Annotated in this window: 51 protein-coding genes and 6 pseudogenes (1 of these 57 running past the window's edge); 4 read left to right on the top strand and 53 right to left on the bottom strand. The window is 35.8% G+C overall.

All coding sequences use genetic code 11. From position 1 onward, the window contains the following. Positions 1–491 (top strand): annotated as a pseudogene (locus tag HSISS3_RS11535) (transposase); the annotation flags it as partial. A 200-nt stretch (positions 492–691) separates the two neighbouring features. On the opposite strand, the gene HSISS3_RS02980 reads toward HSISS3_RS11535, so the two are convergent. The 7 genes from HSISS3_RS02980 to HSISS3_RS02950 all read right to left on the bottom strand — a co-directional run bounded on the left by HSISS3_RS02980 (position 692) and on the right by HSISS3_RS02950 (position 6684). After that, on the bottom strand, positions 692–2011 hold the full coding sequence (locus tag HSISS3_RS02980; protein ID WP_021151569.1) for an FtsX-like permease family protein: 1320 nt from the start codon (positions 2009–2011) through the stop codon (positions 692–694). Positions 2012–2025: 14 nt separating this feature from the next. Continuing rightward, positions 2026–2757 carry an ABC transporter ATP-binding protein gene (locus HSISS3_RS02975; RefSeq protein WP_021151568.1) on the bottom strand — a complete coding sequence of 244 codons (732 nt, stop codon included), beginning with the start codon at positions 2755–2757 and terminating at the stop codon, positions 2026–2028. A gap of 36 nt (positions 2758–2793) precedes the next feature. Continuing rightward, the gene (locus HSISS3_RS11530) at positions 2794–3168 is read right to left on the bottom strand and encodes a prolyl oligopeptidase family serine peptidase (RefSeq protein WP_134954247.1); all 375 of its coding nucleotides are present in this window, start codon (positions 3166–3168) and stop codon (positions 2794–2796) included. A gap of 421 nt (positions 3169–3589) precedes the next feature. Beyond that, positions 3590–3775 (bottom strand): hypothetical protein, encoded by a 186-nt coding sequence (locus HSISS3_RS02965; RefSeq protein ID WP_021151567.1) that lies wholly within the window; start codon positions 3773–3775, stop codon positions 3590–3592. Between the two features lie 244 nt (positions 3776–4019). Beyond that, positions 4020–4802: a type II toxin-antitoxin system toxin PezT gene (pezT, locus tag HSISS3_RS02960; RefSeq protein WP_021151566.1), complete on the bottom strand. Its 783-nt coding sequence runs from the start codon at positions 4800–4802 to the stop codon at positions 4020–4022. After that, entirely contained in the window at positions 4802–5278 is a 477-nt protein-coding gene (gene pezA, locus HSISS3_RS02955; protein WP_021151565.1) for a type II toxin-antitoxin system antitoxin PezA, read from the bottom strand. Before pezA ends, pezT begins: the two co-directional genes overlap by 1 nt. 572 nt (positions 5279–5850) lie before the next feature. Further along, positions 5851–6684, bottom strand: coding sequence for a metallophosphoesterase family protein (locus tag HSISS3_RS02950; RefSeq protein WP_021151564.1), 834 nt, complete (start codon positions 6682–6684; stop codon positions 5851–5853). 202 nt (positions 6685–6886) lie between these two features. On the opposite strand from HSISS3_RS02950, the gene HSISS3_RS02945 reads away from it, so the two are divergent. After that, entirely contained in the window at positions 6887–7081 is a 195-nt protein-coding gene (locus HSISS3_RS02945; protein ID WP_006152985.1) for a helix-turn-helix transcriptional regulator, read from the top strand. 19 nt (positions 7082–7100) lie between these two features. Beyond that, positions 7101–7639: pseudogene (locus HSISS3_RS02940) on the top strand (DUF3278 domain-containing protein). 50 nt (positions 7640–7689) lie between these two features. On the opposite strand, the pseudogene HSISS3_RS02935 reads toward HSISS3_RS02940, so the two are convergent. From HSISS3_RS02935 to HSISS3_RS02910, 5 genes and pseudogenes are all read right to left on the bottom strand, one after another. Then, positions 7690–8366 (bottom strand): annotated as a pseudogene (locus HSISS3_RS02935) (Fic family protein); the annotation flags it as partial. 215 nt (positions 8367–8581) lie between these two features. Continuing rightward, positions 8582–8818, bottom strand: a complete 237-nt coding sequence (locus HSISS3_RS02930) for a hypothetical protein (protein ID WP_042771748.1) — start codon at positions 8816–8818, stop codon at positions 8582–8584. 156 nt (positions 8819–8974) lie between these two features. Further along, the gene (locus HSISS3_RS02925; protein ID WP_021151560.1) at positions 8975–9592 is read right to left on the bottom strand and encodes a LysE family translocator; all 618 of its coding nucleotides are present in this window, start codon (positions 9590–9592) and stop codon (positions 8975–8977) included. 311 nt (positions 9593–9903) lie between these two features. Then, positions 9904–10095, bottom strand: a pseudogene (locus HSISS3_RS12565) (helix-turn-helix domain-containing protein); the annotation flags it as partial. Between the two features lie 62 nt (positions 10096–10157). Further along, a complete protein-coding gene (locus HSISS3_RS02910; RefSeq protein WP_134954246.1) occupies positions 10158–10472 on the bottom strand; it encodes a winged helix-turn-helix transcriptional regulator in 315 nt (104 codons plus the stop codon). A gap of 87 nt (positions 10473–10559) precedes the next feature. On the opposite strand from HSISS3_RS02910, the gene HSISS3_RS02905 reads away from it, so the two are divergent. Next, positions 10560–10865: a YciI family protein gene (locus HSISS3_RS02905; protein ID WP_021151558.1), complete on the top strand. Its 306-nt coding sequence runs from the start codon at positions 10560–10562 to the stop codon at positions 10863–10865. Between the two features lie 457 nt (positions 10866–11322). On the opposite strand, the pseudogene HSISS3_RS12265 reads toward HSISS3_RS02905, so the two are convergent. From HSISS3_RS12265 to HSISS3_RS02725, 41 genes and pseudogenes are all read right to left on the bottom strand, one after another. Next, positions 11323–11786: pseudogene (locus tag HSISS3_RS12265) on the bottom strand (hypothetical protein); the annotation flags it as partial. After that, the gene (locus HSISS3_RS02890) at positions 11776–12789 is read right to left on the bottom strand and encodes a hypothetical protein (RefSeq protein WP_021151555.1); all 1014 of its coding nucleotides are present in this window, start codon (positions 12787–12789) and stop codon (positions 11776–11778) included. The pseudogene HSISS3_RS12265 and the gene HSISS3_RS02890, both read right to left, overlap by 11 nt. Before the next feature lie 40 nt (positions 12790–12829). Further along, the gene (locus HSISS3_RS11935) at positions 12830–12988 is read right to left on the bottom strand and encodes a hypothetical protein (RefSeq protein WP_021151554.1); all 159 of its coding nucleotides are present in this window, start codon (positions 12986–12988) and stop codon (positions 12830–12832) included. 140 nt (positions 12989–13128) lie between these two features. After that, the gene (locus tag HSISS3_RS12260) at positions 13129–15393 is read right to left on the bottom strand and encodes a hypothetical protein (protein WP_021151553.1); all 2265 of its coding nucleotides are present in this window, start codon (positions 15391–15393) and stop codon (positions 13129–13131) included. Between the two features lie 3 nt (positions 15394–15396). After that, on the bottom strand, positions 15397–16602 hold the full coding sequence (locus HSISS3_RS02880) for a hypothetical protein (protein ID WP_021151552.1): 1206 nt from the start codon (positions 16600–16602) through the stop codon (positions 15397–15399). A 20-nt stretch (positions 16603–16622) separates the two neighbouring features. Beyond that, the gene (locus tag HSISS3_RS02875; protein WP_021151551.1) at positions 16623–16976 is read right to left on the bottom strand and encodes a TrbC/VirB2 family protein; all 354 of its coding nucleotides are present in this window, start codon (positions 16974–16976) and stop codon (positions 16623–16625) included. A gap of 73 nt (positions 16977–17049) precedes the next feature. Continuing rightward, positions 17050–18993 carry an AAA family ATPase gene (locus HSISS3_RS02870; RefSeq protein ID WP_021151550.1) on the bottom strand — a complete coding sequence of 648 codons (1944 nt, stop codon included), beginning with the start codon at positions 18991–18993 and terminating at the stop codon, positions 17050–17052. After that, positions 18994–19395 (bottom strand): hypothetical protein, encoded by a 402-nt coding sequence (locus tag HSISS3_RS02865; protein WP_002887310.1) that lies wholly within the window; start codon positions 19393–19395, stop codon positions 18994–18996. A 10-nt stretch (positions 19396–19405) separates the two neighbouring features. Then, positions 19406–19804 carry a hypothetical protein gene (locus HSISS3_RS02860; RefSeq protein WP_002892434.1) on the bottom strand — a complete coding sequence of 133 codons (399 nt, stop codon included), beginning with the start codon at positions 19802–19804 and terminating at the stop codon, positions 19406–19408. A 35-nt stretch (positions 19805–19839) separates the two neighbouring features. Next, a complete protein-coding gene (locus HSISS3_RS02855) occupies positions 19840–20937 on the bottom strand; it encodes a hypothetical protein (RefSeq protein WP_240472095.1) in 1098 nt (365 codons plus the stop codon). A 1037-nt stretch (positions 20938–21974) separates the two neighbouring features. Further along, positions 21975–22553 carry a hypothetical protein gene (locus tag HSISS3_RS02850; protein WP_021151546.1) on the bottom strand — a complete coding sequence of 193 codons (579 nt, stop codon included), beginning with the start codon at positions 22551–22553 and terminating at the stop codon, positions 21975–21977. Then, positions 22546–23286 (bottom strand): hypothetical protein, encoded by a 741-nt coding sequence (locus HSISS3_RS02845; RefSeq protein WP_021151545.1) that lies wholly within the window; start codon positions 23284–23286, stop codon positions 22546–22548. The genes HSISS3_RS02850 and HSISS3_RS02845 overlap by 8 nt, the downstream gene beginning before the upstream one ends. After that, positions 23283–23660: a hypothetical protein gene (locus HSISS3_RS12255; protein WP_021151544.1), complete on the bottom strand. Its 378-nt coding sequence runs from the start codon at positions 23658–23660 to the stop codon at positions 23283–23285. The genes HSISS3_RS02845 and HSISS3_RS12255 overlap by 4 nt, the downstream gene beginning before the upstream one ends. Continuing rightward, on the bottom strand, positions 23660–24175 hold the full coding sequence (locus tag HSISS3_RS12250; protein WP_021151543.1) for an ATP-binding cassette domain-containing protein: 516 nt from the start codon (positions 24173–24175) through the stop codon (positions 23660–23662). Before HSISS3_RS12250 ends, HSISS3_RS12255 begins: the two co-directional genes overlap by 1 nt. A gap of 308 nt (positions 24176–24483) precedes the next feature. Next, positions 24484–26256, bottom strand: a complete 1773-nt coding sequence (locus HSISS3_RS02835; protein ID WP_021151542.1) for a DUF262 domain-containing protein — start codon at positions 26254–26256, stop codon at positions 24484–24486. 300 nt (positions 26257–26556) lie between these two features. Then, on the bottom strand, positions 26557–26739 hold the full coding sequence (locus HSISS3_RS02830) for a competence regulator inhibitor paratox (RefSeq protein WP_021151541.1): 183 nt from the start codon (positions 26737–26739) through the stop codon (positions 26557–26559). A 168-nt stretch (positions 26740–26907) separates the two neighbouring features. Next, positions 26908–27873: an IS3 family transposase gene (locus HSISS3_RS12245; RefSeq protein WP_042771740.1), complete on the bottom strand. Its 966-nt coding sequence runs from the start codon at positions 27871–27873 to the stop codon at positions 26908–26910. Next, positions 27870–28547 (bottom strand): helix-turn-helix domain-containing protein, encoded by a 678-nt coding sequence (locus HSISS3_RS02820; protein WP_021151539.1) that lies wholly within the window; start codon positions 28545–28547, stop codon positions 27870–27872. The genes HSISS3_RS12245 and HSISS3_RS02820 overlap by 4 nt, the downstream gene beginning before the upstream one ends. A gap of 602 nt (positions 28548–29149) precedes the next feature. Continuing rightward, positions 29150–29806 (bottom strand): ATP-binding cassette domain-containing protein, encoded by a 657-nt coding sequence (locus HSISS3_RS12240; RefSeq protein ID WP_240472102.1) that lies wholly within the window; start codon positions 29804–29806, stop codon positions 29150–29152. A gap of 183 nt (positions 29807–29989) precedes the next feature. Further along, positions 29990–30678: pseudogene (locus HSISS3_RS12235) on the bottom strand (ABC transporter transmembrane domain-containing protein); the annotation flags it as partial. Positions 30679–30828: 150 nt separating this feature from the next. Beyond that, positions 30829–31851, bottom strand: coding sequence for a radical SAM protein (locus HSISS3_RS02810; RefSeq protein ID WP_021151537.1), 1023 nt, complete (start codon positions 31849–31851; stop codon positions 30829–30831). Beyond that, the gene (locus HSISS3_RS02805; RefSeq protein ID WP_021151536.1) at positions 31844–32362 is read right to left on the bottom strand and encodes a hypothetical protein; all 519 of its coding nucleotides are present in this window, start codon (positions 32360–32362) and stop codon (positions 31844–31846) included. Before HSISS3_RS02805 ends, HSISS3_RS02810 begins: the two co-directional genes overlap by 8 nt. Positions 32363–32388: 26 nt before the next feature. Further along, positions 32389–32886, bottom strand: coding sequence for a hypothetical protein (locus tag HSISS3_RS02800; RefSeq protein ID WP_240472101.1), 498 nt, complete (start codon positions 32884–32886; stop codon positions 32389–32391). A gap of 918 nt (positions 32887–33804) precedes the next feature. After that, positions 33805–34245: an ASCH domain-containing protein gene (locus tag HSISS3_RS02795; protein WP_021151534.1), complete on the bottom strand. Its 441-nt coding sequence runs from the start codon at positions 34243–34245 to the stop codon at positions 33805–33807. Beyond that, complete coding sequence (locus HSISS3_RS02790) at positions 34242–34739, bottom strand: NUDIX hydrolase (RefSeq protein ID WP_021151533.1); 498 nt, start codon at positions 34737–34739, stop codon at positions 34242–34244. Before HSISS3_RS02790 ends, HSISS3_RS02795 begins: the two co-directional genes overlap by 4 nt. Positions 34740–35231: 492 nt before the next feature. Then, positions 35232–36068 (bottom strand): nucleotidyl transferase AbiEii/AbiGii toxin family protein, encoded by an 837-nt coding sequence (locus HSISS3_RS02785; protein ID WP_021151532.1) that lies wholly within the window; start codon positions 36066–36068, stop codon positions 35232–35234. After that, entirely contained in the window at positions 36068–36658 is a 591-nt protein-coding gene (locus tag HSISS3_RS02780; protein WP_021151531.1) for a type IV toxin-antitoxin system AbiEi family antitoxin domain-containing protein, read from the bottom strand. The genes HSISS3_RS02785 and HSISS3_RS02780 overlap by 1 nt, the downstream gene beginning before the upstream one ends. 201 nt (positions 36659–36859) lie before the next feature. After that, on the bottom strand, positions 36860–37021 hold the full coding sequence (locus HSISS3_RS11930; RefSeq protein ID WP_021151530.1) for a hypothetical protein: 162 nt from the start codon (positions 37019–37021) through the stop codon (positions 36860–36862). A 12-nt stretch (positions 37022–37033) separates the two neighbouring features. Continuing rightward, the gene (locus tag HSISS3_RS02775) at positions 37034–37657 is read right to left on the bottom strand and encodes a hypothetical protein (RefSeq protein WP_021151529.1); all 624 of its coding nucleotides are present in this window, start codon (positions 37655–37657) and stop codon (positions 37034–37036) included. A 23-nt stretch (positions 37658–37680) separates the two neighbouring features. After that, complete coding sequence (locus tag HSISS3_RS02770; protein ID WP_021151528.1) at positions 37681–38037, bottom strand: hypothetical protein; 357 nt, start codon at positions 38035–38037, stop codon at positions 37681–37683. A gap of 45 nt (positions 38038–38082) precedes the next feature. Further along, complete coding sequence (locus HSISS3_RS02765; RefSeq protein WP_021151527.1) at positions 38083–38649, bottom strand: hypothetical protein; 567 nt, start codon at positions 38647–38649, stop codon at positions 38083–38085. 118 nt (positions 38650–38767) lie between these two features. Next, a complete protein-coding gene (locus HSISS3_RS02760; RefSeq protein WP_021151526.1) occupies positions 38768–38947 on the bottom strand; it encodes a hypothetical protein in 180 nt (59 codons plus the stop codon). Positions 38948–38949: 2 nt separating this feature from the next. Further along, a complete protein-coding gene (locus HSISS3_RS02755; RefSeq protein WP_021151525.1) occupies positions 38950–39393 on the bottom strand; it encodes a GNAT family N-acetyltransferase in 444 nt (147 codons plus the stop codon). A 51-nt stretch (positions 39394–39444) separates the two neighbouring features. Then, entirely contained in the window at positions 39445–39933 is a 489-nt protein-coding gene (locus tag HSISS3_RS02750) for a hypothetical protein (protein WP_021151524.1), read from the bottom strand. A gap of 15 nt (positions 39934–39948) precedes the next feature. Further along, the gene (locus HSISS3_RS02745; RefSeq protein WP_021151523.1) at positions 39949–40605 is read right to left on the bottom strand and encodes a JAB domain-containing protein; all 657 of its coding nucleotides are present in this window, start codon (positions 40603–40605) and stop codon (positions 39949–39951) included. 19 nt (positions 40606–40624) lie between these two features. Further along, positions 40625–40801, bottom strand: coding sequence for a hypothetical protein (locus HSISS3_RS11925; protein ID WP_021151522.1), 177 nt, complete (start codon positions 40799–40801; stop codon positions 40625–40627). A 12-nt stretch (positions 40802–40813) separates the two neighbouring features. Then, a complete protein-coding gene (locus HSISS3_RS02740; RefSeq protein ID WP_042771735.1) occupies positions 40814–41122 on the bottom strand; it encodes a hypothetical protein in 309 nt (102 codons plus the stop codon). 34 nt (positions 41123–41156) lie between these two features. Beyond that, positions 41157–41465 carry a hypothetical protein gene (locus HSISS3_RS02735; RefSeq protein WP_083320431.1) on the bottom strand — a complete coding sequence of 103 codons (309 nt, stop codon included), beginning with the start codon at positions 41463–41465 and terminating at the stop codon, positions 41157–41159. Between the two features lie 322 nt (positions 41466–41787). Then, entirely contained in the window at positions 41788–41928 is a 141-nt protein-coding gene (locus tag HSISS3_RS11920; RefSeq protein WP_021151519.1) for a hypothetical protein, read from the bottom strand. A 191-nt stretch (positions 41929–42119) separates the two neighbouring features. Further along, the gene (locus tag HSISS3_RS02730) at positions 42120–43136 is read right to left on the bottom strand and encodes an ERF family protein (RefSeq protein WP_021151518.1); all 1017 of its coding nucleotides are present in this window, start codon (positions 43134–43136) and stop codon (positions 42120–42122) included. Positions 43137–43186: 50 nt separating this feature from the next. After that, on the bottom strand, positions 43187–43484 hold the 3' portion of the coding sequence (locus tag HSISS3_RS02725) for a PD-(D/E)XK nuclease-like domain-containing protein (protein ID WP_021151517.1). Its footprint extends 551 nt past the window's final position; the window shows 298 of its 849 coding nt (coding positions 552–849); its start codon lies beyond the right edge, outside the window; the stop codon is at positions 43187–43189.

Genomic DNA, 43484 nt, shown 5'->3' with positions numbered 1-43484 from the left:
CAGATAAAATTGACGCTGAAAAGTTAGCTAAATCTCAGCTTGTGCACAATCGTAAACCAACTTACGTGCAGGAAGAAATTTAGCAACACCTGCGTGATTTAAGCCGTTTCTATCAAAATATGGCAGAAGATCTTGTTCGAACTAAAAACCGTCTGCACAAGGTCTTACAAGTCACCTTTCCTGAATTGGAAAATCTATTATCCACACCTACTGGAGAGCAATATTGGAACTTAGTGATGGCTTTTCCATGCAAAGAGTTTGTATTAAGCCTATCTCAAAGTAACTTGTGTGAGATTATCCGTCAATCTACCTCCTAACGCATCTCTGAAAAGCGTATTGCTTACCTGACTGATAAACTTATAAAACTCGCTAAACAATCTTTTTGTGCGGTCAATAAAACCTCTCCAATGCTTGAAGAGGTTCGTTACTATGCTCAAGAATTGCTTCGTCTTTCTGAACGCAGACAAGTTGTCTTAAACGACATGGTAGAAAAGAGCCGAAATTGTAAGTAACGAAAACTTCCAAAGTCACTTTGACTTCGGAAGTTTTTGATATACCTTGTTCTTGGACACTTACCATCTACCCGCAACAATTGGTAAACAAGTAATAGCTACAATAAAACAATATTTAAACAAAATAATCCATAGATAGAATCCCGAGTTTAATTTAAGCAAATCACCCTTCTGCTTAACTAATACCAAGATTGACTTTCATATGAGCCAATGCTTAGTAATTTTGTTCCTAAATAGAATAAGCAAACGATTCCTGATAAAACTAGATCTGGTAGCCAAACGTTATTTATGCTTGTCATGTGATTACCTAATAAATTTGCACTATAATTAACTGCGAACAATATGATTAAATTAAATAAGAAAGAGATAACAAATATTATCAAGGAGTGTAAAAATGCTTCAGCAAATTTAATCATGATTAAATTTTTATTCGATGCTCCCAATACCTTTAGTTGAGATAATTCTTTCTTATCCTGATTTGAAGATAGTATTGTAATAGAAATTGTATTTGCCAAAATAATCAAGATTGGAGCAGACAAATAAGTAACAAAAGAAAAAACAGCTTCTTTAGCACCATCCGAATAATTTCCAATATAAATATTCTGTACATATAGTAAAAATCCTGAAACTAAAGTAATTCCCATTGTTACCGAAACCTGTAAATTTTTTAAATATGTTGGATTAAATAGAATATTCCATTTACCAACAACTAAAGCATAATTATTCGATGGAATAACCTTTGATATCCAGTTTAACAGAACCATCTGTGCCTTAGGAGACATCAGTTGAATCAAGAATAGATGAATCAAAAGTAAGAATAACACCGTACCTGTTTGTTGGATAATATCACTCATGCTCTTTCCAGCAGTGTCCGAAATAAGAATTTTAAAACAAAGAAGCCATAAACCAATAGAAACTCCCCAAAAAAGCAACTTTACTACTGTAGTTGAAAATTTCTTTTGTTTAACTGTATCATTTTTTTTCAATTCTTTTCGAGAATGATAATAAGCACTTGTTCCAACTATAACAGGTACAATAGAAACACTTAAAAGAAAAGTTTTTATATCAAATATTACAGTCAAATCAGGAAGTTCATTATGATTAACTAAAGTCTGCAACAACATATAATAATTATTTATAATTGCAAAAGATAAAATTGTTCCTAAAATACTTATCATTAAAGACATAATGAACAGCTGACCACTTATTATAAGTGATATATGAAAATAACTCGCGCCTAAAGTAGCCCATAACTTATAATCATCTTTAAAAATATCAATTAGAAACTGAATAATATTCGAAATTAAAAAGAATAGAGTTAATCCTCCAAAAAAAATGAGCATTTGAAATAACTGAATAGAAGTTATTGCTGTTTTTGAAGCACTGTTAATACCAATTACTGATGTTCCAACTATCATGCTGGAAACGAGTACTAAAGGCACAGTTCCTAATAATATTTTTTTTGCATAGTTAAATTGATAAAGAATAAGTCTAATCATAGTGAATTTCCTCTTCAGTCCGATTGTTTCGTCTCTAATTTATGATAAAGAACACTGGATGATGGTTTATCTATCTCCTCAGAAAGTAAACCATCTCTTAAAATAAATGCCTTATCTGTTTGAGAAGCCAACTCAATATCATGTGTTACCATAATAACACATTTACCATCATTAGCTAATTTACGTAATAATTCAAAAATCAATTGTCTTGATTCACTATCCATAGCCCCTGTTGGCTCGTCTGCAAAAATTATTTTACATTCTGACAGTATAGCTCTACATATTGCAACCTTTTGTTGCTCCCCACCAGATAAATTACCTACCAGACTGTCCAACTCTGCATTAAATCTTAATTTTTTCAGTAAACCTAATACCTTAGTTTTATCTACTTTCTTATGGGACAAGCGCAGTGGTAAAACAATATTTTCAAAAACAGGTAAAGAAGGTACAAGATTATATGATTGAAAAATAAATGAGATTTCTTCCCTTCGAACTTTTGCTAAATCTCTATTTTTTAATTTATAAGGATTTTTCCCATTGATTGTAACTTCTCCTGTCGTTGGTCTTGATAGACTAGACATACAATTTAATAAAGTTGTCTTTCCAGAACCACTAATGCCAAGAATCGATATAAATTCTCCATAGAAGACTGATAGCGAAATATCTTTCAAAACCGATATAGATTTATCTTTATCAATTTGAAACTCTTTTGTTAACCTCTTAACATCAATTGCAAGTTTATTCATCTTGTAATACCCTCCTATAATATCAACTCTGTTTTTTCATTTCATTACGTTTTGTAGAAAAAAGCTTAGTATATTTATCAAAAATTCACTATCTTCACTATTTATTCCCCCATGTCCTGCATTTTGGTTTAAGTAAACATAACTTCTTACATTAAGTTTTTGTAATTTTTTAGGCCATTCAATGACATCACTATTGTCAATATAATTATCTCTTTGACCTAAAATACTTAATACAACTGTATCTGTCCCCCTTGCCTTTTCTATATTTTGTAAAGGAGAATATGACCTAATAAAGTCTCTTATATTCTTATCTGATATATCTCCCCATTCTGTGACCTCAGTCTTTACAAGTGGATCATTACCAGAAATAAGTTGACCATAAGGATTGATAAATGGAGAAAATAATAGCATACATTTTAATAAATTTTTTCCTCGTTAGGTACAGAACCAGCAATTATTCCACCTGCACTAGATGAAATCAATTCTATTTTATTCTTATGTGCGATTCCCTCATCAATTAAAAAATGAATAGCATTTATATAATCTCTAATAGAATTTTTTTATTCATTTCTTTTCCAGCACGATACCAATCTCCACTAATAAACCAACTCCTCTAACATGAACCACTGCATAAAGAAATCCACTATCCACAATAGAAAGCACTATGGGATCAAATTCGATCTCATCGTTTTTTTCCAAATGAGTTGAAATAAAATCTCAAAGTTGACTTTACATAAAAAGTTTTAGTAATTTGATATTATCTACCAAAAACTTAATAATATTCCTCTCAATGTTACTTTTTGATAGAACTAAAGAAGACCTTTTATGTCTTTTATGTCTCATCACTAATACTTAAGGTAATCATCTCAGCTTTCAGTCTTTCAACGTCTTCAACAGTGGGTTTCCAGCCTTCTATCATATTCGTACTTAGAGCATACCAGACACTTTTAAAAATATTTCTGTCTATAAAAGATACACCCATAATAGTCATCTTTTCTTCATTTACATCTAAAACCATAAGGTACCTCTAGAATTGCGAGTATCTAGTACATTAAAGGATAACATAGATTCACTTGAAATAATGTAGAGTAGTTTTTCGATTACTAATTCAAATAAATTATTGATAATAATTACCGTGGCTACTTAATCATATGGATAACCCTGTACCAATAATAAATTTCGGAAAATTAGTTGTCGATAAATAACTTTTTTATATCAGAAAAAAAGTTATTCAAATTCTAAGTTAATGTCAATCTTATGCATTACCTCTCCTTTTTCTTACTATAACCTTTACGTGACTTCCCTAGCAATTCTCGTTCCAACCTAAGCATTTCCTCTTCCACCTTACTCCATTTCCCAAAGAGACATTCTTGTAAAACTGTTGCAGCTGGACCTTCGTCTGTTTCAGAATCATATATGCAGCTTCTATCTCTTTGGTAAATTTGAATTTGCTCAAAACACTTCTCGTTTTCCAACGCTCTGACATTATCAACCAAATGATTAACAATGTAATCATGATGTTCCTTAGGCGTTGCTCTAGCTTGATTTGGATCTTTAGCATAGAGTTCCTCATAACGTATCAAAGTGCTGAGATAGGACAACTCTGGTTTTGTCGCAATTAGTGCTAGTGATACCTGATAGCCTCTTGCTCTCAACAATTGAGCTGTTTGTCGTGGGACATCTGTTGTTCTTAATGTTCCTTCGATTAGTAAATCGTAGCCTAACTGACTTAGTGCGTCGACCAGTGTTTCTACCATTTTTCCAGCAAATCCTTTGGTATAGTCAACACTATCTTTACCATATTTTTCCTGCAATTCTAGATAATGAGGATGCTGAGAACGATAGCTATCGCCATCAATAATAATGATATTCCCACGATATTCTTTTTGTTTAATACGATGAATCGTTGTTTTTCCAGCACCACTTTGCCCACCAAGCAAGATGGCTTGTGGTTGTTCTGAAACAGTTTTCCCAAGAGTTAGGGTACGAATATTTCTCTTTACAACCTGTTGAAAGTCAGAATTACTAAAGTCTTCAAGTTTCATTAGGCTACCACCTGATGACGAGTCATCACCAACATACGCTCAATACCATCTAAATAGCCATCATAACGCTCCAATTCTTCAAAAGTATCTGCGAGATAAATTTGAGTATTGATGATATCAGCCAAATCGTCACTCATCAAAATCCATGGATTTGTCTCGTCATCAAAAGCGATGCCATGTTTATCTTGGTAGCGATAAAGTTCTGAAAGGATGGCAGCACCACGTTCTTTAATCACTTCCATTTTGAGAGTCAGCTGGTAATCTTCTACAGGTGTTAACATTTTATCTTCTCCCACGATATCAACATATGACACGTTAAACTTTTGACAAATACGATCAATCAGCTCTGTCGAAACTGCACTGGTTCCATTCTCATAGCGACTCAAGCTATTGCGTGAAATACCTACAATTTTAGCAAATTCTGGTTGTGTTAAACCATGTGTTTTTCGTAAAGATTTTATGTTATCTCCAATCATAGGATACCTCCTCATTTTCTTTTATTATACCATAAAAAGCAAAAACGCACCAAATTTGGTACGTTTAGATCTTTGTTTTATAGCAAAATAAAATATTAGCTTATTCATCATCTTAATAGAGATATTTCATGTAAAGAAGTCGTGTCCCCAAAAATGCTGCTTTTACACTTTAAAAGACACGACTTTGTAGTGTAAAGACAACATTTAAATGTATGTTTTCTTGTTTGCAAAGGCGTATAAACAAATAGGGCTGTACATTGAGCAATACTGGGCAGTTTTGTCTCAATCAAGAATAGACAAATAATCATCTAATCGTTCATTTACATCTGTTCTCAAGTCTGAAAACTTCTATCTCCATAAATGGAGAAACTTAACCAAAGATAGTATAACAGATATTGTCAATCTTATATCATATTTTATAATGAAACTAGAATTCAACAGAAATTAAATGACCAGTCTCCTGTAGAGTACAGAAAACTGGTCGCATAAGAGGGTTTTTCTCTTGTCCCATTATTGGGGTGTAGTGCCGCTCGTCCAATCGTTTTTAATGTATCTGTTAATTAAAGTAACTCTTACAAAAAATCAAAATAGTTCTTCACATCCTCCACATACCCATGCTTTTCAATTAAACTAGCTAACAAATCTCTATTATGGCCTTGGTAATTGTCCTCTCGCCGCAATTCTTCATACATTTCGATAAAAGGAAGACCTTTGGCCTTGGCTGATTCTAGCTCTGCTTCATAGTCATAGGCTACTTTTCGAAATTGAATATTGACTAATTCACCATTTTCAACCTCAAATAAGGCATACTGAGCTCGGTGATTTTTCAGCCCTTTCCAGTCAAAATAAGGCATACCAATCGAACCAGGGTTGATGATTTGTTGACCTTGACTACCATAACGCAGAAGCTGTTTATGGACATGTCCATAGACGGCTACATCAGTAGTTTCATCAAGTAGCTGGTCAAATTTTTCTGTACCATTTTCAACCAGCAAATCACCACCATAATTTTTCTCAGGTAAATTATGAGATAGAGAAAAACGCAAGCCTTCAAATTCTTTCTTGGCTACCATAGGTAGCTTTCTCAACCAATCAATATGCTCTGGGTTTAGGCGCTCCATCAAAAACTGGGTCATTCTGAGAAGCTGAATTTCTTGGGGTTCCTCTAAAGCATATTGCCCATCTAAAGCCTCTAACACACAATCATCCCAGTTTCCTCGAACGGATGCTGTAAGGGGGAGGTCTTTCAAAAGAGCCACCAAGTCATTTGCTCCCGGCCCAGGAAGAAAAATATCTCCCAAAAGCCAATATTCAGTCGCTCCCAAATTTTTAGCGTCCTCAAGCACTCCAGCTAAAGCCGTCGTATTACCATGAATGTCTGATAAAATTGCAATCTTATGGTTCATTTTCTTCTCTTTCTTTAGTGGATAACGTTCGGTTTATTCAATCCACTCTTATATTTTTGTTCTTCATTATAGCATAAAATCGCTAGAAGATTTTCACTTGAAAATATTCTTTTAAAAAATATGTCAAAAATAGTTGACATATTATTTTAAGAAGAATATACTATAGTCAAATATATACGACACATTCTGAAAAGGAGAAAGAATGAACCGTGTGAAAGAATTCCGCAAGGAACTGGGAAAGTCCCAACTCGAACTGGCCAAGGATATCGGTGTCTCTAGGCAAACCATCAACATGATTGAAAACGACAAGTACAATCCTACTCTGGAACTCTGTCTCAATCTCGCTCGTAGTCTCCAAACAGACCTCAACAGTCTCTTTTGGGAAGATGATTTTTAACAAGAAGGAGAAAGAAATAATGAAAAAAGAAACTCTCACTGAAAAACTTATGAAACGAACCTATGGCATTTCAGGACCACTTGATGAACACAAACAACGCGAGGCCGACCGCATTGGAAATAAAATCTTTATGGTTCTCTTTTACCTCATGATTTTTGGCAATCTCGTTCCCTTTGTTCTTGCTTATAAATATCCCCAAATTGTCGCTTTCGGATATCCAATCATTATTTTTATGATTTCCATGATTTGTGCAGTCTATGTCACCACTCAAACTAAAAAACTGGTATTACTGCCATTGACCCTGATATGTTGAGCCAGAAAGAAAAGAAACAGTTACGCTACCCTGGCCTTAAAGCGGGACTTGTCTATGGAGTTTTTATGTTCTTTGGAATGCCACTTCTCAATGTCTTAACGGATGATAACAAGAACTATCTTAGCTCCCTTTTCAATCTAGGTCATTTCACATCAATTCTTTTCGCAGCTTTCCTTTTCGGATTAATGATGCAAATTGTCGTTTGGCTTCGCATTCGCAAAGCCAAGGAAAATCAAGACGACTAATAGGAGGAAAATTATGAAATCACCATTTTGGTATTGTTGTAAACACTACATATGTATGGATGAATACTCTCAAATTCAATATGGAACTTTGCTAGTTTGGTAATGATATCCTCTGTGTTCTCGTGATACTCTATGAGTAGTTGCTCCATTTTTGGTCTAATCATGTAGGGCTGAGCTGGTTCATTAAGCCCATAATACGAACAGGAACATTTCGATAGACGCCTCTATCATCCTTTTTGTCAGATAATACAAGGCAATGAATATCCTTTATTATTTTTTCCGTCAAAGGTATGTTTTCAGAGACTAGGATTTGTACATATTGGAATGCTTCCTTGTGAGCAATAGCTTCTAAATGGTCCTTTAAAGGTTTCTGATCAATGGTTAACCCTCTCAACACCATATCAGTCTCTCTTAAAGTCAGGGTATTACCTTCAATGGCGTTCGAATTATAGGTGAACTCTACTAAAAACTGCTCGTTAAGACGTTCAACTTCACCTTCAGTCATTGGTCTTCTTTTAGATAGCTCTGTTTTCTTTTCCTCTATGGTCTTTAAAAGGTTAGAACCCTTCTTTAATCTTCCATCAGCTGGTTTCTTTGCACTAGCAGGTATTTTCCAAAGCTTACCATCATGAAATGCCCCATCAATTTTGCCTTGAGAACAGAGGGTACGAATGCGCCTTTCAGATATTCCCCATTTAATAGCAGCTTCTTTTACGGTCATAAACATTATAGTCTACCTCATTTCTGCTTATTATTATATCATTTGCGGAACAATACATCTATTTGCGGAACGACATAACTCAATTTGCGGAACAATAGAACTGCTTGTTAGTCATTGAAAATGGTTATCCGTGGGTACTTGCAAATATTCCAACCAGCCCTAAGCAGGGATACGGCAGAGGGTCTAAGAAGAACAACCAAACAAATTTCAATCCCTTACCTTTAGTACCTTCTATAGAACTCCGCATAGTCAACACCAAGAACTGCAACCATTCTATCCACCCAACGTTCTTGTGGTAGAAAGTGCTCTTTTTTGTAATGATACAGTTTGCAATACAAGCGCCAAAATTCGCTTGGGTAATGGTACTCTCCTACAAACATCTGCCTAACGAGCTCCGCAAAAGTCATCTCTCTCTCGGCTAATAACAGTGTGACATTATCCCAAAATAAACTGCCCATGATAAGCCTCCTACTCTTTGCTCTAGCTGTTGCACTTATTCTTGCAATTTATCAAAACTTAAAAAAAAAAAACGACTTCACTCAATTAGGATAGAAGTCGATTTTTCATGAGTTTGTCGAAATATCAAAAATGTCACCATGACTTTTAGTAAAATCTTAAAATTGTTGAAATAACACAATGATTGCCGATAAAATCATAGCAATACCACCGATTTGATTGATTCGTTTTTCAGATTGACGACCTAATAAATCTCCTATTTGAGAGGCAAAAAAACTATATAAATAATCATTGATTAGACCAACCGTTAAATAAGTTATACTTAAAATTCCCATTTGTAAAAGAAAAGAGGCTTCTTGCTTAATAAATTGAGGAATAAAAGAAGCGAAAAAAATAATATTTTTTGGATTCAAGAAAATGAGGAGAAATCCATTCTTAAAGGCTTCTTTTCGAGTTACTGGGGTTAGACTGTCAGTCCTATCCTGTGGTTGATTAGCTTCAATCAAACTTTTTATTCCTAAATATATTAAGTAAATAATGCCAAGTATACGTAGACTAGCATACAAAAGAGAGGATGTGCTGAGAATCGCACCTACACCAATGAAAGATAGTAGTAAACAAAGTAATCCACCCCAAAAGCTACCCCAAACAATTCCGTAGGCTACCTTCTTTCCATGTGACATGCTAGTAGTGATAAGATAGGTTACAGTCGGACCAGGTGGGGAAATAAGCAAAATACATGCAATGATATAAGACATCCAAGATGATAGAGTCATAATTCTACTTCCTTTATTTTTCTATATTTAATTTCATTTTTGGTTAACCCAAACAATATTACTGGTAATTGATGATGAACAAATCTTTTAGGAGTTAAAGATTCTGTCATTTTTGATAAAAAGTCTAGTAAATTATCTTTATTATTTGAAGCATATATCGTATAAAAGTTTCCTGAATTCCAATTTACTATTGCATAATCAAAAAGTTCACTTAAAATAGCTGTAAACTCTTCTAATGTAACTAGACCATTATGCATATCACCTAATACATTTTCTCTTTTTTTGTTTATATCTACTTGAGAGAAAAATAATTTATTTTTTTCATTATCCTGTGCAAATTCAAAAGTAACGAGATTTTTCTTGGTTAAACGTCTAACACTCTGAGTAATAGCACTCCTTGAGACTTCAAGTAACTCAGATAATTTTACTAGATTCATAGGCTGATTGCGACTTATCAGGCCAATCAAATGGACTTCATTATCGAAAAAACGGCTTTCGAAGATAAGTGGTTAAAATGCCAGGTTAAGTGGTGCGATAGTAGACATTAAACAAAATCCGAAATAGACTACAGCCATTCTTTTCCCCATTGATTCAAGTCTCTTAAAATCGGCATTAGCGATTTACCTTTTTCTGTTAGCTCATATTCTGTATGAAGGGGCATGGATTCAAAATCAACTTTCTTAACTAATTGATGTTCCAGTAAGACATCCAGTCCGCGTGTCAAACTAATCGTTGTGATTCCTTCGACTTCTCTTCTTAACTTGTTAAAACGAATCGTTTGATGCTTGTTGATCACCCATAAGATATTCATCCTCCATTTCCCACCAACCACATCTAAGACTCGAGACATACTACAGTTCCAATTTTTATTTGTTAACATTTTTTCTCCTTACAAAAATGTGCCTACTATTCAGGTAGTTTGTAAAGTATTATAATCTATTTATCATTTATTTTAAAGGAGTCGCTTATGTTTATTGTAAATCTTACCTATATCAAACCCCTTGATACAGTTGAAAAATTCTTAGAAAAACACATAGATTTTTTAAATCAGTATTATACAAAAGGTCATTTTATCGCATCTGGAAGAAAAAATCCAAGAACCGGTGGTATCATCCTCATGAGAGCAAAAAATAAAGAAGCTGTTCAAGAAATCATTGCACACGATCCATTCTATCAAAATGAGATTGCCCAATATGATATCATTGAATTTGAGGCAAGTAAGTATTGTCTGGAATTTGAAACTATCATCAGTAAACCTTTTGACGACAAGTAGGTTTATTAGGAATCTATATACAAAAGGAATTTTCAACACAAGTAAAAACAGCTCTTTTTATACGAAAAGAGCTGTTCTATTTTATGAAAGAGAAAGTCACTAGTTACCTTTGTGCTTCTCCCTACGTTTTTGCTGCTTGCGTTCAAATTTCTCTTGTTTGAGCAATTTATGCTGTTAAAAAGTGCTGTAAAATCTCAAAGACTTCTTCTTTAGACAGAAAAATATCTTCATTTTGAGGAATAGATTGAATATCTAAAGATAGTAATTCAATGAATTGCTTCATATCATTCTTTAGTGTCTCGGAAACCTCTAGATTAGCCAACTTATCATCATCATGAAGTAAGCCGGTCAATCGTGTGATATCGTTCAAATGTTTTTTTATCTTCTTACTGAGGCCATGCTCCCCTTGTTCTACACGAGCTTTCATGTCAAGCCAAGCTTTGGCTTTGAATACGATTAACCCACGATTACTTAATACAGAGTAACCATCAATTTCTTGACGTTCTCTCATGAGAAGTTGATAATAATCCTCGTCTAGCAACAAAGCAGACAGACTAGCTTCCTCATCAAAGTGTACTGGTGTTTCTCTGCTAAGTTTCTTCAGAGGATATTCTGGTAGGATACTAAACAATTCAACCATTTCTGGAAAACCTGGCTTCTTGGTTGTAAAACGAAAAAGCTGAGCCTTATGATCTTTATAACCTCCTTCGTATTCTCCCAATTCTAAAAACTTTGTCAAAACTTCATAGAATGTCTTATTTTTAATTCATCAATGATAACCATATCATAATCTTTTGTTGTACGACTTTCAAAACCATTAGCATCTAAGACAATAGATGTAGCTGTACCACCTATTAGGACATAGTAGTCTTTGAAATCTTGAAACATATTTTGAAAGGCAGGTTTAAAATTAGCTGGCATAGTCTTCTCCTAGAATAGTATATATCTTTTCTTCCAGTTCTTCCACTTCCTCCATAATACGAGGATCATCATTATCTTTTAAGGTTAAGTATAAGGAAATAGGATCTACCATATTATAATTAGTCTCCACTCCCAGTTGCGTCCAATAGTCGCTATTATATCCAAATACAATCGGATCATATGTCCAAAGTTCTATTCGGTGCCCTTGAAAAATCGGTTGCTTAATCGTTTTTCCTATTTTTTTATACTGTTTTTTTGATAAGGCATATTGACCGTAACTTTCCGTATTGGCTAACATGCCAAGATAAGATAAAGCTTCAAAATGTGATATCTTAAAATCTAAATTGGTTTTTAACCTCTGAAAATCTTCATCAGAAATAATTACAACTTTAGTTATTGGATTTTTTAAAAAATTTTTGACTTCATCAAATAAATCTGTTTTCGTTTTTGCTAAATGATAAGATTTCCGGTGATTAATTAACCAACCTCTCTCTTTATAAGATTTGAAGATACGGTACAAACTAGGTACCGATAGACCTGATAGCTGGCTAATTTTATTAATATCAATAACCAAATCAGATACAAACAGCAATAGAATAATCAACACACGCTGTTCTGTTGGCGTAAGTTCTCTTTCATTTTGTTTTGTGTCTGATATTTTTGAATACAAAAACCCTAATTTCGGTAAATAGGCATTTTCTTGATAATCAAGATATGACACTCTTGCATGTAGAAGTTTTTTCTTTTCATCATCTGCCAATTGTCTAAAGACTAGGATAACATTTTGATTCGTCAGCCTCTGAACGGCCTGACTTTGTTTAACAAAATTATTCAAACTTCCCGATCTTTTTTCAGCCATTAGCAAGAACTCTTGGTCTGCAACTACTAAATTTGCAAAGTCATATCGTCTTTGAAAGATAATAGGTAAGTCAAGATTCACAGGAGATATATTGGCAGCAAAACAAAAAGCTTGCAAAATTGTGTTAACTTTACTAAGATCCATTTCTCTCTCCATTTTATCAATATATTTGCATTTTATCACGTTAGATAATAAAATGCAATTTTTTTGATAAGATAAATTGCAAGAATAAGTGCAACATATACTCGAATTTTCTTAGAAAATGGTCTTTAGGCACAAGCTCATCAAGCGTATAGAAACCTACTTGACGACGATTATATTCAGGATTATCTTTGTGAAACATAGGAGTACCTCATCAAATACCTTTTCCTTTTATTATACTCCTTCGAAGCAAGAAAAGTCCCCAGAAGTATAACTTCTGAGGACTTTGTCTTCAATCTGAAACAAGCCAATTTAAAGGCTTGTTTTTTCGTAAACTATTTATTACAACTCTCCGTCTTCTCCAGCATCAAATTTTTGGAAACGGCGATCACTATCTAAGCTATTTTTCTTTGGTAAGGTTTGAGGAGGAGTGATAATATTCGAGGTATCTCCCTTTGGAGTAACTCTTCCTGCTCCCCCAGTGTTATTTAGGAGTTTATCTTTAACATTATCTCTAGCTCTTGTATAACCTTCTCCGAAACTACTAGAGAAATCTCTTTTGACTGCTTGACCTGCATTCTTGAATTCAGTTCCAACAACTTCTTTACCAGATTTAACAGTCTCTTTGACTCCTCTAGACACATTGCGTCCAGCAGTACTCATTGTGCGTCCAGCAGTACTCATTGAATTACCAGCAATCTCTCTAAACTTGAGCCCCTGATTTCTTTGTTTGGCTACTGCTTTCCAAGTACCAGCTACAGTACCGGCTGTAGCACCTGCAGCAGTCAGAGCACCTCGTCTCATACCATTAGCCATACCATAAGCAGTTGACCCCACTGTGCCTCCTGCATTCTTGAGACCTCTGATTCCACTACCCGCGCTATTTTTGAGGTGATTAAATCCACTTTGATTGCGTCTTCCAGTGACTGGATTATACCTACCAATAGCGAAGTTTCTAGCACCACCACCCATTTTATTAGCAGCCATAGCACCTAAAGCCATTGTAGCAACTCCAGCCTTAGTGCCACTTGAAAGGTTTGTATCGATACCTAGCCAACGTTCCAGCATTTTTGAACCTTGAGAAACAGCAAGATAAACACCTAGATAGACAGCAATTGTCGCTATGGCATGTTGGAATGGGTCTAATCCATCATAGAAACTGCCACCCAGTGTCTTCTTAGCAACATCAGATGCTCCATTACCTAAATTAAGCTTGACTTCGCTATAGGTAATTAAGAACCACTGAGCAACTTTGACAAATAGTAATTGGAACCAGATAGCGGCAATTCCTGTCATAACTTCTTGCCAAACCTCTAGGATACGCATACTATTTCCAACAGCCGAGTATGAAACCAGTGGTGAAATAATCACTGTTATAAGTGTTTTGAAAATTACTCGAACCGTAGTAACTAATAATCCAATTAAAAGCAATAAGAGTATAATTTGCTGAGTTATCAGAGCTATCCAGTCAACCTTATATCGGGCATATGTGGGTAAGAAAGCAGTATTATCAAAACCAAGGAAATAACCTGCTTTTGAAGTGGTAACTCGTGCATAAGCAATCTTCCCATCTGCATAACGAATAGTATTGAGGGTAGATCTCATTACGTCAGAAAAACCATTATAGGGTGATTTTTCTTGATTATCTTTCCACTCGGATTCTTCTTTCCAACCAGTAAATAATAGTTTACTTTGTAGAAGAAGACCAGTTATCGGGTTAGACATGGCTGCACCATTTTTAGTAACTTGCCACCAATCGAGTGAGCCATCTTCTCGTATCCCTAAAAACTTAGGTATCGACGATACTCGTCCTTCACGTCCAGAATAGTACTGAAGCATTGCCTTATTGGTTGGACCATATGTTTCAGTAAAATTAGTGGACCAAATGTTACCATCTGAGATAGTATTCCAGTTTTTATCACCTGCTATAAAATGAGTATCTTCATTATAACCCAATTTATCTGTATCAAAATCCATTGCATAAAGCATCTCAAGATCAACTGTATTACCTCGAAATGGTGTTACCGAAAGTGAAACACTTTGTCCACTACCCATTACATCGAAATAAGCCAACCCTACTGTATCTTTAGCAATAGCACTACCGAACTTTGAAGCAAAAGTCGGTAGTGCAGCAACAGAAAAAGTTACCAGAATTATATGATTGAAGAATTCTCGATATCTGAATGGTGCTCCTGCCATAGCCATTATTAGACGAATAAGTGTTACCAAAACAAATAAAGCAATCCCAACAATTTGAAGCCACTTATAAACTTGACCAACAAAGCTATCTGATTGACTGATATAATCAAACATCCCAAATAACTTAAACATGTTGAGATAAACTTTCTCAATCGCATAACTAAAACTATAGATACCTTTCGAAAGCATCTCTGGAATAAAGCCAAAGGCTATAAATAGTCCTGATGTTGGATGTAGATATTGGTCCCATTGTGCATAAAAAGATGCCAATAGGAGCTCTTTGTCTTTATCACCTCCCCAACCTTTAGCACCAACCTCATTAGGCCAATCTTTAGATTGGGAAATCATATCTGAGAGAGAGGGCCAAACCTTCCCTTGTTCAATTTCTATCGTTGCTTCTGCACCCATAGGCTAGCCCTCCTTATTTTCAGCTGAAGTTTCAGTAGAAGGAGATGTTGGGGTTGCAAATGCGGTTGTGGTTGGTTCAGTAGTAACTACCCACCCTTGAGTAGCTGATGATTTTTTCTTGACATTAAAGGTGACTCGATGAACAGTAGTTTTTTGAGCCTCATCTGTTGTACCTACGACGTATGTAACTTCATAGGTATCTTTCTCACCTTTAACAAGTTCAATTTTTTCTAACATTGTGCTAGAAACAGTTGCTACCTCTGGGTTAGTAAATTTAGCATCATTATTATCCAAGTAAGCCTTAAGCTTATCCTTGTCTCCTGAATAATAGTATGACAGGAAATAACGAGCCATAACATCAATCTCATGTTCATGATCTTGTATCATTGTAAGACGCTCAACCTTATCTGTTGTAATTACAAGTTCTTTTTTCACGCGCGTGAAATTACTATTATAGACCATTAGCATCAACAATAAGAATACCGACAACGTACAAGAGCTGATAGCCATAATCAATGGCAATTTACTTGGTGGTCCTACTTCTTCATCCTCATACACTCTTCCTGTTTTCTCCTTCCGTTTCTTTGCTCGAGCAACTGACTGCTTATGCTTATCCTTATTCGACATAAGACGGTTTGGAAGTTCTCCTTCAATCGTTCCAGGTTTTGGATAGGGTGGCATATCAACTAGAGACAAGCCAAGACTTTCAGCATAACATGGAAGTAACCCCATAGGACCACTGAAAAAGTTAGAGATGCCTTCATATGTTGTCTTCTCAAACCGTTTATCACGATGTGCTTCTTCGATAAGTGGGGTAACGAGTTCCTTATAATCTTTCGTAATAACAAAAGGGGTAATCTGTGGTTGTCCTTCAATACTAGGGACTCCCGTAGTTGGTCGTGTTAAACGACCATTTTGTTCCATCGGTTGACTAGCAAGAGCAATTCCCTTCAAGGTAAACTGAGAATAACGCTTTTTGATTTCTCGAAAAAGTAATTCCGCTTGTTTAAAAGTTAGGAATGGGAGACTTTGTGCGATACTTTCCTTTTTATTACTAGGAAAATATTCAGTATCTAAGTCATCAATAATATCCGCTAACTCTTCATCCTTTTTAGGATTTGCATTTCCTTTCCACTCGATATAAAGAAACAAGGCATCCGGAAACAATACCTTGCGATTCCCCTTTATGGTAAGTAATTCTTTTTCCATAAAGTATACCTCTTAAAGACTTATTTGGGTTGCCATAGGTAAGCAACGATTGTACTTATCGATGAACCAACACATAGTCCGATTGCAATCCACATCAGCCAATCAAGTGCTACTGTTCGTTTCTTATCTCCCATCATTAACAAGAAGGAAGCAATTAAGCCAAATACTATTGCAGCCGCTGGGAATGCAATACGCAACATACCTGAAACATCATTAAGTGTATTAGTTGCCTCATTAGCTGGGTTAGCAGCAGCCCCATTTCCTCCAGTTTGCTCCGCAAAAGCAAGTGATACAGAGTTTAACGTCAATAAAGCAGTCATTCCTAGTGTTGATGCCTTTGTCTTCACGTTGTTCAAAAATGTGTTTTCTTTCAAAACAGCCTCCTTAAAATTTTAATATCTGTAGTCTACAATATTCCATCTACGAGTCACAACCTAGTGACACCCCTTAAGAAGTAAGCAAGTAGTTACCATACTCCTCTGGAGGTATCCGTTTGACACTAATATGCGTCTGACGCCTATCTTGAACTGTCTTTCTACCTGAGTCCCCATACGCAAACGTTCCTGGTGCATGTCCAGATAGAGACACGTCAACTATAAAGTAATCTTCTGGCTTTCGCCCAAGGAAATACAATTGCTCAAAGATTTCATCTGTTAACACTTCATCAATAGTTCTCTCTAAAGGCCTTGCTCCATCTTCTGGGCTAACACCGACGCTACTGAGATATTCATAAAAGTATTTTTTACCATCGATAGTTTGCTCACCATCCATAACATCCTCATAATTAATAAGGATATGATGCTCTTTAAACCAACTGCTCTCATGTACAGCCATTTTTGAATAGACAATCTTATCAATGGTTTGTTTCGTCAAGATATTAGTCACTTCAATTTTCCAACGGTTGATAAATTCAGGACGTTTAAAGATCTTGATTAACTCGTCTCTCATGTCCTTCATGAACTCTTTATAGTCAGTCTTGTTCATTTCTGTAAAGGTCTGACCAGAGGTGATATATTTATCTTTGATTCGCTTATGCCCCACGTTTGATGTCGCAATGATAAACGTATTCTTAAAATTGATTTTTCGTCCACGTCCATCAGTCAAATGCCCGTCATCAAGCATTTGCAAATACAAAGCCCAGACATCTGGATGAGCCTTTTCTAACTCGTCCAATAGTACTAACGAGTAGGGATTCTTCTTAATTTTCTCCGTTAAGTCACCTTTTCTCTCGTCATTTCCTATAAGACGAACAACAGCATTATCAGTCATGTATTCTGACATATCCAGCCGAATCATCGCTTCTTCACTGCCAAACAGTTGTTTGGCTGCTTGTTTCGCCAATTCAGTTTTACCTGTACCTGTTGTTCCAAGTAGAAGAAGAGTTCCAAGAGGCCTTCGCTTGTTCTGTCCTCCCTGGATTCCCTTATACATAAGGCGTGCTATCGTTCGAATCACATGGTCTTGCCCCTTAACAACAGCACGCATCCCTTCCGCAAAATCCACTGGAGTTGACGACGTGCGTAGTAGACTTTCCATAGGAATACCTTTTTTACGGTGAATGACATTCGCAATATCTCTTAAGGTAATCTCTGATTTTCCATCGATATTTGCAGTCGCTGAAGCTTCATCAATAATATCAATAGCTTTATCTGGAAGCATTTTATCCGTAATATAACGAATAGATAATTCTACTGCTGCCTTAATGGCATCATTAGTAATTTCAATGTCAAGTTCTCGTTTATACTTGGAACGACGTTTTTTCAAGACCAAAATAGATGCCTCTTTGTCCAGTTCATCAACGTAAACTGGTTGCAGACGTCGTTCCATCGCTGGATCTCGTTCGATAATCATAAACTCATCAGCTGTAGTGGCTGAAATAAGATAGATTTCCCCACGAGATAAGGCTGGTTTCAAGCTATTAGCGACGTCAAGGGCACTTCCCTCAACCCCAGTTCCCATAATGGTATGCACTTCATCAATAAAGAGGATAAACTCATCTTTATGAGCCATAAACTCTTTAATCAATCCGTCCATTTTGGCAATGATGTTCACCTCTTTACCTATATGGTCAAATTCTTTCCCTTGGATAGCAGATAATTCTAGTTGCTTAACCTGCTTACCTTGGAAACGTGTTGGGACGTGGGCTTTCTTGTTAAGAATATCCGCACAAATTCCTTCTACAATAGCTGTTTTACCTACACCAGCTTCACCAATTAGTACAGGAGAATTTTTTTCTAATCGATTCAGTGAGATAAAGACTTGTCTGATTTCATCTTGTCTACCCCAAGCCACAAAATCTTGACGCTTGGGTCTGATTTTCTCAGTAAGGTCTGTTGTGTATTTGTCAATATAAGGAGTCTTACTAAGATTATGGTTAGTCCTCTCCTTCATCTATTTATACTTCCTTCCTAAACGTTCTGCAGCCTTATCCATTAAGTAGCGACGGTTTTTCGAGCCATCATCTCTCAACTCTGGGTAACAGTTCTTATCAATTGGATAATAACGTTTCTTTGTCCGACGGTGTGCATGAATAAATTCCCAGAACTTATTTCCACCAGACGAAGAAGGGATCATCCAATAAATCGTTAAAGTCATTGTACAGAGTAAATTGATTAGGAACTTCAACTCCTGCCCTCTAGGGAAAAATATATCCCTGAATTGTAGCGGAAAAACAAAACTCCCTACTATAATGAAGGCTTTCATTACCGGAACACCGTAGTACTTTACCTGCGTGTAAAGACCACGAGGCAGTCCCCAGTTCCCCTCTTGTTGTTGGTTTTCTTCTTGATTCATCCAGTACCTCCTAGAAGTCAATATCCATCATTGGTTGAATATTACTTTCAAAATAAAGGAAATAACGGAATTTCTCAGTCAAAAGCTCCACTTGATCCCTCTGAATACAAATAGAACCTTTCTCTCCAAAATCAATATCCAAAAGGTCCGTACATTCAATACGGCATTGGTTTAAGTGTGTCTTAACTACCTCAATGGATGTTTCAGAGTCATGATGTACGTTACTTGAGACAAAACTACGAAAGTTCTTCCAACCAACTTCTTTATCAATGATTTGATGTAGGCGTTCTAAACCGTCTGCCCATTTCCCTCTAAAAATTTGAAGGGGTTCATTCATAGCGTTACCTCGCTGGTATTTCATCAATAGGCAGTCCTGGTTAAGTAAATAGCGTTGTTCGTCAATTGTCATAATCGTTAATAAAGTCCTTTCTTTCCTTTTTATATTTATTCCCCAATATCTTGTTTTACTGAGCGAACTGGTGAATTAAACTTGTAAGTACCATTCTTAACTGCTTTGATATTTTTTTCAATCTGTTCAATGATTGTCTGAACATAAGCAGCATTTTCACGCGCTTTCGCTCCGTCCTTCTCTTTAGAGTCCATACTTTTCTCGATAGCTTCCATATCACTCTGCTTATCGGTTAACTCGTTACCGACCAAGTATTCTGACTCACGCTTCAACTGCTCCAATGTCTTAGTATCTTCCTTGACACTGTCATCAAGTGTTTTTGCAGAAGCCAAGAGTTCTTTTCGTTGACCTTTTTGATATTTCAACTCCTCTTCAAAAATATTGAGGGCAAACTTCTCACGAGACAAATTCTTGACATATTTGTTTTTGAGAAGTTCATTTTGAGGAGTTACAAAGAAATCAACGTAGTTCTTATTCACTTCCTTATCTTTTTGTTGATTCTGCTTAGAAACTGAAGCGTCATTAGAACTTGATGATAAGTAGTCATTGTATTCTTGAACGTCAATCTTGAGACTGTTTGAGTTCGGTGTCTTATTTGTCGCACGAATAACCATGAGCGTATAATCTGAAGGCACATTACGCATGACCAGATACACCTTATCTCCGGTTAACGGAATGACTTCTAAGGTCACTGCTTCAGGATTCTTAACACTACTTGGCAAGAAAACCTGCCAATCAAGATTTTCAGTATTAATCCCTTTTTTAACAGCACTAGTAGCATCTGATGTTGTCAACTCCATAACGACCAACCCATTTGAAGAGGAGTAAGTCATAGAGGTTGCTGTGATACTTCCAAGACCATTACCAAATGATTGGGTTGCCTGCAGTTGTGACTCTAAATAAGTAACTCGGGTTGGAGAGAAATAAGCAGTTGTAGCTGTCCATACCATTGTTCCCAATAATGCATAACTAATGATCATCGTTCGTTTTAACCGATGTCGCCTCAAGTAAGAGAGAACGCTGTTGCTCTCCCAGAAGGACTTGATCCTATTTGCTACTCTAATCGGAAAATACCGCCAACCTTCTAGTTCTTCGAGCTCTTTTGTACTTTCATAATCTTTAATTTCTACCATGAAGCCATGATAGGCTATATCATATAGGTATCGCAACCTAGTGACATAGGTTGACTTTCGAGATAATAATTCTCTTATTCTGGTTTCCTAGCCTTGAAACAACCCCGTCAATAAGCTATACTAAAACTGTGTTTAGGAGTAGTCCTAAACACAGTCATTGTTTTTCCCTTCGGGGAATTTTATGGAGAGGTTGCTTTTCTCCCTCTTCTCCATATCTTCTTTTTCATAAAACGTCATTGTTTTTTGAAAATATTGTTGTTGTGACCATTGGAACTTCCTGTTGTTCCGATGGTTTTTTCTTGTCTAAATGAGATCCTTTGACAACAAAAAAGAGGCAGCCCTCAATGGACTACCTCTCTTCCCAAGAGAAATTTCTCTGGAGAAGAAAAACAATGACTATTTTTAGTTTAACAGCGAGGTGAGAAACCTCATAACACTAAAAACAGAAAGGATAGTTATGCTTTGGGGGAGACCCCTGATTCATAACTAATAGAAGTTAATAGATTATGTTAGATGCGAGAGGAGAAATCTCGTCTAACCTTACAACAACAATGGTCGGGTTAAGGAGAGGGGAGAAACCTCATTCCTTAACCTTGATATAAGTATATCATAACAGGTCTTGTATTCGAAGCTCAGAGGACCCTTTATTTCACTTTTTTTATTTTTTCAACCAAATTTCGTAAATGCTAACAACCAGATTAAGCGGAAAGCAAATTACCTTATCAGAAAAAATGGTCTATTTAAATAAAAAAACATCATCTTGCTTATGCTTACGGATCCATTATCTAATGGTTGTTTGACCAATATTAAATCTTCTAGCAAAATAATCACAGACTTCTCTTCGTTTAGATAGAGTTGAACTACTCTTAGTTTTTTCAACAGATTTTGGACTTCTTTTGGGCGGCAATTCACTTCTAGTGAATTATAGTATTTTCACTGTCCACTGTAAGTGGGAGTATATCACCTTCACCGTCTCAGAGGATAGGAATTAAAAGAAGATTTCAATAGAAAAAGGACTCTGCATTGAAAAAGAATCCTTAATTTCTTATAATCCCATCAAATAATTTCTTCAAATTCCCAAAACTCACCACTGGAAAGACGAGTCCTGAGTAGAATAAGAGCACGGTGTTTAGAAAATCTACCAAGACTGAAATTCGTTGGAAGCGGATGGTCAGTCGAATCATGACAAGATAATAGCCGAGGAAAATCAGGAAACCAATCAGTACCACGAGCAGTACTTGGAAACTGATGACCTTCAAAGAAAAGTGAGTTGGTAAACCCTGATGAATCAAAAGCAGAGCAATCCAGAATATCAAAGACAACCAAACAAAGTAAACCACTGCTCGTTGCAGGTAAATTCTATACACTGATTGCAAAGCATACTGGGTGCCAAAATATTGCCCAGACCGAATCTCGTACTCCAACTCTTCATTTCCCAAGGAAACCACATGGGTCAAGATGAAATAATAATAGAAATAGGACAACTGAAAGTCAGAATTTCCCCTCAAAAGGCTATAAAAACCAAGAATGAAAATGACGTGGTAGAGGGTGTCAAACAGGGTATCCGCCCAGCGTCTCCTGCGAAAGAGATAAAATCGCTTCACTTCATTATACATGGAACAAACTTCCCTTCTTTTTGGCATAGGTCAAACAAGTTTGAAAGCACAAGTAACCCAAGAGCCAGTAAATCAAACCGTATCCCAGTAATAATAAAAGAACGAACCAACTTGGTTGGCGGATAAAACTCACCAAGAGATGAAAAGGCAAGAAACGAGTTAAAGTAGCAATCAAATGACTCGATTGTTCCTGAAAACCAACCAAAAAGAGAATCCCGTAAGCAAGGAGGCTAGTAATACTGGAAATTTTTGTAAAGACAAAGGAAAAACTGGCAAAGAGAAAGCCTAGACCATAAAGGGACGCAATAACCACAAAGGACAGAAGAAAAGTAACAAATGTAACGACCCAGTCAGTAGGAAAGGCAATCTGCTGAACCAAGGCAACCAAGCAAAACAAAGGAATGGCCTTGACCAAGTCCAACAAAATCTGTACGATAATTTTGATAAAAAGCATGCCAAAGATGCTCCGCCGACTCTGAATCACGTTGATAATGGTGCGGTCTGCAATCTCATCCTCGATAAAATAGGTTGGATGGGTGATACTGTGGCTAGAAAAATACCAAGTAAAAAGCAAGATAAACAACTCAAAAGTATCTTGCTGGCTGTCAAAATAGGTCAGAAAACCCGTAACTAGAAAGAAAATTCCCAGGTTGGCAAAGAGAAGATTGACTTTGAACTGTTTGTATTCACTGAGTTGGCGACTAAACTCTCGCCCAATCGCTGATAGCATCATTTGAGCACCTCATACAGCAAATCTTCCAAAGAGGCAGGTTCTCGGGTGAACTGCAAGACTTCTGTTTCTTCCAGCAATAGCCGATAAAGGTCTGGATTTCTGGTCTCTACCGAAATCCCACCGTCAAGGACCTTGTAGTCCAGCTCAGGGAATCTTTGTTTCAGTACACTTTCTGCACTCTTATCTAACAGCAAGTGATAGACTTCATGCTGGTGGACATTACCAAAAATCTCCTCAAAGGTTCCTTCACGATAAAGCCGCCCCTCCTGAATTACCACCACCCGAGTGCTGACCTTCTCGATAAAACTAGCATCATGACTGGTGATAAAAATACTGGCTTGATGGTGACGCGCATAATCCTGCAAAAGAGTCATCAGCTGTTTTTTGCCAGCAAATCTAGCCCATTGGTCGGCTCATCCAAACAGAGTACTTTCGGTTTTTGCACCAAGGCTAAGATTAAGGTCAATTTTTGACGGTTGCCCTGGGACAGTTCTGAAACCAGCGTGTCCTTATAAGGGGTAAACGCCAGCTGGTCGCACAAGACATCCACCTCTGCCTTGATATGAGACAAGGCAATCCCATTCAAGCTTAGAAAATATTGGAGATTCTCCATAGCTGTCAAATAACTGTACAACCCCTGCCCGCTCTCCAAGACAAACTTGACCAGCGAGTGGATTTTCTTGGAGCGATTAGAAACGCCATAGACACGAACCTCGCCCTTATCCTGCAAAAAAATCCCTGCCAAGAGCTTGATAAAAGTCGACTTCCCGGCACCATTACCACCAACGATGGAGATGATTTCACCTGAATCCGCTTGAAAATCAGGAATGTCTAACACCAACTTCTTGTGAAAACTCTTTTGAACTTGTGAAAATGTTATATTAGTCATTTAAGATAACCCCTAGATTTAGAAGATTCCCCTTAATTTGTTCAATTATTTTTTCAATATCTAATATGATAAAACTCTTCTTGCTTATCTTATAGCAATAAATAATTATTGATTGCACCATGAAAAGTTCATTCCTATAAAACTGGTTCTCCAAATATTACATAAAAATTGAACAACTCTACTCCTATAATATCTGGATTTCTGTCAATATCTTATACACATTTTGATAGTATATTATCTAACCAAATAAGTAATCACTTTATTGACACAATAATATTATCCTTTTCTCGGATAACTAGAACTAAAAATTATAGCTCAAAAACAAAGTCTGCTATTCGTTTTGCTGCTTTCTCTGTGGCTAAATCAATATCCTCTTTAGTCCAAGTATCTTTGGTATACGTCACGAGAGACTGAGCTATTGGAAACTTACTACCAATATATCCATTACCTTTAGAGATATGATTTTCCTTCTTAGTTCTAAACCAGGCATCTCCAATACCACGATTTATTTCTGCTTCAAGTAAAATTTTGTTTCCTAACTTCTCAGCATATTCACGAAATTCATCCGGATCATCGACACCTATATCATGCATGATGTGCTCTCTGTTAATCCCACTTTTTGGCATAATATGTTCGATGTCTATATTTCCGTCAAGCTTTAGATTTATACCATGTTCGGTTGCAAATAGGTACTCATTCACATAAATAAGAGCATTTGAGACTCCACTCTCTAAAAGTGTTTGTTTAACATTTTCATATTCAAAATTCAAACGTATATGCTCTCGAACCTTATCAATTAATGACTCTGTTGAAAATGTATCTACTTGACTATACAACAAATTGATTTCCTCAAGAAAGCGTTTGAATAATCTATGACTGTATGATAACTCTGATAATTCAATTAAGATACCAATTCGCATCAGGTACTCTATATATCTCTTATCATCTCGGAAAAATAGATAGCTACTCACAAATGGCCTTAAATTACCATTAAGCTGACTGACTACTCTACCAATCGATGTTTCTGATGTAAGCAAATAAGTATTGAGTATCTTTTTCAAATCATCTGTAAAGACAACATCATCATTAAGAAGTTCCTTATTCTTATTAAAGAATGCACGAATTCCGGGATTCCATCTGTCTGTACCATTTTGTTGCGATAGCTTAGTGAAAATATAATGTGTCATCAACGTATTCAAATCAAGATTTGACTTGTCAGCCCATTCTACTATCTCCTGCCAATTATTTTCAAATGTTTTTCTATCTGCAGCACTAGCAGTCGTTTTGGAAACAATGACTTCAATTGGAGTCAATGGTACACCAGTACCATTTAAAGAGTTAAAAATATTAATAGCTTGGTCAGTATTAAAACTTGTAATGGTGATGACTTGGCAATTTTTTATGAAATGATTAGCAAAATTAATGCAATTAATAACACTCAATTCTTTGCAAGTATTATAAAAATATCGGAAATTTTTGTAGAAGTTCGTATAGCGATTATCTTTTTGGCGACGGTATATTTGATGAACACTCTGTTTTATTTCTTCAAAATTGCGTCCAAGTAGAATAGCCTGCATGTCAAAAGAGTATTTTTCTGAGATGGAATCATTAATGTACTTTATCATTTCAACAGTTGGGAATGATAGCCCATCAACAAAATCATCTAGTTCATCCTCAGACATATTAAACAGCAATGATGCAATTTGTTCTTTTAATCCGTTCAGTCTCTTAATAAGTCGTCTACCATCTGCATCGTCTTGAGGTTGGATAGCTAATTCACTCTCAATTTTAAGTAACAACGCTTTTAATAACAACATAAAGGTAGTTGTTCTTTGTTGACCATCAATTAGTGTAACGTCATGGTCCTCACCAGATTCCTGGGCAATCAGTACTGCTCCAAAGAAGTAATTGTCCTGTGAATCTTTATCGAAGTTTTCCATATGCTGATTGATGTCTTCAATTAACTGATCACATTGTGCCACCTGCCACGCATACGGTCTCTGGTAGCTAGGAATATAAAATTCAGATTTAGAAAAATATTGTTCTACTGTTTGTAGACTCGGTTGAATATCGTTACGCATAATGAACTCTCATTTTTTAAAATTTGTCTCATTATAATGAAACTACACTTCCTCCATATTATACCACGAAAATACTAACACACTAAAAAAAGTAGAGAAACTAATCGTTGTGTCTCTACTTCAATCTCAATTTTTATTGACTGTTGAATTCAAGTAATATCATGTTCTCACTTTTTCTCTTTCTTTTCGAACATACTATAAAATTTGACTTCGTCTATAAACTACCACTTCTTTTTATCATATAGAATTATAACTAAAAGATACAACAATCTATTTTCAAAATAAAAATATTTTCATATATTATTCCCTCAACTCTTCAAGTACAGTCTCTAAGTCTACTTCTGTCACTATTTCTCCAGGTTCTACTTTCTCTCCTGGCAAAACATAATCATGGATCTTCCCATTTCGTCGGACAATACTGATTTTATCCCCCTTGATAAACCCTCTTTCTATCGCTTCCATTACTTCATCATATGTCATCATTTTATATACCTCCTATTTTCTACAATATATCTATTCGTAAAAGATATCAAAAAGTAACAAAAAAATCACTCAAAGTGATATGCCCCCTGTCAAGTAGACAGGTTAAATATCTAAAAAAGTGTCTGTTTTATAAGGTCAGTCGTACAAAATAAATGTACGGCTGATTTTTTATGCAGACCACTTAGACTTATACTTTTCAATTTTGTTATTCTTAGCGATTGGGTATGACAAAGGATGTTCTGATGTTAAGGCAGCTTTTCTGACTTCCAAAGGCGTTTTACAGTCATATCTGCTTTGTGGACGCTCTTGACAGTAAAACCGGATATAGTCTTTGATGGCATATCGGAGGGAGGCCTCATCTGAAATCTCATACATCTGATACATTTCCGATTTTATAACTCCCCAAAAACCTTCTATTGGTCCGTTATCAATACAATGACCTACTCTTGACATGGATTGAATCATATCAGTATCTTTCAGCTTTTTTTGAAAGTTTTTATTGGTATATTGAAACCCTCTATCGCTGTGAAATATAGGCTTAGCTGTGGGATTTTTTTCAATAGCTTTGTCAAATATTTTGAAGACTAGCCGATTGTCATTTCGACCACTTATGACAAAAGCAATAGGATAGCGGTCATATAAATCAAGTATGGCACTAAGATAGAGTTTCTTACGAGAGTTAGGAATTTTAAACTCTGTAACATCTGTTACCCATTTTTTATTTGGAGCAGTTGTATAGAAGTTTCTTGCCAACTTATTTTCTGCAGTTTCTTCAGGCTTGGTAGTCTTGTATTTTTTCCTTTTCTTACGGATAACAGCGTGAATATCGAGTATCTTCATAATTCGGTGAATTCTCTTTCTTGAGTAATTCGTATGATTGAAATGATTGATCCAATCGGTCATTCTTCGGTACCCCAAGATATGTGAAAAACGTTCGTCATATTCTTTAATTAATTCCGCAATTTCGCTGTTTAATTGTTCTTGTTCTGGGACTATTCGATATTTCCATTTATAAAATGCAGACCTCGTAATGCCGAGCTGATGACACATCCAGCTAATGCTCCACCCTTTATTGGTGTTGAAGTCTTCAATCACTAAGTATTTTGATTCGTGGCGCTGTTTGCCTAGCCTCACATCCTTCCGAATTCTTTCACTTTTTTTAAGAGTTCAACGGCCATTTCCTTTTCTTCTAACTGACGTTTTAAGCGCACATTTTCTCTTCGTAAACGTTCTAATTCATCAAGCTCATCATCTAGTTTGTGACGACCTCTTTTATCAATTAATCCTTCTTCACCATCACTATCACACTTCTTCATCCAGGAGTATACTTGACTATAAGAAACATTGTAAAGCGCCGCTGTTTCCTTATAATTGCGATTGTGTTCAATACAATGGTTGACAATCTCTTTGCGTTCATCAATAGTGGTTTTACGTCTTGCTTTTGCCATATAGACCTCCTGTTTTGGATTGTAATCCTTAAGTTCTATATTGGCATTATACATCCTAATCCACTTTCTTAAAAGTCCTGAAGAAATATCATACTGCTGGCCTAAATCAATAGACGAAGCCTCACCACTAATACATTTTTCTACAAGTTCTATTTTAAATGCTTTTGAATAGGAACGATTTTTTGTTTTCTTTGTGAATCCTAAAATTCCATATTTTTCATAGATAGCAGCCCAATCTTGAATCGTCCTTGTGGAAATATGGAGACAGTTACATATTTCAGATCTGGAACGATTACCATTAATATAATCAAGACAAGCTTGTTCTTTCTCGTATGGGGTTAATTTTTCTCTTCTAGACATAAAAATACCTCTTAAGTAGATTTTAGGTATTTACCGTGTCTACTTTAGAGGTATCATATCAAACTCTTGAGTGCTTTAAAACGTTGATATAATCGTATTGATTAACGTTTACTAAATTGTGATGCTTTACGAGCTTTCTTAAGACCTGGTTGGTGGAACCTACATCTCTTTAAATACTAAAAGCCTTTATTACTGCGCTTTTATCACTATGTATCTTTTATTATAACTTATTTAATTTCAAATAATTTCATTTAAATAAGGTAAATTTTTTAGCACTTTCAAATAAAATACTGAGCTAGAGGTTATCTCATTAAAGAAGGTGCCTTTTTATTTCGGTTAAATAAAAAATATAAAGTTGCTTAAAACAACGAAAAAAGTCTTCAAACCAATGTTTGAAGACCTTGAACTATAGCGGTGACCGATATTTAATTAAAATTACTTTATTGATTTTAAAGCATTTGGACAGTTTAGAAAACTACTTAAAAAGTAACTGATTTTGGGGGAGAAAAATTGAGGCACAACAAATATGATAGTTGTAACTGATTTGAAATATTTTTAGTATACTATCAAATAGTAATTAAATAATAATCATATTCATAGATTTAATTTATATTCTTCAATAAATTACCATCAATTTTTATAACTCTATCAAAAAAGTCAAGTTCAGTAAGATGGTGCCCCACTGCAATTATGATTGCTGTGGGAAGTTTCGACTTTAATAATCTTAGTAATTTTCTAGTAGATAAGGTATCGACATTTGACAATATTTCATCTAAAATTAATACCTTAGGAGAGTATAATATTGCTCGTGCAAGACGTAATTTCTGAAGCTCCCCTAAACTAAGATGTTTACTTAATTCTTGACCAGAAGTGTCAATACCTTTGTCTAATGTCAGTATTTTTTCATATAAACCAATATCTTTTAAAATATTAGATATGTCTTTATCAGATACTGTGTCTGATAAGAGTTCTTCTCGTAATGATTTTAGTGGAAAGCCTTGATTATTTGACAGATAAATAATATTAACCGGTGTTAGTTTTATTTGATTATCTAATTTTAGTGATACACCACTTTTCTTTTTAAAATATATATCTCCTGTATAGTTATCATATAAGTTAACAAGAGATTTCAAAAGTAAAGTCTTTCCACTACCATTTTCTCCACGCAACAGAATCCTTTCTCCTCTTAAGAAAGTAAGATTAATATTATCTATTAATTTGTTCTCACCACTAAAAATATTTAAATTACATAAATTCATAGAATCCAAATTGTTAAGGTCGACTGTAGCTTGGCTTTTCGGAGACATCTTTAAGAATTCTGCTATTCTCTGTTCATAAACCTTACTAATTGATACCGTAGCTATGATATTTACAAGTTGGGTAACTGGCGAGAAAATTACTCCACTATAGGTATTAAATGCTATTAAATCACCTATTGAAATTTGATTATTAACAACCAAAAATACTCCAAGAACAAAAATTAAAATTGTTGTTGAAGAGATTATACCTGCAGATATAATTCCTATAAAATTTTGAAAAGTTCTAACTTCGGAATTAGTTACATAATTACTGCTAATATTTTCTTTAAATTCTTTGTATACTTTTGAGAACAATCTAAATATTTTTATAACTTCATAATTTGTTGTTATCGTGTTTAAATTATTTAACAATAAATCTCTATTGTTTTGTTGTTCATAACTTAATAACTTTAATTTTTTCCTACATATATCATCCATAGTATATAGATAGGAATCATAAATAATACAATAAATGTTAAGCTAATATTTATCTGTGACATTAATATCAAATAACCCAAAAACAGACCTATATTTGAAATAAAAGGAACTACCGTATTCTCAACATTTGTCACATATAGCTCAGAATCATTAAAAATAACAGTTGTAATATTAGAATCACTTGTTAATGATTCTAAAGCATCTTCTGATAAAATTTGCTGACGCAATTCCATTAAAAATCTTTGAAAAAAGTGTGCTGATGCTATAGAATTTAGCCTACCAACAAGTAACTGAAATAGTATAATTACGATTACAAGTATAATATAGGGGAATAGTTTTTGAAGATTCCCACCAATTAAAACATTATCTACAATAAGTTTGGATATATATGGCATAGGTAAAGAAAATACCACACCTAATAAAATCAAAAAAACAATAGAAGTAAAATGATATTTATGTTGCCTTACAAAGTTCCAAAAGAATTTCATAATATTGATTTTCCTTTATAATTACCACACTATCAGTTTCTGAAAACTTTACAATAATTAACTTGCTATTGAATTAAATATAACCACCTTTTCCAAATATCTTGTCAAAACCTCGTTTCTAATCTCCATATAATTATTTTCTATTGCCTCTAATAAATGTTTATTATTGTATAAATAAGCACAGTATAAACACTTATGGGCAAAACTTGGTGACATTTCCCCTAACCATTTAGAAGCCATCTCAACAACTTTTTTAGGGCCGTCTACAAAAATCCATATTTTCAAAAAATCATTATGATGATTAGATAATAGTTCTTCTAAATCTGAATCCATGATTTTACCTAAGTGTAACTCACTAATATCATTAGAAGTGAGACCACAACACCCTACTACATCATTTCTAGGCTCCAAGGCAACTGTATCAAATATTCCATCACATCCTTCATCATTACCTGACAAAAGCGTCTTATCAAATTTATAAACTGTATCCGTATGAAAGGAAACCCATATCGTAGGCATAACTTTTAAAAGTTTAGAATAACTTTTATCTTGTATATATTTAGAATAGAGTGGGTGATTTATAAAATCTTCTACTTTAAATTTTTTACTACTATTAGTCTCTACTGCAATACAAGTTAATAGTCCCTTTTCTATACTTGCTATTGTACAATGTAAAACATACTCTACAGGAACAAATTTTTGATGACTATCACCAGTTGAAAAATTAATTTCATTTAATCCGTTGTCTTTTAATTTTTGAACTCGTTTTCTAGCAGACTCTATACTGGTACCCCAGAATCCGTTAGTTACACATCTTGTCAGAAATCCTAACTCGTGTGCATATTTGATACTCTTAATTAACAATTCAAAATTAATAAAACATTCTCCACCTGAAAAAACGACAACTTTTATACTCCCAATTTGCTTAACCTTATTTAAAAATATTCTTATTTTGTCGAAACTTAAAGAAGTCCCCTTTAGGCGAGGCGAACAAGAGAAACAGCATTCATCACATTCAGCAATACATTGATATGTCATAAGTATTGCTGCTGTCCGAGGTTTGGGTTCTAAATCATTCATTGACTTCTCCTAGGTTATTATACTCTCTAACTGTTTGAACAAATTGTTCAATTACATCTTTTAAATATGATACTCCACCAGTCTTAAGTGCCTTTCGAGATACTTTGGATAAAAATTCATTATCTATTTTTTTGAAAAAGTCTTCACTTTTATCAGGGTCAGAAGTTAGAACTCCTAATGCAACTGCAACTACAGTTGCAGCTCCTAGTACTGTGGTCAGCCCTGCCACTACATTTGCACCAGCCGCAACTTCGTGTACAGCTACATAAGATACGGTATAAAACCATCCTTTACTATATTCTACGGTTGGTTTCAGTAAATAGACATCATCCTTAGACATACCATAATGAATTCTTTCATTTTCTATAAAATCATATGGAGCTAGAAGATTTTGCTCGGATAGGTTATCAAAAGTCAATGAAGCTGCGATATCCATTGGGACATCTAAACTAAATTTAGATTGTTTGTCCATATCTCTTAAAGAATCACCAAAAATACGTTTATTACTCATAATGTTACCTCCTTCAATTATATGAGTTAATGTGTGGGACCCAAAATTAATAGTAAACAAAATATAATAAATATTAGGATAAAGGCACTAATATAGATTATACGACCTATTGGATGTTTAGGATTTATAGCTATACCAAGGTATCTAACTTCTGAAAAATTTTTAGAATCTTGGAATTTGTTATCTTCAAATTTATATCCAGCAACCAACATGCAAAATATTGAAACACATAGTAAACAAGCTAGTATCTTTTGGATTTTAAGTGGAGCACCACCACCTAAGCTAAGCATTATCCCCATTATAATCAGTTCACAAATAAGAAAAATGAAAAATAAAATCAATGGAATATTAATACTTCTATTTTGTTTATGTTTATTATTGTGTCTCTTTTTATCCCAATATCTATAATAATAATTTCCTAAAACAAGTATAATTAACAAGCTTCCTAATCCGACTAGACTTATCAAATAGTCAATATGAGTATAAGTACAAATAATGGCTAATAAAATAAACCCTGCTGTAATTATCAAATTAAAAATTCTTATTTTTTTGACATAATCTGCCTCCTCATAATAAGATGAAAAACATCTTATTTACCCTGCTTAATTAACTATTATATTAAAATTAGCTCTGATGTCTTATTTATTCCTTTACCATATTTCGCAATCATTATACAACTCCTTTTTAGTTTTTTCAATAGAAATTGAATAATTATTAATCAATATTTTTTGTTTGTCTATTTTTGTATTACATAATTGTAATATTTTTCTAGTATAATATTATTAAAGGAGGTTTGGAAAATGAAAAAAATACTTAGTTTATTACTTTTAGGAATTTACCGTGTCTACTTTAGAGGTATCATATCAAAGTTAAAAAAATTTAAGTGCCTATTTGTTTTCTACTATCAGTAAGCATTAGCTTAGGTTTGGATAAATTCCCAATGTAATGCTATATCATTTGGGAAAGCATAGACAACTAAATCTGCTACTGCTGCGCCATTTGTAAGTTGATTAAGTTCGGACGTTTCATCTGACTCTTTTAGAGTTGTCTCTTGTGCCGATGACAGCTGTTATTTCGAAAACTTAAGTAGCTCTTTTTTATGATATGGTACCTCAAAAAAGCCTGTTCAAAAGCCAAATCTCTGTCACTTTTAGAATTAAAACGCATCTGGTATGTCCCCTTTTAAAAAAGCCACGTATTAAATACGTATCTTAACTTTCTACTGAACTTCAGGCCCTAAGACGAGATAGAGAATATCTCGCTTAGTATCATACTCTCAGGCGTGTTCATCAACTTCAAACAAGACTTCCGACCTTTTTGTTTAGCCCTGCGGTCGTACTGTTCCTGTGCTTCTGTATAATATCGCTTACATTACATCATTTTTTAACCCTTTTGGAAAATAAGATCCATATCAAAAAACTCTCCAAGAAGGAGAGGGTGTTCTATAATGGATAAACTTTGCGAAATTCTTCTAAAACCACCTTGCTGTCAGGTGTAAAAGTCAGTCCGGCCTCGCTCATCCACTCGGTGAAAACCTCCTCATGAACCTGACGCCAATAGGCCAGAGATTTATCACCCTCACCTTCCTTGTAGGCATGGTCGGCTGACACTTGATGGAAAGGCTGAACAGAAACCTTTGTGACTTCGACAATGCAGACAGCTTGATCTTGACTGTCTAAAACAACATCAAAGGTCCCTTCTTGTGGCAGGGGGTCGTTATCAACTGCATAAAGATCATAGGCGGATGCAGTTGCCGTCTTTTCACCTTTTAACACCAAATCTGCCAAGAGATCGGCTTCTACTCCAAAAGCCCAAGCATCGATTTCATCTCCGATTGAGGGGTTAATTTGCTTGTAGGCATTCCACATTTCTTGAGGTGTCATTTCTTCTCCTTTATTTCTTTTACTTTCCAATTATTATAGCTTGTCAGTTCTAATTCTGGAAATCCTCGCAACTCTGCCTTCACCTTCAATACTAAAGGTGAAGCATTGTCTGCAGTAATTTCTTCCAAATTCAACCAAATTGCATTTGCTGAATCATTGCTTCCATCAAGAAGCTCCTGAGGAAGGGATTGTTGAGAGCGTTCGAAATCGAGTACGATATCATAAAAGGCCATGATATGGTATACGGCGAAGTCTTGCCCTTCTTCTTGAACCAACACATCATAGATTCTAGGGTTTGAATAAGAGCTTATCGCATATCCTGTCTCTTCCAAAACTTCTCTCTTAAGAGTTTCTGTCAACCCCTCACCGAGTTCTTGACTACCACCCGGTAAATCAAAACGCTGTTGATAAGGTCCTCTCGTTTTCTCAATGCAGAGAAGTTTCCCATCTTGAAGACAGACTCCGTATACACCAAAGTGATCTTTGATTTCCATATTCTTAACTTCCTAGCTTCATTTATTTTTTACCATACCTATCATCATACATTTATCTTGGGTTGGGGGGGACTCTTTATTAAAGACATTTTGTCTATTTAACTTTAACAGACTTTCAAAACAAAAAACGCAAGAGTTTCCCCTTGCGTTAAACGTCATGGTGAGATAACCCCATGAGCACATAATCAATTCTAAAGCTATTTTACCATATTTGTAAAGACTTTTCAACCAAAAATATACTGTCAATTATTTTGTGTTTACACAACTTATTTTACACTACCACCAATACATAGCAACTCCTTAATGATGAAGTCTTCATTGAGTGTGATAAAGACCAAAGCCTTGAAGATATAGCAAGTCTAATGGGTATAGCACCTAACTGGATGCCTGATAGCAACCTTCGAGCGAATGGATATGAATGTTCCTTTTACCAGAAGGATTAGAGACAAAAAACGGTTCACTACCCAATATATGGTAATGAACCGTTTTATATTACATAATAGTTGTCATGAGTTCTTTAACAATCTGAACTGATTTCTCAAAAGAAATATCTTGTGCATATTTGAATTGTCTTTGATAACGTGTCCAAAGTTGCTTTTGATACTCATCAGTTTCAATACTATTTAGCTGACTTTCCCAAATATCAATAGCCTCTTTACTTCCTCGTTTTTCTACAGTATTGGCCAGAGCTTTACGCAACACATCGAAATCTATCTCATCTTTTCTGATATGATACAAGGTAAAAAGGTCATAACGATCACGAGGACGTGTTGATGCTACTCCTCGGCTAATAATCGTTTCCAATTTTTCAGCTAGAACAGTTTCCAAATTATAAGTCCAAACCTCAATGGTTTCATTTGCAAATAGGGATGGCATCGAATAAGTAATTTCTCTAGGTGTAATCTTATCACCCGTTGTAATATCGATGAAAACAACCTCTCTTAAAGTATCAAATGTAGCATTGAGTTTTAGAGAAAATCCCCCGTATTCGTCATCTTGACGAATCGGCTCTAGTTTATCTACTTCAAATGAAAAGACATCGTCCGAATCCGAAAGAATCTCTTCAAAGATGGTAATCAGATTTTCTTGGCTAAGTGCAGTCCCTTTAAGTGTCACATCTAAATCCATTGTCGTTCTCTTATCAAGTCCTATCAACTGTCCTATTAGATAACCGCCTTTAACAATGAAAGAATCCTTATAGGAACTTTTAGCAATCAATTTCAATACCTGTTCAATCAGGAAGTTTTGCTGAAGCTGCTGGGCAGGAATACCTCTATCCTTAGCCATATTCTTAATCTTTGCCTTAAAGCTATTTGCATTGGAAAACATTAGGTTAATACCTCCATGTAAGATTGCAACTTATTAGTCACCTTGAATAACTGTGCATAGTGAAACAGTTTTGAATAGTTAACTTTGTGATTTTGAAAATACATCTTAAATGCAGGAGCTATAACTTGAACATCAACTTGATAAACTGGTCTCAAACATTCTGCTAAAACTCTCTCCGGCTCGTAAACCTTAATCTTCTGCCCCACTTGTCGCTCAAGCTCAATAATTCCTTCATCATAATAAGAACGAAGAACTAACGGACGTATACCTTCTGATTTAACATTTTTTGTATTGGTTCCATAAGGAAAGCTCATCGTCATCTCAAAGGGAACTGTTAGTGATAATCCATGTAACCAAAGAGCTGTTTCTAAAGAAAAAATTCCTTTTGAAAAACGTTGCTGCGCCACAAACCATTCGTCCAGATAAGTATCAGGGAGGCGATATAACCCCTTTCCTTCAATCTCTACTTGTCCCTCATCAATCATTCTCAGCAATATTTTGTAAGGTAATTTCTCTTCAAGTACTTGTTGAAAGGTCAAAAATCCTTGATGTTGTTGAAAAGAAGCCATAATCATTTCAATATTATTCATAATAGCACTATCCTTTCGTAAGAAATAAAATGCTAACACTTTTATTAAATGTTAGCATTTTATTTCTTTTTTATCAACTATTTCGGGTTTAATTCCTTCAATAAGGATCCACCAGAGCACGAGTTTTTGGCAAGCAATAAAAACCAGTAGACCGTATAACCCTTTTAAAAAAGCCACGTATAAAATACGTAGCTTACCTTTCTACTGAACTGCAGGCCCTAAGTCGAGATAGAGAATGTCTCGCTTAGTCGCATACTGTAGTGCATGTTCATCAGCCTCAAACAAATCTGAAGCTAGAAACGTTTTCGCAAAGACGGTTGCGTCTTTACGTTTAAATGTTGCTATATAACTATGTTTAGTCATTATCTTTCTCCTTTAATATTCGTACTGACCTTTGACTCCACTATAGAGCCAATACACAGCTTTATCGTAACCTTGCTGAAGGGTACCGTTAGCATCCTCCATTAGGTCTCTCAAGGAATAAAATCCTCTGTAACTGTCTAATGCAGATTCCATCAGACAGAAAAGATAGGTTGGCATATCTTTTGTTCCCCAAGCTAGAAGATCTAATTGACTTAAATCATCTCTTGCTTCTTTTGGAAAACGACTCGGAAAATTACTTGTCGTAAAATTTCCACATTCTTTTGCTCGCTGTAACATAATCAAGCGAGTTTCCAACATGTGTATATCAGCTTCTTGAAAAGCTTCTGCATGCTCTGTGGTAATAATCAACTTTGATAGACCAGGATTGATTTCCTCAACTTCATAATAAAGTGAAGATTCAAACGGGATCTCAATCGGAGGAAGGTTAGATACTCCCTCTCGATTCAAAACCACGTTCCTAACTGGTCGGCATAGCAAACTTTGTTGCATATCCGACTTGTTGCTATCAATAATCGACGCAATCCGGTCATCAATTAGGTCTGACGGAAATCCAGCAATATTACTATTATATTGGTGAACCTTTTCAATATAATAGAGTCCTTGAGTGATTGTCATTGTTTTCTCCTTTTTTATTCAGGTCAAGCCATTACAACATCGTCAAGACCGAGCTCCTTGAACTCTTCTTGTGTCTCGCTATTGCTTTCAGTTGTCTTCAATTTGATGACAACATTCAGCCCCATAGCACGTGCTTGTAACAATGCTGAAGCGAGTGCTGGTTCGGGTTTTCCCTCAACGAATAGGGTTTGAACCTTACGCTCCTTCATTTCCAGAATTCTCTTGAGATAAAGACAAGAGAGTTCCAAGAATGAATAGGATTGAGCGTTATCAATCTGAGGGAAAGTTGTAACGCCTTCAAGAAGGTCTTTGGCAAAAAGATCCGCAAAGACCTCTTGAGTTTTTTGTTTTTTATAAATATAGATATGTTTTTTTGTCATTGTTTTTCTCCTTTTTATTTTAGAAACTGGACTACCATAACTTCTCTACTTAACAGAAGGAAGCTCCTCGACACGACGTAAGAAAGAAAGCAGCTCCTTGCGCGTGTTGATGTCTTCAACATCTTCTGTTACTGGCGTATCGTAAGTAAGATGATACTCACCATTGTCCCAACTCTTAAAGACAGAAGACTGGCAGAACTCAATCTGGTCATCTTCTACCTGATAAACCAGGTTAGCCATGTAGCCATTATCAAAGTAATAGCGATGGAATACAACCTTACGATTGCTTCCCAAACGTACCAAAACTTCTGGATTTTGACGTTTATATTGGGTTGGTTTAATGAAAAACCCAAATTGTGACCTTAAACTAGTCATCTTTAAGTCTTCCATTGCTACCAACGCCTCTTCACAAGAAATAGGCATTAACCCACTTTGTACTAACAAGGTATTGATAGCAACCATTCCATCCTTCTTGATAAAAAGATGGCTATTCCCAGTCTTATTCAAAAACTGATGCAAGGTCATTCCTGAAAATGAACCATTAACCTCTTTATCAGAGGAAATACGTTCAAACAGTTTTCTTCCTAGTAAACTTGTTGATAATGTTGTCATTGTTTTTTCTCCTCCATAGAAAAAGAGGAAGGTGTAGCCTAGGGCTAATACCTTCCTCTTTCTCTTATATATCAAATATGCGATGTATCTTGCACGATACACTATTTATAGCAGTAACTCACCACTGCATCTCATCAAGTTCTCGTGGGCTTAACTCACGCCCCAATTTTTCTTCAACACGCGCAGCCCAGACAAGATTGCCATTCTTAATCATTTCAATCTCCTCTGGTGTCTTGTAAGGTTTATTCGGTAAACCTGAAGACTTCCAGTCTGCCTTAAATTGTTCAACTATCCTCATGGTTAGCTTTCGCCTCCCTTCAAAAATCGGTCAATAAGCAACTGGCATGCTGCCGTATGAAACATCACACGATTGGTGTTTGCAATACGACTGCAACCGTAGCGACGTACGTAGTAATCTAAAAGAGCAGTCTTTGAAAGACACATCATGAAGCCCTCAAAACCACGATTGAAAGCATCTTGGGCAACATGTGCTAACAAACGCCCTGCTATCCCTTGGTTTTTCTTGTCCATACGAACCTCTAGCTTATGAACAAAGGTGTAAGCATCTCTAGGCTCTGGAGTGAACTCAATCATTCCAGAAATCTCACCTTGAATCACAAAACCACTGGTCATAGCATCAGATGAACTCCTTACCGTCCAATCAACTTCAAACCCTTCTGACGTCAAATCAGATAAGGTCGAAATCGCATCTGAACTAAAGGTCCAAAAGAAGGTCTCTTTCATGCTTTGTCTCCTCGCTACATCTTTTTCTTTATACCTATTATAACACCATTTTTAGATAGACAGTCGGCCTAAAGCAAGCTCTTGCTCATAGACTCCCTCTAACTCTTTCAGATAAGACTCTGAGTAATCTCCGAGGTCTTCATCTGTTAAGAGTTTAGTGGTTACCCCTTTACCTGGGACATTGCGAGTCATAACGGTTGCTTTATAAATAAAGTTTACGCCAGACTCTGCATCCACATAATCAAATGTGGCAGACATTGGGATATCACTAAGAGTGCTATCTTGCTTTAAGATGTTAGTCAAAAAGCTATCGATATTCTCTCGAATATTCCAATTCCCACAAGCTGTAAAAGGAAGTGTCACTGAGACAAGTCCTTCTTCAGTTGTGATACAATCTGCTTTTCTTGGATGACCTTTTAGAGTCGTTGGGGTCCAAGCTTTGGCATTGATTACCCTATGAGTAGCCACAAGCACTTCAATATCTGAAAATGTTGGTGCGGAAATCGTTACCTTTCCAAAGGCATCAGAAATATTTCCCATTCTTTTTCTCCCTTCCTAGAAACAACGCATTCTTCCGTTATCTCTAAAAGAATAGTAATTATCTTTCGTTACGATAACATGGTCTAAGACCTCCATCTCAAAGAGCTTTGCAGCATCTTCAAGGGCCTCAGTAACATTAATATCATTATTGGAAGGATATACACTTCCAGAGGGATGGTTATGAGCTACCAGCACGTAGCGAGCTAAATTCTTCACTGCATAGTGAAAAATCTCTCTTGGACACGCCATACTACGATGAACGCTACCGATGAAAACTACTCGCTCCTCGATAACGTTATAATGCACGTCTAAGTACCACACTACAAGATGCTCTTGCTTCTTATGTCCATAGGCTTTTTGGATACTTTGAGCAAAATATCCTGTCCCAGTGACACAAGTTGGCTTTTCTTCCTCACCTTCTGAACGTTTGAAAAGTTCAAGCATTGAAAGAAAGGCAATAGCATCTCTCTGAGTTAATCCATAATGTTTTAACTCCTCGATACTTAACTCACAGACCTTCTTAAAGACCTTCTTAAAATCTCCTTGCAATTCAGAATACAAGGCATCGACCTTTTCTGAAGGAATCCAGTGAGTGAAAGCCCTTTTGAATAGCTCTCTATCACCAAAGTCTTTAGGATGTCTAACTTGTCTCCTAGTAATTGTTTCTGTCATTGTTTTTCTCCTTTACCTGTTAAACCACAAGCCATTTTTCCTGCAGTTGCATAGCGACTGCTGCGGTTGTGGTTACTTTAAAAAGCAAACGCTCCTGGTTATCTCTTGCAACTACAACAGCAACGTCACCCTTATAGATAACCGAAATGTTACTTTCTTCAGGTAGCGTATTGGTCAAAATCATAATTCTATCCATAACTACCTCCTCCTAGGCTGGCGCTACTACCCACATAGAACGGATAGCTTGCACCTTTCGATTCGTCTCTGCACGGTCTAAGCGACAATCGCTATCAAAATTAGTACCATAGACATCTTCATATACCTCTCGCATACGTCTGCCCAGGTCCTCAATATGAGACAATTGCGCTTTCGAAGCGCGTGCATTGAGGTCAGTCATATAGCGATGATAAACTTTCCTAAACATCGCATTTAATCTGGCATCATTCTCTAGGTACCATTTAAGGGAGTAGTTCTTGTAGTGCTCGTGTAACCACAAGGCTTTTTCTCTTTTTGTCATTGTTTTTTCTCCTTTATAAAACAAAAAATGGCCCCTAGGACCATTTTTCTGTTCTTGTTTTGAGGGCTGTCAGTTCGTTAAGCATAGCTTCGTAATAAAGTCTACGTTTCAGACGTGACGAAAACAAATCCACAAATTCCTTATAGTAATGAATATCTTCATTTGTATAGGACTTACAGGGACGATTTTCATCATAAACGATTAACCAGACTCTTTTTCCGGGAACGGCTTCACTCATTGAATTGACTCCTCTGTTATCCAAAGCTTCAAGACCCGCTAGTGAAACATACCCTACTCGAACCTTATGCCCGTCGTTCTTTAGATAAGTACACACTTTCGCCATACATTGCCTATGTTTTTTGGGCTTATGGGCACCCTCTAAAAAACACAGTATATTAATAATAGACGTCTCCTTCCTTTGTTCAACTACGAAAAAGGTGTTGAATCCCTTCTATCAAAAGAATAGGGATTAGAAATACTACGGCAACTAATAGTTTAAAAACCAATTTGTTGCAAAGCAAGTTGCATAGGGAAAAATAGCCTAGAATGGCCACAACCCCAATAACCAACAGCTCTGGAAGTGTCTGTTTAAAGAAAGTGTACCAAACTTGTTGTTCGACATAAGTTCGGTTTGAATGGAAAAGATCTAAAACACTGGTGATTGTTTATCTGACAAAGTAGTCACGACTAATCACCTCTTTTTGCTTCTGTTGCAAAGCATGGTTGTACATATTTAGCAAAAACTCCCTCTTAATAGAGTCCTCTTCTGCGATATATGCTTCAAAAAGATCATTAATGTTTTGCATATCCATTCCTACCTTCGTTCTTATAATATCATGTTCTATAATTCTCTTCCTATTATATCATACTCTTTCTCACCCAGGGATAGTTCTACCTTCTGGATAATGTTCACTTAATGCCAATCAGATAATGGCACTAATGAACATTTCTCTTATGTTGTTGCCGTAATAAAGCTTGACCACTTTTGGTTCTACACCTATTGTTGTTGTGCTTGTTGACGTTGTTTAGCAACAAAATCAGACAAAGCTTTGAGTTGAACAGTCAACCCTTTACTTTCGCCTAGTTCAGACCACTCAAGCAACTGGCTTTCTGTGGCCCCAAGAGACATTGCCGCTTCTTCACCACGAGCAACCATTTGAATCAGTTGATCGTCGTTACAAGCATTTGCTTTTGTCCCTTTTGGCTCTAAAGTGGTAGCTATTTCACTCTTTTGAGAAGGTACTTCAACTTCACTAGTTGCTTGTGATACACTATCGCTTGCAACTTTGTTAGCAGCTGATGTCACCTCACTTAGTGATGTCTGTTCACTACTACTCAAAGAAGTAGCAAGTGACGCAGACTTGGTTGTCTTTCCATAGCGAGCACCTGTTGGCTTGCGAGGTGTTTTTGCTTGGGCATTTGATTGATAATTGTGGTTATTACCATAATTACCAGTTTCTTGTGTTGATTGCGATTGATTTGGCACATTGTCCATATCTAGTTCTTCGCTATCAGCCTCAATGCCAAGCAAGGTTTTCACCTCGTATCGACGTAGGTAAGTCACCTGAGCTCCCAGGTTCTTAATGTCATTGACATTGTAGAACACAGGAACAGACTCAATAGCGTAAGAGGCACCACTTTCGTGAAGTAGTGTCGTCACAACTTTGAGTCCATTAGCATTACCAAACGGGATATGTTTGGTTTGTTGCGTCAAAGTTAGACCATACTTATTGAGTGCTGGACGTACAGCCCCTAAAATCTCTGAGAGAGGGGCGAACTTAAAGTCCACGTTCTTAAACGTGACTCTACTTGTCGCTGTTACAGCTCCAAACTCAGCTTGAGCCTTGGCCAAAGCCTCAAACAATGGAGCCATAACTTCCGGTTCGTCTTTTTTAACTTGTTCAGCCTTTTGCCATTCTAACTGCATTTCCGCCTTAGCTAAAGCTACTTTAGCTTCAATAAGTTCAGCTACTAAGGTTTTCTCATTTGGTGTGTTCAACATAGTTTCAGTCATTTGTTTTTCTCCTTTATCATAAAAAGTGGCCTTTAGACCACTTTCTCTATTTATTGTTGTAAAAATTCTGCCACTGTTTTTGCTGTTGTTAACGACTTATTCGTTAAACAGTAATCACAGTGCCCACATCCTTCGACAGACTTATGTGCCAAAGCATCTTTAAGCGCTTCAACATGTCCATAGAAGATGTCTCTCCCCATTTCAATGATTGTATCATCGATTAGAATTAACTCCTTATCGGGAACAGGTTCCTTTGAAACTGCCATAATATAAGGTGTAAACTCATAACCGTAGGTTTGCTTCAGCAACTCCTGATATACGTACATTTGTAGCGTATACTGATATTCT

Origin of the sequence: Streptococcus sp. HSISS3, from assembly GCF_000448605.1 — a bacterium.
Classification (GTDB): Bacteria; Bacillota; Bacilli; order Lactobacillales; family Streptococcaceae; genus Streptococcus; species Streptococcus raffinosi.
This window is presented reverse-complemented; position numbering and strand designations above follow the sequence as displayed.

Bases quoted from the DNA above. Each gene is read 5' to 3' on its own strand.
- HSISS3_RS02980 (WP_021151569.1), bottom strand. From the start codon at position 2,011: ATGATTAGACTTATTCTTTATCAATTTAACTATGCAAAAAAAATATTA.
- HSISS3_RS02975 (WP_021151568.1), bottom strand. From the start codon at position 2,757: ATGAATAAACTTGCAATTGATGTTAAGAGGTTAACAAAAGAGTTTCAA.
- HSISS3_RS11530 (WP_134954247.1), bottom strand. From the start codon at position 3,168: ATGCTATTATTTTCTCCATTTATCAATCCTTATGGTCAACTTATTTCT.
- HSISS3_RS02965 (WP_021151567.1), bottom strand. From the start codon at position 3,775: ATGGTTTTAGATGTAAATGAAGAAAAGATGACTATTATGGGTGTATCT.
- pezT (WP_021151566.1), bottom strand. From the start codon at position 4,802: ATGAAACTTGAAGACTTTAGTAATTCTGACTTTCAACAGGTTGTAAAG.
- pezA (WP_021151565.1), bottom strand. From the start codon at position 5,278: ATGATTGGAGATAACATAAAATCTTTACGAAAAACACATGGTTTAACA.
- HSISS3_RS02950 (WP_021151564.1), bottom strand. From the start codon at position 6,684: ATGAACCATAAGATTGCAATTTTATCAGACATTCATGGTAATACGACG.
- HSISS3_RS02945 (WP_006152985.1), top strand. From the start codon at position 6,887: ATGAACCGTGTGAAAGAATTCCGCAAGGAACTGGGAAAGTCCCAACTC.
- HSISS3_RS02930 (WP_042771748.1), bottom strand. From the start codon at position 8,818: ATGGGCAGTTTATTTTGGGATAATGTCACACTGTTATTAGCCGAGAGA.
- HSISS3_RS02925 (WP_021151560.1), bottom strand. From the start codon at position 9,592: ATGACTCTATCATCTTGGATGTCTTATATCATTGCATGTATTTTGCTT.
- HSISS3_RS02910 (WP_134954246.1), bottom strand. From the start codon at position 10,472: ATGTTAACAAATAAAAATTGGAACTGTAGTATGTCTCGAGTCTTAGAT.
- HSISS3_RS02905 (WP_021151558.1), top strand. From the start codon at position 10,560: ATGTTTATTGTAAATCTTACCTATATCAAACCCCTTGATACAGTTGAA.
- HSISS3_RS02890 (WP_021151555.1), bottom strand. From the start codon at position 12,789: ATGGATCTTAGTAAAGTTAACACAATTTTGCAAGCTTTTTGTTTTGCT.
- HSISS3_RS11935 (WP_021151554.1), bottom strand. From the start codon at position 12,988: ATGTTTCACAAAGATAATCCTGAATATAATCGTCGTCAAGTAGGTTTC.
- HSISS3_RS12260 (WP_021151553.1), bottom strand. From the start codon at position 15,393: ATGGGTGCAGAAGCAACGATAGAAATTGAACAAGGGAAGGTTTGGCCC.
- HSISS3_RS02880 (WP_021151552.1), bottom strand. From the start codon at position 16,602: ATGGAAAAAGAATTACTTACCATAAAGGGGAATCGCAAGGTATTGTTT.
- HSISS3_RS02870 (WP_021151550.1), bottom strand. From the start codon at position 18,993: ATGAAGGAGAGGACTAACCATAATCTTAGTAAGACTCCTTATATTGAC.
- HSISS3_RS02865 (WP_002887310.1), bottom strand. From the start codon at position 19,395: ATGAATCAAGAAGAAAACCAACAACAAGAGGGGAACTGGGGACTGCCT.
- HSISS3_RS02860 (WP_002892434.1), bottom strand. From the start codon at position 19,804: ATGACAATTGACGAACAACGCTATTTACTTAACCAGGACTGCCTATTG.
- HSISS3_RS02855 (WP_240472095.1), bottom strand. From the start codon at position 20,937: ATGGTAGAAATTAAAGATTATGAAAGTACAAAAGAGCTCGAAGAACTA.
- HSISS3_RS02850 (WP_021151546.1), bottom strand. From the start codon at position 22,553: ATGTATAATGAAGTGAAGCGATTTTATCTCTTTCGCAGGAGACGCTGG.
- HSISS3_RS02845 (WP_021151545.1), bottom strand. From the start codon at position 23,286: ATGATGCTATCAGCGATTGGGCGAGAGTTTAGTCGCCAACTCAGTGAA.
- HSISS3_RS12255 (WP_021151544.1), bottom strand. From the start codon at position 23,660: ATGACTCTTTTGCAGGATTATGCGCGTCACCATCAAGCCAGTATTTTT.
- HSISS3_RS12250 (WP_021151543.1), bottom strand. From the start codon at position 24,175: ATGACTAATATAACATTTTCACAAGTTCAAAAGAGTTTTCACAAGAAG.
- HSISS3_RS02835 (WP_021151542.1), bottom strand. From the start codon at position 26,256: ATGCGTAACGATATTCAACCGAGTCTACAAACAGTAGAACAATATTTT.
- HSISS3_RS02830 (WP_021151541.1), bottom strand. From the start codon at position 26,739: ATGATGACATATGATGAAGTAATGGAAGCGATAGAAAGAGGGTTTATC.
- HSISS3_RS02820 (WP_021151539.1), bottom strand. From the start codon at position 28,547: ATGTCTAGAAGAGAAAAATTAACCCCATACGAGAAAGAACAAGCTTGT.
- HSISS3_RS12240 (WP_240472102.1), bottom strand. From the start codon at position 29,806: ATGAATTTATGTAATTTAAATATTTTTAGTGGTGAGAACAAATTAATA.
- HSISS3_RS02810 (WP_021151537.1), bottom strand. From the start codon at position 31,851: ATGAATGATTTAGAACCCAAACCTCGGACAGCAGCAATACTTATGACA.
- HSISS3_RS02805 (WP_021151536.1), bottom strand. From the start codon at position 32,362: ATGAGTAATAAACGTATTTTTGGTGATTCTTTAAGAGATATGGACAAA.
- HSISS3_RS02795 (WP_021151534.1), bottom strand. From the start codon at position 34,245: ATGACACCTCAAGAAATGTGGAATGCCTACAAGCAAATTAACCCCTCA.
- HSISS3_RS02790 (WP_021151533.1), bottom strand. From the start codon at position 34,739: ATGGAAATCAAAGATCACTTTGGTGTATACGGAGTCTGTCTTCAAGAT.
- HSISS3_RS02785 (WP_021151532.1), bottom strand. From the start codon at position 36,068: ATGTTTTCCAATGCAAATAGCTTTAAGGCAAAGATTAAGAATATGGCT.
- HSISS3_RS02780 (WP_021151531.1), bottom strand. From the start codon at position 36,658: ATGAATAATATTGAAATGATTATGGCTTCTTTTCAACAACATCAAGGA.
- HSISS3_RS11930 (WP_021151530.1), bottom strand. From the start codon at position 37,021: ATGACTAAACATAGTTATATAGCAACATTTAAACGTAAAGACGCAACC.
- HSISS3_RS02775 (WP_021151529.1), bottom strand. From the start codon at position 37,657: ATGACAATCACTCAAGGACTCTATTATATTGAAAAGGTTCACCAATAT.
- HSISS3_RS02770 (WP_021151528.1), bottom strand. From the start codon at position 38,037: ATGACAAAAAAACATATCTATATTTATAAAAAACAAAAAACTCAAGAG.
- HSISS3_RS02765 (WP_021151527.1), bottom strand. From the start codon at position 38,649: ATGACAACATTATCAACAAGTTTACTAGGAAGAAAACTGTTTGAACGT.
- HSISS3_RS02760 (WP_021151526.1), bottom strand. From the start codon at position 38,947: ATGAGGATAGTTGAACAATTTAAGGCAGACTGGAAGTCTTCAGGTTTA.
- HSISS3_RS02755 (WP_021151525.1), bottom strand. From the start codon at position 39,393: ATGAAAGAGACCTTCTTTTGGACCTTTAGTTCAGATGCGATTTCGACC.
- HSISS3_RS02750 (WP_021151524.1), bottom strand. From the start codon at position 39,933: ATGGGAAATATTTCTGATGCCTTTGGAAAGGTAACGATTTCCGCACCA.
- HSISS3_RS02745 (WP_021151523.1), bottom strand. From the start codon at position 40,605: ATGACAGAAACAATTACTAGGAGACAAGTTAGACATCCTAAAGACTTT.
- HSISS3_RS11925 (WP_021151522.1), bottom strand. From the start codon at position 40,801: ATGGATAGAATTATGATTTTGACCAATACGCTACCTGAAGAAAGTAAC.
- HSISS3_RS02740 (WP_042771735.1), bottom strand. From the start codon at position 41,122: ATGACAAAAAGAGAAAAAGCCTTGTGGTTACACGAGCACTACAAGAAC.
- HSISS3_RS02735 (WP_083320431.1), bottom strand. From the start codon at position 41,465: ATGGCGAAAGTGTGTACTTATCTAAAGAACGACGGGCATAAGGTTCGA.
- HSISS3_RS11920 (WP_021151519.1), bottom strand. From the start codon at position 41,928: ATGCAAAACATTAATGATCTTTTTGAAGCATATATCGCAGAAGAGGAC.
- HSISS3_RS02730 (WP_021151518.1), bottom strand. From the start codon at position 43,136: ATGACTGAAACTATGTTGAACACACCAAATGAGAAAACCTTAGTAGCT.